Origin of the sequence: Thalassospira sp. NFXS8 (assembly GCF_040148805.1) — a bacterium.
Classification (GTDB): domain Bacteria; phylum Pseudomonadota; class Alphaproteobacteria; order Rhodospirillales; family Thalassospiraceae; genus Thalassospira.
The window spans coordinates 1-54,610 of sequence record NZ_JAGEMF010000009.1 but is presented as its reverse complement, the minus strand read 5'-3'; the positions used below and the strand labels follow the sequence as shown (position 1 = coordinate 54,610).

39 protein-coding genes are annotated in these 54,610 nt (G+C 53.2%); 27 read left to right on the top strand and 12 right to left on the bottom strand.

The window, feature by feature from the left end; genetic code table 11:
- Positions 1–436: 436 nt before the first annotated feature.
- The 6 genes from J4E05_RS23860 (at position 437) to J4E05_RS23835 (ending at position 9,573) form a co-directional block, all read left to right on the top strand.
- A complete protein-coding gene (locus J4E05_RS23860; protein WP_349600958.1) occupies positions 437–1,432 on the top strand; it encodes a hypothetical protein in 996 nt (331 codons plus the stop codon).
- A gap of 177 nt (positions 1,433–1,609) precedes the next feature.
- Positions 1,610–3,937 carry an FdhF/YdeP family oxidoreductase gene (locus tag J4E05_RS23855; protein ID WP_349600956.1) on the top strand — a complete coding sequence of 776 codons (2,328 nt, stop codon included), beginning with the start codon at positions 1,610–1,612 and terminating at the stop codon, positions 3,935–3,937.
- A gap of 52 nt (positions 3,938–3,989) precedes the next feature.
- The gene (locus J4E05_RS23850) at positions 3,990–4,970 is read left to right on the top strand and encodes an SDR family oxidoreductase (RefSeq protein WP_349600953.1); all 981 of its coding nucleotides are present in this window, start codon (positions 3,990–3,992) and stop codon (positions 4,968–4,970) included.
- 107 nt (positions 4,971–5,077) lie between these two features.
- Positions 5,078–5,812 (top strand): DUF4396 domain-containing protein, encoded by a 735-nt coding sequence (locus J4E05_RS23845; RefSeq protein WP_349600951.1) that lies wholly within the window; start codon positions 5,078–5,080, stop codon positions 5,810–5,812.
- Between the two features lie 157 nt (positions 5,813–5,969).
- Positions 5,970–7,526: a sigma-54-dependent transcriptional regulator gene (locus J4E05_RS23840; RefSeq protein ID WP_349600948.1), complete on the top strand. Its 1,557-nt coding sequence runs from the start codon at positions 5,970–5,972 to the stop codon at positions 7,524–7,526.
- The gene (locus J4E05_RS23835) at positions 7,519–9,573 is read left to right on the top strand and encodes a sensor histidine kinase (RefSeq protein WP_349600945.1); all 2,055 of its coding nucleotides are present in this window, start codon (positions 7,519–7,521) and stop codon (positions 9,571–9,573) included. The genes J4E05_RS23840 and J4E05_RS23835 overlap by 8 nt, the downstream gene beginning before the upstream one ends.
- A gap of 111 nt (positions 9,574–9,684) precedes the next feature.
- Here J4E05_RS23835 and J4E05_RS23830 read toward each other — a convergent pair whose 3' ends face one another.
- Positions 9,685–10,023 (bottom strand): hypothetical protein, encoded by a 339-nt coding sequence (locus J4E05_RS23830; RefSeq protein WP_139835674.1) that lies wholly within the window; start codon positions 10,021–10,023, stop codon positions 9,685–9,687.
- A 449-nt stretch (positions 10,024–10,472) separates the two neighbouring features.
- On the opposite strand from J4E05_RS23830, the gene J4E05_RS23825 reads away from it, so the two are divergent.
- From J4E05_RS23825 to pelG, 15 genes are all read left to right on the top strand, one after another.
- The gene (locus tag J4E05_RS23825; RefSeq protein ID WP_085593767.1) at positions 10,473–12,221 is read left to right on the top strand and encodes an OFA family MFS transporter; all 1,749 of its coding nucleotides are present in this window, start codon (positions 10,473–10,475) and stop codon (positions 12,219–12,221) included.
- Between the two features lie 185 nt (positions 12,222–12,406).
- Positions 12,407–13,306 (top strand): LysR family transcriptional regulator, encoded by a 900-nt coding sequence (locus J4E05_RS23820; RefSeq protein ID WP_085593766.1) that lies wholly within the window; start codon positions 12,407–12,409, stop codon positions 13,304–13,306.
- 100 nt (positions 13,307–13,406) lie between these two features.
- Positions 13,407–13,886, top strand: a complete 480-nt coding sequence (locus J4E05_RS23815; RefSeq protein WP_168184953.1) for a formate dehydrogenase subunit gamma — start codon at positions 13,407–13,409, stop codon at positions 13,884–13,886.
- On the top strand, positions 13,883–15,439 hold the full coding sequence (locus J4E05_RS23810) for a formate dehydrogenase beta subunit (RefSeq protein ID WP_349600941.1): 1,557 nt from the start codon (positions 13,883–13,885) through the stop codon (positions 15,437–15,439). The genes J4E05_RS23815 and J4E05_RS23810 overlap by 4 nt, the downstream gene beginning before the upstream one ends.
- Positions 15,440–15,443: 4 nt before the next feature.
- Positions 15,444–18,323 carry a formate dehydrogenase subunit alpha gene (gene fdhF / locus J4E05_RS23805; RefSeq protein ID WP_349600939.1) on the top strand — a complete coding sequence of 960 codons (2,880 nt, stop codon included), beginning with the start codon at positions 15,444–15,446 and terminating at the stop codon, positions 18,321–18,323.
- Between the two features lie 212 nt (positions 18,324–18,535).
- Positions 18,536–18,760 carry a formate dehydrogenase subunit delta gene (locus tag J4E05_RS23800; protein ID WP_349600936.1) on the top strand — a complete coding sequence of 75 codons (225 nt, stop codon included), beginning with the start codon at positions 18,536–18,538 and terminating at the stop codon, positions 18,758–18,760.
- 207 nt (positions 18,761–18,967) lie between these two features.
- Positions 18,968–19,777, top strand: coding sequence for a formate dehydrogenase accessory sulfurtransferase FdhD (gene fdhD, locus J4E05_RS23795; RefSeq protein WP_349600934.1), 810 nt, complete (start codon positions 18,968–18,970; stop codon positions 19,775–19,777).
- A gap of 532 nt (positions 19,778–20,309) precedes the next feature.
- Complete coding sequence (locus tag J4E05_RS23790) at positions 20,310–22,550, top strand: polysaccharide deacetylase family protein (RefSeq protein WP_349600932.1); 2,241 nt, start codon at positions 20,310–20,312, stop codon at positions 22,548–22,550.
- An 11-nt stretch (positions 22,551–22,561) separates the two neighbouring features.
- Positions 22,562–26,530, top strand: coding sequence for a hypothetical protein (locus J4E05_RS23785; protein WP_349600929.1), 3,969 nt, complete (start codon positions 22,562–22,564; stop codon positions 26,528–26,530).
- A 59-nt stretch (positions 26,531–26,589) separates the two neighbouring features.
- On the top strand, positions 26,590–28,191 hold the full coding sequence (locus J4E05_RS23780; RefSeq protein ID WP_349600927.1) for a tetratricopeptide repeat protein: 1,602 nt from the start codon (positions 26,590–26,592) through the stop codon (positions 28,189–28,191).
- 19 nt (positions 28,192–28,210) lie between these two features.
- On the top strand, positions 28,211–28,819 hold the full coding sequence (locus J4E05_RS23775; RefSeq protein WP_349600924.1) for a GNA1162 family protein: 609 nt from the start codon (positions 28,211–28,213) through the stop codon (positions 28,817–28,819).
- 27 nt (positions 28,820–28,846) lie between these two features.
- Positions 28,847–30,268: a hypothetical protein gene (locus J4E05_RS23770; protein WP_349600922.1), complete on the top strand. Its 1,422-nt coding sequence runs from the start codon at positions 28,847–28,849 to the stop codon at positions 30,266–30,268.
- Complete coding sequence (locus J4E05_RS23765; protein WP_349600919.1) at positions 30,265–31,380, top strand: tetratricopeptide repeat protein; 1,116 nt, start codon at positions 30,265–30,267, stop codon at positions 31,378–31,380. Before J4E05_RS23770 ends, J4E05_RS23765 begins: the two co-directional genes overlap by 4 nt.
- Positions 31,377–32,900, top strand: coding sequence for a GT4 family glycosyltransferase PelF (gene pelF / locus J4E05_RS23760; protein WP_349600917.1), 1,524 nt, complete (start codon positions 31,377–31,379; stop codon positions 32,898–32,900). Before J4E05_RS23765 ends, pelF begins: the two co-directional genes overlap by 4 nt.
- Positions 32,900–34,276, top strand: a complete 1,377-nt coding sequence (gene pelG, locus J4E05_RS23755) for an exopolysaccharide Pel transporter PelG (protein ID WP_349600914.1) — start codon at positions 32,900–32,902, stop codon at positions 34,274–34,276. Before pelF ends, pelG begins: the two co-directional genes overlap by 1 nt.
- Before the next feature lie 148 nt (positions 34,277–34,424).
- On the opposite strand, the gene J4E05_RS23750 is transcribed toward pelG, so the two are convergent.
- The 4 genes from J4E05_RS23750 to J4E05_RS23735 all read right to left on the bottom strand — a co-directional run bounded on the left by J4E05_RS23750 (position 34,425) and on the right by J4E05_RS23735 (position 40,197).
- Positions 34,425–35,432, bottom strand: a complete 1,008-nt coding sequence (locus J4E05_RS23750; RefSeq protein WP_349600912.1) for an endo alpha-1,4 polygalactosaminidase — start codon at positions 35,430–35,432, stop codon at positions 34,425–34,427.
- Positions 35,433–35,446: 14 nt separating this feature from the next.
- Positions 35,447–35,821 carry a response regulator gene (locus tag J4E05_RS23745; protein WP_349600909.1) on the bottom strand — a complete coding sequence of 125 codons (375 nt, stop codon included), beginning with the start codon at positions 35,819–35,821 and terminating at the stop codon, positions 35,447–35,449.
- A 137-nt stretch (positions 35,822–35,958) separates the two neighbouring features.
- Complete coding sequence (locus J4E05_RS23740; RefSeq protein ID WP_349600906.1) at positions 35,959–36,864, bottom strand: diguanylate cyclase; 906 nt, start codon at positions 36,862–36,864, stop codon at positions 35,959–35,961.
- A 9-nt stretch (positions 36,865–36,873) separates the two neighbouring features.
- Positions 36,874–40,197 carry a response regulator gene (locus tag J4E05_RS23735; protein WP_349600903.1) on the bottom strand — a complete coding sequence of 1,108 codons (3,324 nt, stop codon included), beginning with the start codon at positions 40,195–40,197 and terminating at the stop codon, positions 36,874–36,876.
- Between the two features lie 194 nt (positions 40,198–40,391).
- Between J4E05_RS23735 and J4E05_RS23730 the strand changes: the two genes are divergently transcribed.
- Both J4E05_RS23730 and mobA read left to right on the top strand, forming a co-directional pair.
- Complete coding sequence (locus tag J4E05_RS23730) at positions 40,392–41,342, top strand: NAD-dependent epimerase/dehydratase family protein (RefSeq protein ID WP_349600900.1); 951 nt, start codon at positions 40,392–40,394, stop codon at positions 41,340–41,342.
- A gap of 153 nt (positions 41,343–41,495) precedes the next feature.
- Positions 41,496–42,236: a molybdenum cofactor guanylyltransferase gene (gene mobA, locus J4E05_RS23725; RefSeq protein ID WP_349600897.1), complete on the top strand. Its 741-nt coding sequence runs from the start codon at positions 41,496–41,498 to the stop codon at positions 42,234–42,236.
- Between the two features lie 25 nt (positions 42,237–42,261).
- On the opposite strand, the gene J4E05_RS23720 is transcribed toward mobA, so the two are convergent.
- The 5 genes from J4E05_RS23720 to J4E05_RS23700 all read right to left on the bottom strand — a co-directional run bounded on the left by J4E05_RS23720 (position 42,262) and on the right by J4E05_RS23700 (position 47,133).
- The gene (locus tag J4E05_RS23720; protein WP_349600896.1) at positions 42,262–42,783 is read right to left on the bottom strand and encodes a DUF2478 domain-containing protein; all 522 of its coding nucleotides are present in this window, start codon (positions 42,781–42,783) and stop codon (positions 42,262–42,264) included.
- Between the two features lie 145 nt (positions 42,784–42,928).
- Positions 42,929–44,092 carry an AI-2E family transporter gene (locus J4E05_RS23715; protein WP_085593774.1) on the bottom strand — a complete coding sequence of 388 codons (1,164 nt, stop codon included), beginning with the start codon at positions 44,090–44,092 and terminating at the stop codon, positions 42,929–42,931.
- 270 nt (positions 44,093–44,362) lie between these two features.
- Positions 44,363–45,085: an acetoacetyl-CoA reductase gene (gene phbB, locus J4E05_RS23710; RefSeq protein ID WP_085593747.1), complete on the bottom strand. Its 723-nt coding sequence runs from the start codon at positions 45,083–45,085 to the stop codon at positions 44,363–44,365.
- Positions 45,086–45,312: 227 nt separating this feature from the next.
- On the bottom strand, positions 45,313–46,485 hold the full coding sequence (locus J4E05_RS23705) for an acetyl-CoA C-acetyltransferase (protein ID WP_085593746.1): 1,173 nt from the start codon (positions 46,483–46,485) through the stop codon (positions 45,313–45,315).
- 186 nt (positions 46,486–46,671) lie between these two features.
- A complete protein-coding gene (locus J4E05_RS23700) occupies positions 46,672–47,133 on the bottom strand; it encodes an Lrp/AsnC family transcriptional regulator (RefSeq protein WP_349600891.1) in 462 nt (153 codons plus the stop codon).
- 165 nt (positions 47,134–47,298) lie between these two features.
- Between J4E05_RS23700 and J4E05_RS23695 the strand changes: the two genes are divergently transcribed.
- Complete coding sequence (locus tag J4E05_RS23695) at positions 47,299–48,333, top strand: nucleoside recognition domain-containing protein (protein ID WP_349600889.1); 1,035 nt, start codon at positions 47,299–47,301, stop codon at positions 48,331–48,333.
- A 106-nt stretch (positions 48,334–48,439) separates the two neighbouring features.
- On the opposite strand, the gene J4E05_RS23690 is transcribed toward J4E05_RS23695, so the two are convergent.
- Positions 48,440–49,603, bottom strand: coding sequence for an alpha/beta fold hydrolase (locus J4E05_RS23690; protein WP_349600886.1), 1,164 nt, complete (start codon positions 49,601–49,603; stop codon positions 48,440–48,442).
- Complete coding sequence (locus J4E05_RS23685) at positions 49,533–50,612, bottom strand: hypothetical protein (RefSeq protein WP_349600884.1); 1,080 nt, start codon at positions 50,610–50,612, stop codon at positions 49,533–49,535. The genes J4E05_RS23690 and J4E05_RS23685 overlap by 71 nt, the downstream gene beginning before the upstream one ends.
- Positions 50,613–50,926: 314 nt before the next feature.
- On the opposite strand from J4E05_RS23685, the gene phaR reads away from it, so the two are divergent.
- From phaR to J4E05_RS23670, 3 genes are all read left to right on the top strand, one after another.
- Positions 50,927–51,556 (top strand): polyhydroxyalkanoate synthesis repressor PhaR, encoded by a 630-nt coding sequence (gene phaR, locus J4E05_RS23680; protein WP_085593743.1) that lies wholly within the window; start codon positions 50,927–50,929, stop codon positions 51,554–51,556.
- Positions 51,557–52,511: 955 nt separating this feature from the next.
- The gene (locus tag J4E05_RS23675; protein ID WP_085593740.1) at positions 52,512–52,907 is read left to right on the top strand and encodes a helix-turn-helix domain-containing protein; all 396 of its coding nucleotides are present in this window, start codon (positions 52,512–52,514) and stop codon (positions 52,905–52,907) included.
- Positions 52,908–53,681: 774 nt separating this feature from the next.
- A complete protein-coding gene (locus J4E05_RS23670) occupies positions 53,682–54,374 on the top strand; it encodes a hypothetical protein (protein ID WP_349600880.1) in 693 nt (230 codons plus the stop codon).
- Positions 54,375–54,610 lie beyond the last annotated feature (236 nt).

Below are 54,610 nucleotides of genomic sequence, written 5' to 3'. Positions count from 1 at the left end.
GCCGCCCGCGCATCCCTTCCTACTGATCAACAATGTCAAAGAACTCCGGGGAAAATCCCCGCCCCGACCAGTCCGCGTCGCCCTAGTAACCAGCGCCGCACCCCGTCGGTGGAGGCGGGTTATAGGCACCTATCGCCAACCTGTAAACACCTTTTTTAAACAAAAATCACGTTTGTGACGTTTTTATTGAAAATCGTTTTAAAACAAACACTTAAATATTGAGCAATTTTCCCCCGAAAGATCATGACCGGCAAAAGGGAGAATGATTGCAGACCTTTGGCAACCATGAGGTTCGGACTCCTGCCTGAAAGTGATTCTTACAGCCTATTGAGATTGACGCCTGTGGGGCTTTGGGCAAAGCTGGGCGGATTATTATCAGCAAAAGCACGATTCAATGCCGATACCGGCATCGTCAAAAACACCACAGGATTGCCTTATGCCCCAACATTCGTCTCCAGATGCTGCCCGTTTGCGTGAGAGCGTCGCCAAACAGGAAAAATGGCATATTGCCAATGCGTTTACCGATCTGGATGTTTTTGCCACCGGGGCTGCCATACATAATGTGCGCTTTCACCTGGGCGATGGCCAAACAGTAACACCGCTGGCAGAAGCATCATGGCATGAGACGGCGATCGGCGATGTGCCTGCCCATATCCAGAATATCGGAGGGGAATGGCCCTGCGTACCTTTTGGCAGCACCGCCAATGACAGCCATCATCACGGATATGGCAGCGACAATATATGGCATCTGGAAGAACGCACCGATACCAGCCTGCGGCTTGGCATTGATTACCCGGCGGGGCATGTCGTCAAAAAACTGGTTCGCACCCTCCGCCTGCGACCAGACAGCCCGGCAATCGAATGTCGTCTTACTATATATGTCAATAAAGACTGTACCCTGCCGGTCGGGCTACACCCGATTTTCCGCCTGCCGCAAGAAGAAGATGCCTTTGAAATAACCCCCGGTGACTATGGCCATGCCATGACGGCACCATTGGATATTGCCCCGGTCGCAAGCCAGCTTGGCGCGCATGAGCGCGTTGGCGCAACAGGACAGGTTTTGCGCAAGGATGGACAGCACATCAATATCTGGCAGCAAACGGCACAATTAGGCGAAGAAATTGTCTCGGTCTTTGACAGCCGGGGAAATATGGCCCTGAATTACAAACAGGAAGGGTTTCGCGCCTGTTTAAGCTGGAACCCGACTGATTTTCCAAATTGCCTGATCTGGGTCGCGAATCCCGGCCTTGGTGCCATCAGCCCGGCGCCACATTTCCAGGGCATCGGGATTGAACCGGTAAATTCCTATTTCGATCGCAATGATCTGTCCCCGTCCGGAATGCCTAAAAGCGGTGTTGCGTTACAAGCGGCACATCCGTGGTCCTGCCATTATCGGTTGTCATGCCAAAGCCTTAATAACAACGGGGCCTAAAACACACACCGACCAAACCCGGGCTTTTAAAACCGTATCGGCCCACCACCCGTTGGCAGACACGGCCGGTTTTAGGAACATGAACCGGCTGTGATCGTTAACATCAGAGAATGCGTCCTGCATTCGGCCCTTTGGCGCCTGCCAACCGGCTGTGTTTTACGATGTCGGGTGATGATCATGAAACGTTCCGAACTGGACCCAGAAGATATTGTTATCAAGGAATATGACAGCCCGACAGGGGGCTGGGGTTCCTTGAAATCGCTGATAAAAAAGGCCGAGGAAAACGGACTTTTGGCATCCGACATATGGTCGCTGCTGGGCGAGCAAAACAAACCTGACGGGTTTATGTGTGTTTCGTGTTCATGGGCCAAACCCCGCGAACCCGGTACGTTCGAATTTTGCGAAAACGGGGCCAAAGCAACGATTTGGGAGCATGACCCGCATCGTGCTGATAGCAATTTTTTCGCGCGCCATACCGTCACCGAGCTTTTGGAGTGGAACGACCACGATCTGGAAAAAGCAGGGCGGTTAAGCACGCCCCTGAAATACAACGCCGAAATCGACAAATACGAACCGATAGAATGGAATGTCGCCTTTCGCGAAATCGCCGCCGAACTCAACCAGTTGAACCCGGATGATGTTATTTTTTATGCCTCGGGCCGCGCTTCGCTGGAGGCATCGCATATGTATCAGTTATTTGCTCGTATTTACGGGTCCAATAACCTGCCCGATTCATCCAACATGTGCCATGAATCCACATCCGTAGGCCTGCCCAAATCCATTGGATCGCCTGTGGGAACGGTACAACTGGAAGATTTTGCCAAATGCGACATGATCTTTTTTATTGGTCATAATGTTGGCGTGAACGCCCCGCGCATGTTGCACCCGTTGCAAGAAGCGCGAAAACGCGGTGTTCCGCTGGTGACGTTTAACCCGCTGCCCGAACGCGGCCTGGTGCGGTTTAAAAACCCGCAATCCCCCACCGAGATGTTATCGCCCGGCCCGGGCACCGAAATGTCGAGCGACTTTTTACAGGTAAAATCCGGCGGGGATTTGTCTGTTTTAACCGGTATTTGCAAACATTTGCTGGTGCTGGAAGCCGAAGCCCGAAAAGCTGGCAAACCTGCGGTGCTGGACCACGATTTTATTACGCAGCATACCAGCGGCTTTGAAGAATTTTGCGCCTTCCTGCGTGCCGCAAACTGGGATGAAATTGTCACACGGTCCGGCATTGAACGGGCCGAAATTGAACGTATTGCCGCCCTTTATGCCAGCAAGGAACGGGTCATTGCCAATTATGGCATGGGCCTGACCCAACACCGGGAGGGTGTGGAAAACGTGCAGATGCTGTGCAACATGTTGTTGATGCGCGGCAATATTGGCAAGGAAGGTGCGGGTATTTCGCCGGTACGCGGGCATAGCAACGTACAAGGGCAGCGCACGGTTGGCATTTCGGAGAAACCCGAATTGGTGCCGCTGGACAAGCTGGCCGAATTTTACCGCTTTGAGCCACCGCGCCACAAAGGCAAGGATACCGTTGAAGCCTGCGAAGGGATGTTAAACGGGACGGTTAAGGGGTTTATCGGCCTGGGTGGCAATTTTTCCCGCGCTGTTCCCGACACAGCCCTGGTGGAAAAAGCCTGGCGGCGCATGGATTTGCATGTGCAAATTGCAACCAAACTAAACCGCAATCATTTGCTGACAACACGGGCCACCTATTTACTGCCCTGTCTGGGGCGGAGCGAACGCGACACCCAGGTAACAGGTGACCAGTGGGTATCGATGGAAGATTCGACAGCCAATATTCACGGATCCTTTGGCAACCGCGCCCCGGCAAGTGACAAATTACTATCCGAGCCCGCAATTATTGCCCAATTGGCAATCGCCACCTGCAAAGACAAAGCCGATGTACCCTGGCAGGAGTGGATAGATGATTATGCCAAAATTCGCGATGCAATCGAGCGCGCCTATCCCGATGATTTTAAGGATTTCAACCAGCGCTTTACCCATCCGGGCGGGTTTCATCGCAATATTGTCGCCTGCAAACGCGAATGGAAAACGGATAATGGCAAAGCCAATTTCATCACCCCGCAAAACCTTGATACTGACCCGGACATACACGCCAACGGCATTGATGTTCTAACTTTGCTGACAATTCGGTCCAATGATCAGTTCAATACCACCGTTTATGGGTACGACGACCGGTTACGTGGCATCCACGGCACCCGCATGGTGATTTTGCTAAACCCGAAAGACATTGAAAGACTGGCATTAACCGACGGCGAAATGGTTAATCTGACGGGTGCAACATCCGACGGGGTTGAGCGCCGGGTTGATGGCCTGCGCGTTGTACCCTATTCGATCCCGGAGGGAAATTGCGCCGGATATTACCCGGAACTAAACCCGTTAATGCCGTTATTTCACCGGTCACGTACGGCCCATGTTCCAGCAGCAAAATCCATTCCCGTACGCATTGAAAAAACGTTGCAACAAAACCGGCATTAGAAAATTCCCCCTGACTGCCCCCATTTCGCCATAACGTAGGAAGGAGCATACCATGCGCCCCGATGACAAACGCGAAGCCGCAATTACCAACACCGTACAACGACAACAACAGATACAGGATGAAGTGGCAAAGGCCGATGCCGCCGCGCCTGAACGCAACAATAATGCGATGCAGGCCGGGGCACGTGATTATCCCGTACCGCCATTTGAAAAAACCCATCAGAACAAACCCGGCACTGAAGCCAGTTTATCGCCCGAGACAATGTATGATGCGCCCTTTTACAAGGGATCAGGTAAACTGGCGGGTAAAGTTGCCCTTATTACAGGGGGTGATTCCGGCATTGGCCGTTCGGTTGCGATATTAATGGCCCGCGAAGGGGCCGATATTGCAATTTCGTATCTTGATGAAGACCGTGATGCCAAAACCACCCAGGATGCCATAATTAAAGAAGGGCAAAAATGCCTTTTGCTGCGCGGTGATGTCCGCGAAACCGATTTCTGCAACGAGGCCGTTGAAACAACCGTTTCAGAACTGGGGGGACTTGATGTTCTGGTCAATAACGCCGCTTTTCAGGTCCATACCCGCGAAATTGAGGATTTAAGCGACCTTCATTTTGATGAAACCATCAGAACCAATTTACATGGCTATTTTCAAATGGCGCGTGCCGCGATACCGCACATGAAAAACGGGTCAGCAATCGTCAATACGGGGTCCACGACCGGGATTTCCGGGAATTGGCAATTATTGGACTATTCCATGAGCAAGGGCGGCATTCATGCCTTTACCCGTGCATTGGGGTCTAACCTGATAGATCGGGGTATTCGCGTAAATGCCGTTGCGCCTGGCCCGGTATGGTCGCCCCTTAACCCGTCTGATCGCCCGGCCGGGGAAGTCGAAACATTTGGCGCCAACACGCCGATGAAACGTCCTGCCCAGCCCGAAGAACTGGCACCGGCCTATGTGTTTTTGGCATCCTCGCACTGCTCAAGCTATATCACTGGCGAAATACTGCCAGTTATTGGCGGCTATTAAAGCCCTGCAAGATAACAGGGACGGGCATTAACAGCCCGCCACGTCACATATACAGCCAACGGCAAGACCCTGACTGACAAAGAACCCGAAAAAACAAGGAGTCCGTTATGATTCCCGACTGGCTGCATGCCATTGCCATCATTTCGCTGTTGATGGGGCTGGTAAGTGCCATTGTCATTATAATCGCCGAAATGCGCGACCCGCAGCACATGTGGATCATGAATGTGGTGTGGCCGCTATTTGCGCTATTTGCATCGGTTGCGGCCTTGTGGCTGTATTTTCGTTATGGGGTACTGGCATCGCACGGATCAATGATGCCCGCGATGAAAAACAACAAAACCCCGCCCAATAAACGCTTTACCCCGTTTGGTATTATGGTGGCCAAAGGAACCGCGCATTGTGGCAGTGGTTGTGCCCTGGGCGATATCATTGCCGAATGGCTGGTATTTTTTGTGCCTGCCATCGCCGTGTGGCTGGGATATCCTTCGTTCTTTTCTGAAAAAATGTATGCCACCTGGATACTGGATTTTATTCTGGCGTTCGGTTTTGGCGTGGTTTTTCAGTATTTCACCATCAAACCGATGCGTGATCTTAGCTTTGGGCAGGGCATTTATCAGGCAATCAAGGCCGATACCCTGTCGTTGATATCGTGGCAGGTGGGCATGTATGGTTTTATGGCAATTGCCCATTTCCTGATATTCAAGGACATGCTGGGAGCAGAGCTTGAGGTCGCATCGGTTGAATTCTGGTTCATGATGCAAATCGCCATGTGGTGTGGCTTTGCAACATCCTATCCCGTTAATACCTGGCTGATCAAAAGCGGCGTGAAAGAAAAGATGTAATTGCCGCAGCCACCTGCCCCGGATTTCGGTGCCAAACCCGTCTGACAGGCCCGTTGCCCCAAAGGGCGAAACAGGCCTGTCCTTTTGCCTGTTTTGCTTTTCCCCGCCGACTGATCTAATCTGCAAAAAAACAAGATAAAATCGGCGGAGGAACATTATGAGATCGACCGCACAAAATGCGCCGGGGAAACCCGCGCATGTTTATACACCGCTGCCCCCGGCAAACCGCAATGCGGATGCCGAAAATGCGTCGCGTGCCGATATTTCGCCAATGGATAAAAGTCCCGCGCCCGCCCACGCGGCCCCCACGCCCGACACACAGGAAGATACACCGCGCAAGGATACCAGCGAAAACGGGCCGGGGCCGGAATTTGGCCCGTGGCTGGCGCAGGCATCGATCCTGATTGTCGATGACGAACCGGGCATGCGCAATTTTCTTGCCCGCACCCTTGGCCCACGTTGCAAACGGCTGGAGGAAGCCGCCGATAGCAGCGAGGCATCGCGCAAGCTTGATGAACATCATTTTGATGTCGTGATCCTTGATAACATCATGCCAGGTAAAAGCGGTGTCGAATGGCTTATGGAACAACGCGAAATCGGTTTTTTTGCCGACGCCATATTAATGACCGCCTATGCCGACCTTGATACCGCAATCAAGGCATTGCGGGCGGGCGCGGTTGATTTTGTATTAAAGCCCTTTCGATCCAACCAGATATTAAACGCCGTTGCCCGCTGCCTTGACCGGATGCGTCTGCGCCGGGAAAACTATGTGTTGCGCCATGAATTAAGATCAACATCCGACCATGTATTGCTGCGCGACAAGCTGATTGGCTATTCCCCCGAAATTCAGGATATTCGCGATACCATCGCCCGTGTTGCCCCGCTGCCGACATCCATTTTGATTTCGGGGGAAAGCGGCACTGGCAAGGAAGTCACGGCAAGGTCCATCCATGCATTGTCAGACCGCGCCGACAAACCCTTTGTCCCGGTGAATTGCGCTGCCATCCCGACCGATATGATCGAGGCGGAACTGTTTGGCCATTTAAAAGGTGCCTTTACCGGTGCCAATCACGCCCGCGACGGCCTGTTTTTACATGCCCAGGGCGGCACCCTGTTTTTGGATGAAATTGGCGAATTACCGCTGGCAACCCAAAGCAAGCTTTTGCGCGCCATTGAAGACCGGCGCATTCGTCCCGTCGGGTCCGAACGCGAGGCACCGGTTGATTTACGCTTTATTTTCGCCACCAATGCCGATCTGGAGGCCGAGGTTGAAGCCGGGAATTTCCGCGCAGATTTATTTTACCGGATTAATGTGATGCAAATGCACATGCCCCCCTTGCGCGATCGCGGCGATGATGTGCTGGAACTGGCCGGTTTGTTTATGAACAAACTGGGCAAGCAACTGGGTATGCCGCCCGTAACAATGGACGGAGCCGTTCGGGCCGGATTAACCCGCTATAACTGGCCGGGAAATGTGCGTGAATTACGCAATTTAATTGAACGATCGCTTATTTTGGGGCGTTTCCCCCCTGAATTTCGGAACGATGACGCCCGTTTTTCCGATAGCAGCGAAACCGAAACGCTGGACGAACTTGAACGTCGCCACATCATGACCATGCTGCATAAAACCGGGGGCAATCGCAACGAAGCCGCACGCAGACTGGGCATTTCACGCAAAACCATCGACCGCAAATGTGCGGCATGGAATGACTAGGCCGCCGTCACCGCAAGCAACCATTGAACCGGGCGGGCGATCTGTCCGGTTTCGATTGCTGGCCATTGCCTTGTTGCCAACGCTGGTGATTTTGCCACTGATGCTGGGTTTTATGATGGCCCGGTGGAATGGCAAATTTGATGCCCTGTTGACATCAAAGGTGCATGGCGACCTTACCATCGCCCATCAGTATTTCAGCCATATTCTGGAAAATACCGGCAAACAGATCGAGGCATTGGGCCAATCGGTTTCGTTTCGCGATGCCCTGCGCGACAACAACCTTCACCAGAACCTGGATCAGGACCAGAACCTTGCTGCCCTGCTTGACCGGCAACGTCAGAAAATGGGACTGGATTTTTTATATCTGATCACCAGTCGCGCGCAGGTTACCAGTGCATCACCTGCCACGGCCACCGCCAACCCGATGATCAGCCAAAACTGGCCGGTTATTCAGACAGCCCTTCAGGGTGGATCATCCACCGCCGTTGATATTTTTAAAAATAGCGACCTTGCGGCAATTTCACCCGCCATGGCGCGCCGCGCCCGCCTTGACCTGATCGATACGCCAAATGCCATGCCGACCGACCAAAACATTGAAAGCCGGGGCATGGTGGTGCATTCCGCCAGCCATGTGGCACTGCCCGACGGCAGCACAGGGGCATTGGTTGGCGGCATTTTGCTGAACCAGAACCTTGTCTTCATCGATACCATCAATGACCTGGTGTATCGCGCCAGCAGCCTGCCCGAAGGCAGCCAGGGGACAGCCACCCTGTTTTTGGATGATGTGCGCATATCAACCAATGTACGCCTGTTTGAAAACCGCCGTGCTCTGGGCACGCGCGTGTCGGGTGCCGTGCGATCTGCGGTTTTGGGGGACGGCAAGGTGTGGCTGGACCGGGCGTTCGTGGTCAATGACTGGTACATTTCGGCCTATGAACCGATCACGGACAGTTTTGGCAAACGGGTGGGCATGCTTTATGTCGGCTTTTTGGAAAAACCCTTTACCCAAACCAAATATGAAAGCCTGATTTTAATATTTGGTGCCTTTCTGGTGGTTGCCACCATTACCATCCCGGTGTTTTTGCGCTGGGCACGTGGCATTTTTAAGCCACTGGAGCGCATGACCCGTACCATTGCCCGGGTTGAAAATGGCGATTTGGGTGCGCGCACCAACCTGCCTGCCGCCCGCGACGAAATATCCCATGTTGCCATGCATCTGGATGATTTGCTCGATCAAGTACAGCAACGCGACCGACAACTGCGCCACTGGAATGACGAACTTAACACCCGCGTTGATGAACGTACGGCCGAACTGCAAAAGGCCAACCAGCAGCTTGAAGCGGCGACCAAACAACTGATCATGTCGGAAAAACTGGCCGCGATTGGCGAAATTACTGCCGGAGTTGCCCATGAAATTAACAACCCGGTCGCGGTGTTGCAGGGAAATTTTGATGTGATGTGCAACCTTTTGGGCGACAACGCCAATATCGCCCGCACCGAAATTCGCCTGATCGACGAACAGGTCAGCCGCATCAACCAGATCATGACCAAACTGCTGCAATTTGCCAAACCCGAGGAATATGCCGGTTTTGTTGAACGCCACGATGCGGGTGAAGTCATCAATGACTGCTTGCCTCTGGTGCAACATCTGTTAAACCGCGCCGCCATCAACGTAACGCTGACCCATACCTCGACCCGTTTCATCGTAATGAACCGGACCGAATTGCAACAGGTGCTGGTCAACCTGATTGTTAATGCCCTGCATGCCATGCCCGATGGCGGCACTTTGACCCTGATGGATCAGGACATGGCCCGCGACGGGGAACCCGGCATTTTAATTACCGTTGCCGACACCGGCATTGGCATGCCCGCCGATGTCCTGACGCGTATTTTTGATCCGTTTTTTACCACCAAACGCCGCGAAGGCACGGGTCTGGGCCTGTCGATCAGTAAAACCCTGATTGACCGGCAAGGCGGCAGTTTTGACGTTACCAGCACGCCAGGCGAAGGTACAACCTTCCTGATCTGGCTGCCTGAAGCCAGCTAAACCGTAAACATCAACCACGACGCGTTGACCAAAACCGGCTAACTTGATCGCGCAAACAGCCTCAGCGGAGCTACCGCCATATGCCTGTAGCTGTTTCATGATGGTTTGATATTATTGCTGATCGCACAAGAACGGTAAAAACGACCCTGTTGCCCCTTCATTGATCATTAAAATCGACATGCGATTGGCATAGTCCAGTTCGGCCGGGCTGGTCGGGCAAACATGAATGCGCGCGACACAGCCCGACTGGATAAACCGGTTTTGACGGGTCAAAAAATCCTGCCCCAAACCGGATCCCTCACCCCCATTTTCAATACTGAAATTTGTAAACAGGCGACATTTCTTTTCGGTCCAGCTTGCTGCGGCACTTTGCCCTGCCTGTGCCATTTGCACATAGGAAACCACAAGCACCACACCGGCAAAAACCTGCATAATATTTAAAATACGCATTTTCCAAATCACCTGCTTATCCGTTGGCAAACCATAACTTCGGACAGAAACAAGCCCGTTAACGGTTACATTTTGATCAATAAAAATGGATAAAAACCTGCTTTCGGGCTTCATTATGGCAATTAAGCTAACACAGCCACGCACAAAGCTTTAACACCCGGGCAAGCCCGATATATGCGCCAAAAATGCTGCGCAGCATTGGCAACCAATCTCGCCTCGCGCGTTGGACAAAATGTCCCTATCAGCGGTGATATTTCAAAAATAGTTGGACAATTTGTCCACCTCCCAATCGGTCGATAGATGAAAACAATCAGAAACCTTCCAATAACCCCGCCAAAACCCTGCCATTGAAAGAAATGGCACGGGTTTTGCGGTGATGTTTGCTCCGGTCAACCACGGACGGACCGATCAAGGGTCTGAAAAAACAGAATACCGGGAGGAAAATCTGAATGTTTGATAGCCTGAAAAAGGAACATATCGTCGCGCATGACGATTTCAACCGCTGGAAGGTTCCGCCAGCATCCATCGCCATTCATTTATGCATTGGCTCCGTTTACGCCTGGAGCATTTTTAACCCGCCCCTGATCAAGGAATTTGGCGTGGTTGCGGCCTCGTCGGGGGACTGGGGCCTTAAATCTGTTGTCTGGATTTTCTCTGTCGCCATCGTCTTTTTGGGTCTTGCCGCCGCCTTTGGTGGCAAATGGCTGGAAGAAGTCGGCCCGCGCATGGTGGGTGTGGTTGCCGCATTTTGCTGGGGTGGCGGTTTTATCATTGGTGGTTTCGGCATTATGACCCACCAGTTATGGCTGGTTTATCTGGGCTATGGTGCCATTGGCGGCTGCGGCCTTGGTCTGGGTTATGTATCGCCGGTATCAACCCTGATCCGATGGTTTCCCGACCGGCGCGGCATGGCAACCGGCATGGCCATTATGGGCTTTGGCGGCGGCGCCATGATTGCAACGCCGATCAAGGAATCCCTGCTGGCATTTTTCTATAAGGCCCCGGATTACCTGGGTGCCGAAGGTGCCATCAACATGGTCACCGAAGGCGGCAAACGCATGGCCGAAGTTGGCGGCCAGATGGTGGAAGTGGTTGTTGCCGGCGCGGCACAGGTGGCATCTGCCCCGGTTCCGCTGCAAGAAGGTGTGTATGTGGTTGGCACGGGTAACACCGGTGCGGCTTCCACCTTCTTTACCCTTGGCGTTGCCTATTTCATTGTCATGATCATTGCATCCTTTTCCTATCGCGTACCGCGCGAAGGGTGGCTGCCAGCCGGCTGGACCCCGCCGACCGAAGATGCCGCATCCAAGCGTATGATCACGCATAAAAACGTTCATATTGACCAGGCATTGAAAACCCCGCAGTTTTACCTGCTATGGATCGTTCTGTGCTTTAACGTGACCGCTGGCATCGGGGTGATTGGCGTTGCCAAAACCATGATGTCGGAAATTTTCGGGTCAACCCTGCCTTTGGTCGTCAATTCGGCCTTTGCCGCCACCTATGTGTTTATGATTTCGGTCTTTAACATGTGCGGGCGGTTTTTCTGGGCCTCGATCTCGGATTATATCGGGCGCAAAAACACCTATTTCTGCTTCTTCATCCTTGGCATCATTCTGTATCTGTCAATCCCGTTTGCCGCCGAGCAGGTCAGCGTCAACCCGGCCATTACCTGGCTTGTGATGTTCTATGCCGCAACCATGATTATCTTCACCATGTATGGCGGCGGCTTTGCCACCGTACCGGCATATCTGGCTGATATTTTCGGCACCAAATATGTCGGTGGTATTCATGGCCGGTTGCTTACCGCATGGAGCACGGCTGGCGTCCTTGGCCCGCTTGCCATTACGCAGTTACGTCAGGCATCGGTAACCAATTCCATTACCGATCTGGCCAGCAAAATTGACCCGGCTGCTTTCCAGCAAAAATTCGGGGCCGGCATTGAACAGATCGACCAGCTGGTAGCGGCGAAAACCGTAACCATCGCCCGGTTGATGGAAATTGCCCCTGCCGGCACAATTGACCCGACATCAAGCCTTTATAACACCACCATGTATGCCATGGCGGGCTTGCTGGTCATTGGCCTGATCGCCAATGCGCTGGTCAAACCGATCCATGACAAACATTACATGGAAACCGCAGGCAATAACGATTTTGACGCCGAAGATGCCAGAACGGCAGCCGAAGCCTCGAAAGCCTGAACCATCAGGGATTGTGGTGCCCCAAAAAGGGGTGCCACAGTTCGTTAATGCGGGTATTTTCACAATAATACCCACATAACGAAAAAGGTTTTGTTGCAGGTATCCGCCCCAAATCGGTTAACCTGCCTGCAACAAAACCACCTTAAACGGACCGGGATGCATAGTATGACCGGTACGGGGCAACAATGATCGACAAACTTGAGATGTTTATGGTGCTGGCCCGCGAGCAGCATTTTGGTCATGCCGCCGAAGCCTGTGGCGTAACCCAGCCCACCCTTTCCAGTGCCATCCGGCAATTGGAAGACCAGTTGGGTGTGATGCTGGTACGGCGCGGATCGCGGTTTCAGGGCCTGACCCTGGAAGGCGAACGGGTTTTGGACTGGGCCCGGCATATTGTTGGCAGTGCACGTTCCATGCGCGATGAAATGCGTGCCATGCGCCTGGGCCTGACGGGCAAGGTCAAAATTGCCGTCATCCCCACCGCCCTTGCCATGGTGCAGGAACTGACGACACCGTTTCGCGAGAAGCACCCCGATATTACCTTTTCGGTGCTTTCACGCACATCGGGCGAAATCCGCGCTTTGCTGGAAAACCTGGAAGTCGATGCCGGGATTACATACCTGGACAATGAACCGTTGGGCCGGGTGACAAAGGTGCCGCTTTATGACGAACGCTATTTACTGGTGACGTCCATCCATGCGGACCACTGCCAAAATGAAAGCATTACCTGGCACGAAGCCAGCAAACTGCCGCTATGCCTGCTGACGCCGGACATGCAAAATCGCCGTATCATCGACAATCATTTGGCTGAAGCCGGTGTTGACGCCAACCCGACACTGGTATCGGATTCGATGATTGCGCTGTTTTCCCATGTGCAAACAGGGAACTGGGCCAGCATTATGCCTGAAAAAATGATTCAGACCTTTGGCCTGCCCGACCGCATTCGGGCTGTCCCAATCACCAATCCCGATGCCCGCCATCAGGTCGGCCTGATTACCGCAAGTCGCGAACCGCAGACCCCCATTATTGCCGCGCTGTTAAAGGAGGCAACCCGAATTGCTGCAGCGCAGCAATCTGATCGATAAGGTTTTGCTATCGCGTAACGGGAACGCTCTATTGAACGCAGTGACGGTTTTGCCGACACTGATAAAAATAAACAAAGACTGCTTTGTGAGAGAGGCTGCATTGTCTTTATCTGTTACGACCGAGGAAATGTCCGTTCGGGTCGGTGCCATCGTTGATGCGCGTGCCGAGCTGGAAGGCCCGTTATTGCCAATTTTGCATGATGTGCAAAAGGAATTTGGCTTTGTCCCGCAACCCGCCCTGCAAATTATTGCCAGCCGCCTGAATTTAAGCCGTGCCGAAGTTCATGGTGTTGCCAGCTTTTACCATGATTTCCGGGAAGAACATCCGGGTCGCCACGTTCTTAAAATATGCCGGGCAGAAGCCTGCCAGTCGATGGGGGCCGACCGCGTTGCAAACCATGCAAAACGCACCCTGAATGTGGATTGGCACGAAACCACCGCCGATGACGCCATCACGTTAGAACCGGTTTATTGCCTGGGCCTGTGCGCCTGTGCGCCTGCCGCCCTGATGGACGACAAACTGGTGGGCCGTGTCGACGAAGACCGCCTTGATACCCTGATCGGGGAGGCACGCTCATGACCATTAAAATTTACGTCCCGCTGGATTCGGGGTCTATCGCGCTTGGCGCAGATGACGTTGCCATCGCCGTTTCAAACGAAATTGGTGCGCGCAACCTGGATGCCAAACTGGTCCGCAACGGATCACGCGGCATGTACTGGCTGGAACCGATGGTCGAGGTGGAAACCCCCAACGGGCGCTTTGCCTATGGCCCAGTCACCCCCAAAGATGTTGCCAGCCTGTTTGATGCCGATTTCATCGCAGGCCACGACCATCCGCTTGCCCTTGGCCCGACCGAGGATATTCCGTTCCTGAAAAAACAGACCCGACTGACCTTTGCCCGCTGCGGTATTATCGACCCGCTCTCGATAGAAGATTACCGCACCTATGAAGGCTTTGCCGGGCTGGACAAGGCCGTCACCATGAAACCGGCCGACATTGTTAAACAGGTCACCGATAGCGGCCTGCGCGGTCGCGGCGGGGCCGGTTTTCCCACCGGGGTTAAATGGAACACGGTGCTAGGGGCAGAATCCCCGCAAAAATACATTGTGTGCAATGCCGATGAAGGCGATAGCGGCACCTTTGCCGACCGCATGATCATGGAAGGCGAGCCCTTTGTTCTGATCGAAGGCATGGCCATTGCCGGGATCGCCACCGGAGCGACCAAAGGATATTTATATACCCGTTCCGAATATCCCGATGCCATCCGCGTGATGGAAGAAGCCATTGAAGTGGCCCGTGCTGGCGGCATTCTGGGCAAAAACATTCTGGGCTCGGAATATGATTTCGACATGGAAGTGCGCACCGGGGCCGGGGCCTATGTTTGCGGCGAAGAAACATCGCTGTTAAACAGCCTTGAAGGCAAACGCGGCGTTGTACGCGCCAAACCACCACTTCCTGCCCTTGAAGGCTTCCTGGGCCGCCCGACGGTGGTGAACAATGTGCTGTCGCTGGCATCCGTTCCGATCATTATGGATAAGGGGGCGGAATTTTATCGTGATTTTGGCATGGGAAGGTCACGTGGTACTATTCCCATCCAGCTTGCCGGTAACATCAAATTTGGCGGCCTGTTTGAAACGGCCTTTGGCCTGACATTGGGCGAACTGGTAGACGACATTGGCGGCGGCACGGCCACTGGTCGCCCGGTGCGCGCCGTGCAGGTAGGTGGACCTTTAGGCGCCTATTTCCCGCGCGATCTGTTTGAGACGCCGTTTGATTACGAAGAATTCGCCAAGCGCGACGGCCTGATCGGCCATGCCGGTATTGTTGTGTTTGACGACACCGTTGATCTGATGAAACAGGCCCGGTTTGCGATGGAGTTTTGCGCCATCGAAAGCTGTGGCAAATGCACACCGTGCCGTATTGGCGCCGTTCGTGGCGTTGAAACCGTTGATAAAATTGCCAAAGGCGAAGAACCCGAAGCCCAGATCGACCTGCTTCATGATTTGTGTGACACGATGAAGTTCGGCTCCCTTTGTGCGTTGGGTGGTTTTACCCCCTATCCGGTTTTGAGTGCGCTGACCCACTTCCCCGAAGATTTCAAGCCACGCGCGCTTGATATTGCAGCGGAGTAAGAAAATGTCCCTGGTTACAGAAATCGATTACGGCACCCCCGCCGTCACATCCGACAAAACCGTAACGCTGAATATCGACGGGTTTGACGTGACCGTGCCCGAAGGCACATCTGTCATGCGCGCATCGATGGAAGCTGGCATTCAAATTCCCAAATTGTGCGCAACCGATATGGTTGATGCCTTTGGTTCCTGCCGCCTGTGCCTGGTTGAAATTGAAGGCCGCCGTGGCACCCCGTCATCCTGCACCACGCCCGCCACCGATGGCATGGTGGTGCGCACCCAGAATGACCGGCTTAAAAAGCTGCGTCGCGGGGTGATGGAACTTTATATTTCCGACCATCCGCTGGACTGCCTGACCTGTGCCGCCAATGGCGATTGCGAATTACAGGATATGGCCGGTGCCGTCGGCCTGCGCGATGTGCGCTATGGCTATGAGGGGGAAAACCACGTCAAAACCCGGCAAAATGGCGAGGAAAACCCCCGCTATATGGCCAAGGATGAAAGCAACCCCTATTTCACCTATGACCCTAGCAAATGTATTGTCTGTTCGCGCTGTGTGCGGGCCTGTGAAGAAGTACAGGGTACATTCGCGCTGACCATTGAAGGACGCGGGTTTGAATCGCGCGTCTCGCCGGGTATGCACGAAGATTTCCTGTCGTCCGAATGTGTATCGTGCGGGGCCTGTGTGCAGGCCTGCCCGACGGCAACCTTGCAGGAAAAATCGGTTATCAATATCGGCCAGCCGGAACATTCAGTTGTCACCACCTGTGCCTATTGCGGGGTCGGTTGTTCGTTCAAGGCGGAAATGCGCGGCGATGAACTGGTGCGCATGGTGCCCTATAAGGATGGCAAGGCCAACCGGGGCCATAGCTGCGTTAAGGGCCGCTTTGCCTATGGCTATGCCAGCCACAAGGACCGCATTTTGAACCCCATGATCCGCGAAAATATCAACGATCCGTGGCGCGAAGTTTCGTGGGAAGAAGCCCTGACCTATACCGCCAACAAGTTCCGCAGCCTTCAGGAACAATATGGCAAGGAATCGATTGGTGGCATTACCTCGTCACGCTGCACCAACGAAGAAACCTTTCTGGTGCAAAAGCTGATCCGGGCCGGATTTGGCAATAACAATGTCGATACCTGTGCCCGTGTTTGCCATTCGCCCACCGGCTATGGGTTGAAAACCACCTTTGGCACCTCGGCGGGCACCCAGGATTTTGACAGCGTTGAACATACCGATGTTGTCATTCTGATTGGGGCGAACCCGACCGACGGCCACCCGGTTTTTGCATCGCGCCTGAAAAAACGCCTGCGCGCCGGGGCACAATTGATTGTGATTGACCCGCGCCGGATTGATCTGGTCCGTTCCCCGCATATTCAGGCTGCTGCCCACTTGCCCTTGCGGCCGGGCAGCAACGTCGCGGTGCTCACGGCATTGGCCCATGTCATTGTTACCGAAAGCCTGTTTGACGAGGCCTTCATTCGCGAAAAATGCGACTGGTCCGAATTTGAAGACTGGGCAGCCTTTGTTGCCGATGCCAAAAACAGCCCCGAAGAAGTCGAAAAGATTTCCGGTGTTCCGGCCGATGAAATTCGCAAAGCCGCCCGCATTTTTGCCACCGGTGGCAATGGCGCAATTTATTATGGCCTTGGCGTGACCGAACACAGCCAGGGGTCAACCACCGTTATGGCGATTGCCAACCTGGCCATGGCAACCGGCAATATTGGCCGTCCCGGCGTGGGTGTGAACCCGCTACGCGGGCAAAACAATGTGCAGGGCTCGTGCGATATGGGGTCCTTCCCGCATGAACTGCCCGGCTACCGCCATATCAGCGATGATGGTGCGCGCGATATTTTTGAAAAGCTGTGGTCGGTTAAACTGAACGACGAACCCGGTTTACGCATTCCCAACATGCTTGACGCCGCTGTTGATGGCACATTCCGTGGTATTTACATTCAGGGCGAAGACATTTTGCAGTCCGACCCCGATACCAAACATGTGGCCGCCGGCCTTGCCGCAATGGAATGTGTTGTCGTCCATGACCTGTTTTTGAACGAAACCGCCAATTACGCCCATGTGTTTTTACCCGGTTCAACGTTCCTGGAAAAAGACGGCACCTTTACCAACGCCGAACGCCGCATTAACCGCGTGCGCAAGGTGATGAAACCCAAAAACGGCTATGCCGACTGGGAAGTTACCCAGAACCTGGCCAAGGCCATGGGGCTGGATTGGAACTATACCCACCCGTCACAGATCATGGACGAAATTGCCGCCACAACCCCCAGCTTTGCCGGGGTGAATTACGACTTGCTCGAACGCGAAGGGTCGGTTCAGTGGCCGTGTAATGAAAAGGCCCCCATGGGTACACCGGTCATGCATATTGACGGGTTCGTGCGCGGCAAGGGCAAGTTTGTGGTGACAGAATATGTCGCCACCGATGAAAAAACCGGCCCGCGCTTCCCGCTATTGCTCACCACCGGGCGTATCCTCAGCCAATATAACGTTGGTGCGCAAACAAGGCGTACGCAAAACAGCGTCTGGCACGAAGAAGACCTTCTGGAAATTCATCCGCATGACGCCGAACAACGCGGTATTCGCGATGGTAACTGGATCCGTCTGGCATCAAGGTCTGGCGACACCACCCTGCGCACCAAAATCACCGATCGCGTATCGCCTGGTGTGGTTTACACCACCTTCCACCACCCCGGCACCCAGGCCAACGTGATCACCACCGACTTTACCGACTGGGCCACCAACTGCCCCGAATACAAGGTAACGGCGGTGCAGGTTTCGGCCTCGAACGGGCCGACGGAATGGCAGGTCGAATATGACGAACAGGCCAAACAGGCTCGTCGTATTTTGCCGACCATTGACGCAGCTGAATAACCAGCCTTTTGCGGGCACCGCCTCTTTTGTCGGTGCCCGCAAATATCCGTTTTCGATTTGCCGACAAACCTGGCCTGAAAAACGATAAAATTGCCCCGCCACATTAACATGTGGAACCGAACGGGCGACCAAACCGTTTCAAGGTGCAGGTTTTTATAAAATTGCATATTTCTGTATGATGCGGCACGGGTTGCTGGCAGGAGAATGAAATTATGACGCCTGAAAAACTTGTTTACATGGCCAACCAGATTGCGACCTTTTTTAAATCGCAACCAGCAGAAACAGCTGTGCCAGGCATTGCCGGGCATATAAGTGATTTTTGGGAACCCCGTATGCGCACCGCCCTGTTTGACCATATCGCCCAAGGCGGCAATGGCCTTGACCCGCTGGTCATCGAAGCTGCCCCCGCCATTCGCAAGGTTAAACAACCCGCCTGACCAACCCGGCAAAGCCGGATCATACGGCCTGTCGCGCAACAGAGGAAACAGGGTTGCTTTAATCTGCGCCCGGCCCTTCCCCGCAAGATGCTGTACTGACAACTAATAAATCCGGTTTAATGACTGGCACCGGAAAACAAAGCAGACTTTGAAAAACGGGCTTTGATACAAGACCTTCACAGTTTCAGGATGAAAGCGGTACGACCCTTGGCCCATGATGCCGCCGATGAAAACCATATGTTTGATGATCGCTCGCAAGACCGTGCCCTCGCCATCACCCGGGACAATGACAACGAAGATGCGTTGTTGCTGCAACCCGAAGTTCCGGCAGCGTTGGTATTTAACGGTAAATCACATACCGTCATGATGACATCACCCTATGATCTGGAAGATTTTGTTATCGGCTTTTGCCTGAGCGAAGGCATCATAGAAAATAGTCGGCAGATCGTTATTACCGATGTCAGGTCAACCTTGCGCGGCTACGTCATTGAGGCGGACCTGGACGAAGATTGCATTGATGCCCTGACCAGTCGGCAACGCACCCTTGAGGGGCGATCCGGTTGCGGATTATGTGGTGTACAATCGCTGGAAGCCATCCCGACCGAAGCCACACGCCAGGTCATACCGGGGAACATGCCGCAAAATATTGTGCTTGCGGCCATTGATGCCCTGCCTGAATTCCAAAGCCGTAACAAAACCGGTGGGGGCCTGCTTCATGCCAGCGCCTTCGCCGATGCCAACGGCACAATCTTGCTCGCCCGCGAGGATATAGGCCGCCACAACGCCCTTGATAAAGTCCTCGGCGCCCTTGCCCGGCAAAATATTGATCCCGTCGGGGGCTTCATTTTAATGACCAGCCGGTGTTCCTATGAAATTGTTGCCAAAACCGTGCAATGCGGTATTGGCGGGCTGGTCACACTTTCCGGCCCCACATTGACGGCCGTGAATTTGGCCAGGCAGGCGGGGTTAACCCTGATTTGCCGTGAACGGCGTGGTCTTTTTCGCCGTTTTGCATAGGAAAATGGCCTAACCTGCAAGCCGCAAGATCAATAGGCGCTGATCAAAACCGCTCATCTGGGCCCAATTAAACCGGCCAGTCCCAAAAATCCGTTTTCAAGGCATTTGCGGCATATCAGGGCCCCGCAGCACCGCACAAATTCTCCGAAATAAAGTCTCTGCGCGATGGGGCACCATACCGCCATACGGCAGTTGCCTCATAAGAATGGTGTTTCCATGCGTTCGCCACGCATTCATCGTAACGGATTTGCATCATGCAACATCGAAAACGGATGACATGGCAGTTCCCTTAAAAATTGAACCTTTCACCACTTAAATCCGTACCAGGGATCACCATATTTATTTGCATCAACAAGGTGCGAATTATTGTCATTCACCTATGGATAATAAGAACGTCTATAATACGAACTAAATGTATAAGTTTTACTATAATTTACTATACGTTAAGCGTAAAAGAGCATTCTGGATCGTCAAATATATCCAACTTCAACCCTGCCGGGACCACGCACACCGCAGGCAAATGGGTGACCGCTTGGCCTCTCTATTAAACATTTTCCGGGTACTTTTTCTGTGCATTGCAGTTCTCGCCCCAATATCGATGGCGCAGGCGCGCCCTGTATCGCGTGAAATTGCATCTGTTTATTATTCGCCGGAAGACCCCAAACCCCGTTTTACGCCCGGCCACACACTGGCGGAAACTGTCCTGAATTATCTGGGCCTGACCGTAACCCATTTTGATTTAGGCAAGGGATTGCCGAAATTTAACGATCCACACGAGTTTCGCGGCATTTTGGTATGGATGGAGATTGACCGTCTTCCCGACCCGGAAGGTTTTCTTGAATGGCTTGATGCGCAAATGAATGCCGGCACCAGAGTGGTTATTCTGGGCGACTGGTCTTTTTTGCAAAACCTGGATGGGAAAACGGTGTCACTGGCGCGAGTCAATCGGGTTCTAAGCCGTTTGGGCGGGCGTTATACCGGCGACTGGGAACAGTTTACCTTTGATTTCAGCGTTAGCCATTTTGACCCGGACATGACCGGATATGAATCCGAAATCGTAAAACCACTGCCGCCTTTTTACGCTGTCGAACGCAGTGCAAACGGGTCGGTGCCCTTTGTTTCGGCCAAACCACCGCAAGGCAATAGTGACTATGTCCTGGGGGCGTTTGGCCCGTCGGGCGGGTTTGTACAGGATGGTTATGCAGTGCGCATCGGACGCAACGAGCATGACCGAAAATGGATTTTAAACCCGTTCAAATTTTTCTCGCGTGCGTTCAATCTTGAAGAATTCCCGAAAATAGATACCACCACTTTGATGGGTCGGCGGATTTACTATTCGCATATTGATGGTGACGGTTGGCGTAATATCAGCGAAATCCGTGGCGACGACGATGAACCCTTGCTGGATTCCGAAGTAGTCTATCGCGATTTTATCGCCCCTTATCCCGACCTGCCGGTTTCGGTTGCCCCCATTGCCGCCGATCTTGACCCGAACTGGGCCGGGACCAAACGAACCGGCGATATTGCGCGCAAAATGTTCGCCGCCCCCCAGGTTGAGGCTGCCTCGCATACCTATACCCACCCGTTCCAGTGGAGCTATTTTGACAAATATTCTGCCAAACGCGAAACACGCGATTTTGGGCAAAATGCCCATGATATGTCCGCTCGGGTTCTGGAATTTCTAGGCGTTGCCGATGATGTCGATGCATCGGATACCGGCCTGAAAAAATCCTATGAATTGCCACGCGCCTATATTCGCCGCCCGTTCGATTTACATCAAGAAATTATCGGTGCCGCCGACTATATCAGCACCTTTGCCCCCAAGGGCAAAAAGGTCGAACTGCTGCAATGGTCGGGCGACACATCCCCGTTTGAAGCCGCCATTGCCATGGCAGATAGCATTGATTTGCCCAACCTTAATGGCGGAGATAGCCGATGGGACCCGGATTATCCCTCGCTGGCATGGGTTGCCCCGGTCGGAAGGCGCGTTGGGAAAACTGTGCAGATTTACGCCTCGAACAGTAACGAAAACACCTATACAAGGCTATGGTCTGACCGCTATTTCGGGTTTCGCTATCTCGCCAGTACCATTGAAAATACCGAAAGTCCGATCCGTCTGCGCCCGTTCAATATTTACTATCACATGTATTCGGGCGAAAAAATTGCCAGCCGCAACGCAGTGATTTCCAATCTGGAACTGGCCCGAAAATCGTCGATTATTCCCATTACGGCCAGCCGCTATGCCCGAGTGGGCAAAGGTTTTTTCACCGCCGAAATTGAAAAAACCAGCGATGGACGCTGGCGCGTGCGCAATCGCGGCAAGGCAGAAACCATCCGTTTTGATAATGGCGCATATCTTTCGGTGGATTTTGATAATTCCAGCGGCGTCATCGGGCAAACCCATTATCAGGGCAGCCTGTATATTGCGTTAGACGAAGCCGTCGATACCCCTGTGATTGCGGTAAATGCAGGTAAAACAGCACAACGATACCCGCAGGCAAGCCAACCCTATGTTATTTCAAGCCGCTGGCGGGCATGGGATATTCAAAATGACCACGGCATTCTCCATATGAAAATACAGGGTTTCGGAGCGGGCGAAATGCAATGGCGGACAAAACCATCCGCTGTTTACAAAGCAAGTGTTCCAGCCAGCCAGGACCGGCCCGAATGGCGCAAAACCATAACGGCTGATACCACAGGCATGTTGCATTTCACCATTCCGCTTGATGGCATTTCCGGTGCCGACCTTATCCTTGAACCTGTGATGGAATAGGCAACAACACCGTGCGTTTGGGGACAATAAATTTAACCAGTCTGGGCGTCATCATTGCGATGACGGGCGCGGTGATTATGTCCGGGCTGTTTTTGGTGCCCTCCAAACGCGAACTGGCGAACATCTATTTTCGCGACAAGGATTTTGTTAAATCCCGCCAGTTTTACGAAGAAGAATACGCCGCCGGTAACCGCAGCATTGATGTTTATGGTGCCCTGTCGCGTATTTATTTGCAAAATGGTGAAATTGACCACGCCATTGCCCTGTTCGAGGAACTGCACCGCGAAGACCCGACATCGGTCCGTGTCCTGACCGACCTTGGCACCTATTACCAATATGCCCAGCGGCCAGATGACTATACCCGCACCCTGGAGGATTTACGCCAGATCGCGCCAACAGAAGCCCTGTTACGCAGCCTGTCGAACATTTACAATTTCAAGGGCCGCTATCAGGACCAGATCGGCGTATTACGCGAACTGGCTGATCGGGGCTGGGCCACAAATAACGACCTGGTATCGATTGTATATCTGTATGCCAGCCTGGGGCACTCCGAAAAATCAATCGATTTTGTCGATGCGTTGCTATCAAAACCGAATGGTTTTACCCCCACCCTGGCCGAATTAAAGCTGCGCTTGCTGTTTGATACCGGCCACCCCGAACAGGCCGCACAATTTGCCAGCGACTGGATGCGCCAGTTGCCGGTTTATGCCACCGCGCGCGTCATCGCAAATCTGTACCAGACCCGTGGCAAGCCGGGCCAGTTGATTGATATTTTAACCGCACTTCGCACCATCCCGGCCCAAACCGACCCGCAACTGGAGGTTCTTTATGCATCCGCCCTGCTGGATAATAACCGCATTGCAGATGCACAGGCCGTTCTTGCCCCGCTAATTGCCAGCAACAACCTGACCGAGGATGGCTGGGCCGTTGCGGTGCGAGCCGCTGTTGGTGCCGGAAATCTAGACGATGCCATTGCCTATGTCGGGCAACATCCCTATGCCGCACTGCCCGACATCATGTCTTACGGGCTGGAGATTGCCCTGCAAAAAGGCGACATGCAAAGTGCTGCCAGCTTTGCTGAAAACATCCCCGAAGATGTCCGCCTTGGAGCACCGGTTTTATGGGCGCGATACGCCATGCTGCGCAAGGATGATGCCGATACCGGCAAGTGGATCCGCCGTGCCCTTGCCCAACCCGACATGAGTTTTGCCAACCGCTATGAACTGGCGATGCTGCTAAACGATTTGGGCCGCACCAGCGATTTGCTGCCAGTGCTGGACCAGCTTGCAAAAACAACCCCCAAAAATGGCGATATTTTCAGCATTGCCAGCCTGTATGTGGCACTGGGCGAAGCCGCCCACGGGTTGCCCCTGTTGGCACCTGCCCTGCAAGATAACCCGGTTTTTCGCAATCAGGCTGCGCTGGCCCTGTTAAATGCGGCCACGGGCCACGGTGACCTGGCGCAACAATGGCTTGCCAATACCAACGGCAACCAGCTTGATGCAGATCTTCTTTCAACCCTTTATGCCACCGCATCCCAGGGCAAGGCATATGGCTTTGCCGAACAGCTTGCCCGCGAAATGACCCGGCAGCAGCCCAGCCTGGATAACCGCCTGTTGGTGCTTGAAGCCATATGGCTGCAAAACGACATCGCCCGTCTGAATAATGCGTTTGATCAGTTACCCGACGAAACCCTGACACCTGCCAATGCCACCCGGCTGGCGCAATTCATGATGGATGTTAACCAACCCGCGCGGGCCTATAATCTGACGGAAAAATATAAATCCGATTTTGCCGCCCATATGGACCTGACCGATATCTGGGTATCGGCAGCACTGGCAACCAACCGCCAAAAAGACCTGTATGACACAATCGCCACCCTTGATGTGCCCGCAAGCCAGCTTTCATCTGCCAGTTTTGCGGCCTATATCGAGGCCGCCATATCGGTGGATAAAACCGCCACCCTGCATGAAGATATCCTGGCACGTTACGGCGAATTGCCCGACTGGTTACGCGCCCTTCTGATCGACCGCGCCCTTGATACCGGCGACATCAAATTTGCCCAGGCTTATTTACAACAGGAAACCACCTTGCACGACGGCGACATGTGGTTTTATCTTGCCTCGGCCCGGGCCGACTTCGCCGACAAGAATTTTGATCAGGCGCGGTTAATGCTGCAAAAGTCACTGCAGCATTTAAACGACAGTTCGCCTGCGGCATTGCTGCAAATGGCGCGCATCTGGCAAATTATTGGCACACAGGCCCCGGCATCGACCACGGCAAATGCAGTTGGAAACGCCAATATATTTGACGCAACGGCAACATCGGCCCTTAATCAAATCCTTGATGCCTTGCTGCGCGCCAAATCGCTGGATGATGCCAGCCTGCCCGAAGCCGCCCTGCTGTTTCGCAGCCTGAACCGCACCAATGACGGAACCCGCTTTATAAACCGCATCGCATCGCCACAACCGGGTTTTAACACGCAGCTTGCCCTGTCAATTCTGGCAATCGGGCCACAAACACCGGCTGATATTCGGGCATGGATTGCCGGTTATAGCTGGAAACCCAATCAGATCGGCGATCTGGCAACCTTGCAAGGATTGGCCAGCCAATCGGGCGACCTGGCAACCGAAATTATCACCACGCAAAAACAGTTTGATCTAACGCCGAACGATCCGGCATTGCGCTTTGCCCTGGCCGATGCCCAGTTGCGTGCCGGCCATATTGCCAGTGCGCTGGCGCTGGCGCGCGATTTGCCATTCGCCAACGATGACTATCGAAACCTGTATGTCGAAACCCTGCGCCAAAGCGTTAATACCGGGGGGCCGGGCCGTAAGGAACTGGTTGCCCTGCTGGGCCAGGACCTGCAAAACAGCACCGAACCGCGCAAAACCCAACTGGTCTATGACCTGATCGGGCTTAACGCCTATGACGCCGTATTGCCCGAACTTGCCAAACGGGCCGACCAGTCCATTGAATGGGGTAATTATTACTTCGATGCCCTGTCGGCACTGGGTCGTCGCAAGGAAGCCTTTGCCTTTTTAACCCGGCAGGCCGGGCAACCGGGCCTTGGCAACCGCGAACGCCAGGAAATTGCCTATCGCTTGCTAACCGCGGGCGAGAAAACAGCGGCGGCCCAAATTTTCCAGACCATGGCAGCCAATACCGGACCTGACAGCGAAGCTGCCAAAACATTGCTGTTTTTGTGGGGACCACGCCTGACCGACCAACAGGCCGACTGGATTACAGACCGTATTAACCAGTCCAGCGGCAAAACCCGGCTGGCATGGCTTGACATTGCCAGCAATGCCTTTGCCCCGGCGCGGGCGGAAAAACTGCTGGCAGAATACGCCAAACAATATGCCGACAACGGCGATTTTATTGACCGTTTGATCGCCACCTATCAAAAATCGGGTAACCGGGCGGCCTTGCTGGGCCTGCTTGATGACCAGCGCAAGCTGGCCGCCAGCGACCCCGCACGCCTGAAAAACCTGATGGCCGCAGCACAAGCCGGCAATTTTGAAGGCCTGGCACAGCAAATGGCCGAACGCCTGACCGTGATAGACAAAAAAGCCCCCGAACCGTTCCGCATCATGGGGCAATTTGCCTTTGGCAAGGAACAGTTTGACAACGCCAGGGCCTATCTTGAACGTTATCTGGCACTTAAACCGGCGGGCGATTATGAAACCTATTATGAACTGGGCGAATCATACGACCGGCTGGGGCGGCAAAAGGCAGCAACACAAAATTATCGTACGTCGCTGGAATTGCTGCAAAAGCAAACCAAACCAACCTTCGATATGCGCCATCTGCAAGGATTACTGTTGCAACGTTTGCAACGCTATGACGATGCGGTTGCCGTTTTCACCGGGCTGTTGCGCGACCGGCCCGGCGATGCCGGGGTTATTGCCGATATTGCCGAAACACGCCTTTTGCAAAAATCGCCGCAGCGCGCCCTGCAACGGGTACGGCGACCATGACCGGTTTAATACACATAAAAACACACAGATTTTTCCAGCGTCAGGGGCATTTCGAAGGAATGAAGGGGAATAATGTGGGCAATGCTGCAACCGTAAGGGGGCTATACACAATCGCGCTTTGCACGGGTATCGCCGGGCTGGCGGCACCGGCCCATGCCGAAATTACCGATGCCCGCATCACCAGTGATGGCACCCGTAATTTCAACATGGTGCTGGACCTCAAAAACTCCCCGGACAACACCGTCATGACCAATGGCCGGGAACTGATTGTGCGCTTTAGCGACCCGATTGGCGAATTTGACATCAACACACTGATCGGCACTTACCCCGAACAGGTGTTAACCGTTCAAACCAGCTATGACGTATTGCTGATGGAAATGGCATTTGACGGCACATTTGCAGTTTCCCAGAATAACGACCAGCTTACGGTCAACTATAATGCACCCGAACCAACAACGGATGCGGCAGTTGCCCCGGTGCAGGTTCCCCAAACAAATGCAGCAGCAGAAGCCGCCGAAACCCGCCGCGAAATTATCGAGGCCCGGGCGCGCATGGAACTGGGCCAATATGGCCATGCCCGTGAAATTCTAGGCCAGATCCTGAAAAACGCCCCCGACAGCATCGAAGCCCGCAATGCCCTTGCCGAAGTTGAATATCGCAGTGGTAACTGGCGCGAAGCCGCCCGCCAGTATGGCCGCGTTATCAGTCATAACCATGACCCGGCAATTGTGCGCGCCCGCCAGGATATTTTAAAACAAAACGGATCCTTTATTGGCGCAGGCGCACAGTTCCAGGACAATGGCAGCAGCAACACCCAAATTGTTGCGACCATCAACGGACGGGCCTTTATCCGCGACGATTTGTTATTACAAATGGACCTTGAAAACCGCCATATCGATGCGGACCCGTTTGTAAATCGTAACGGTGCAAACAAAGGTTTCACAGGCGAACGGCAAAAACTGGCCTTAAAGCTGGATCAGGAAATTTCCGCCCGCGATATTTTGCAATACCGGGGCTATGCCACCCAAAACGCCCCCGGCATCGGGGCAGAATGGCAACGCAATATTTTGCCCGGTATTGCCGCCATCGGTTTTGATTACCATCAACCCTATTGGGACCAGACAAGCGCTGTTGTGCAATATGGCACCCGCGACAATCTGGCCGTAACCTATGACATTGTCACCAGCGACGACTGGGACATTGGCGTCGGCACATCTGTTAACCGTTACGGGTTAAAGGGTAACGAAGACCTTGCCCGCACCTGGCGACTGGAAGGGTATATCCGTGATAATTTCGATATTTACACCATTCCGGTTTTTGCCGGGTATCGGCTGGATGCCGAATATCCGCTGTCAGAAACAGACAAAACGGCACAGGACGGTACCGGCTTTCGCCCGCTGGATGTTGCCCGGCGCGAAGTTCACGAATTTTCGATCGGCCATGATATCCGCCTGGCCGACTATCTTACCCTGTCAACCGGCGTTGCCTATAGCTATGACCGGTACGGGGAACAGGGTTTCGGGTTTAACGGCGCCCTGATCGGCAACCTGGCGGATCAATATGAAACAACCCTGTCATTTGGCCATACTGCGAATTCTTCAAACAGTGTGGGCAGCAGCGGTTCCACCTTTATCGGCATTTCGATCAAACAATATTTCTAGGACGGGAAAGGACAGCACCATGAAAACACAAACCAACGGGCGATTTCGGATGTGGCGCAACATGCTGGCGACAGGTGCCCTTGGCCTGATGCTGGCCGCCTGTGCCGGGGGCGACCGCCAGATCGTTACCGCCAGTGCCCCGGTTTCGCTTGCACCGGGCAACACCATTGCCGTGATGCCATTTGATAACCTGACCAACAGCGAGGAAGCGGGCCAGGTTGCGTCTTACCTGGCCGTCAGTGCGCTTCGCGCAACCACCGGCCTTGCAGTACAGCCCGAAAGCAATGTGACGCAAACCTATGATTCACTTGCAAGCGAAAATGCCGCCACCAGCGCCATCGGCGCGCACAGCACTGTTTCCGCCCGCCAACTGGGCGAAATACTGGGTGTACAATATGTGCTGACGGGTAGTGTTTCGGAATATGGCTATCAATATGGCCTGCGCGAAGAACCGTCTGTCAGCATGAATATGCGCCTGGTCGATATCAGCGATGGCTCAATTGTCTGGACGGCAAGTTCCGGCATTGTCGGCCAGGGCACCTTTGCCCGGGACAGCGTCAGCATCATTGCCCAACGTCTGGTCAACCAGATGGTTGCCAATATGACCCGGACCAAAACTGGTAACTAAAAACACTTTGATCGGTAATGCTTGAAAATGACCCGTCCCGGCATAATTGACGACAATGAACGCATCGAAGTGGAAACAGCCCGGCAAAGCGCAAGCAGTGCCGGGTCGGATCTGCGTTTGTCTGCCATCATTGAACTGGCCGTTTTCATCGGCCTGTTTTTGCTGGCCGATTTTACGATGGGGACGGGCAACCGGTTCTGGATGATTGCCCCCCACCCGCTTTGGGCGGTGGTCATTTTGCTATCTGTGCAATATGGCACCAGCGCCGGGCTGATTGCGGCCATTGCCGCCAGCATTACCCTGCTAAGCGGGCATTTTCCGGCGCAAAATGTCGATCAGGACTATTACGATTACCTGCTTTATATCGGCTGGCGCCCCATCGTCTGGATGCTGACCGGGTTGTTTCTGGGGGAATTGCGCCGCCGCCAACTGGTGCAAAACGCCGAATTGCGCGCCGATCTGGCCCAAACCGAACTGCGCGAGGAAACCCTGTCAAAGGCCTATGCCTCGACTATGGAACGGGTACATTTTCTCGAACGGCAAATTGCCACCCAGGCCCAAACGGTTTTAACCGTGTTTCGGGCTGCCCAGAATGTTGAACAGCTTGAAATTGGCGATGTGATTACCGGTATCGAAAGCCTGGTAGACGAAATTCTGGCCCCCAACAAATTTTCGGTTTTTGTGCCCAGCCGCAACAATCTTGACGCTCTGGTGTCACATGGGTGGGATACCCCCACCGAATTTTCCCGGCAAATTCACGGCGACAGCCTGCTTTATTCTTCCCTGCTCACCGAACGCCGTATCCTGATGGTGAACCGGGTCGACGATGCTGCCATTTTGGGGAATGACGCCATTATCGCCATTCCGGTGCAAAATAGTGCAACGGGCGAAGTGCTGGCCGTCATCCGGATCGAGGAAATCGATTTTGATAAACTTAACAGTTCGCTTCTGATCAATGCCAATCTGGTGCGTCAATGGCTGAGCAGTGCCTTTGCCAAGGCCGAAACCTATGAAAATTCGGTGTGGATCAGCAATGATGGTGCCCGGCGCGCAGTTGTCTCAAGCCAGCTTTGGCCGTCATTGTCGGAATGGTTAATTCAGGTGTGCCGCCGAAACGGCCTTTCCCTGTGGCAACTGGACGTTCGAAATACCGAAAACAACATTGCCAGCGACGAAGCCCTGCGCCTGACCGATCAGATCGCCCGCGGATTTTCCCGCGAATTACGCAATACCGACCTGGTTTTTCAGCGCGATGGCCGCGATAACGGCACCATCATTTCGATTTTGCTGCTTGGCACAGAACAGGAAGGGATCGATATTGTTCGTGGCAAGTTAAGCACACTTTTGCATGGCAGCAGCGATGAAACCATTTGCCAGCTAACGCTGGTCACAAAAACACTTGTGAATAAACCTGCACCTGCGCAACACCGGGAACAACCCGCACCATGAGCAAGCATTCGCCCGCATCAACACCGTCAGCCCCACCCAGGGGCGATAATGTGTATGTGGCGCGTCCGCTGTCCTCCTATATCTGGATTTTACTTATCACGATTCTGGCACTGGTGTTATCGGGGCTGGTGGCATTTGCCTTTGCCACCAATGCCTTTGCCTGGCCCCTGCTGGCCGGTTTGCATCTGGTGTCTTCCGCCGTGTTAATTACACTGTGCTACTGGCAGGGGTCTCGCGGCTTTTTTGTGCGCGAATATTACATTCTTGGTTTTGGTTATTTGTTATGCGGGTTTCTCGGGGCTGCGGGCAGCCTGCTTTTGGTGACGGTTTCGTTTTTCACCCGCAGCGACAAATGGCGGTTCCGCGACTGGTACATGGCCTTGTTCCCCGCCGATCACGCCACCACCGCCGAAGAACTTTATGGCCAAATCATTTCCGGCAGCCGGGCCATCGGCCCCGAACACAGCGTTACCGTTTATACCGACCTGATGCAGGAAGCCGAAACCGAGGAAAAACTGGCGATTGTTACCCTGGTATCACGCTATTTCCGGCCCGATTTTGCCAATGTCATTATCATGGCGATGAACGATGCCGACCCGACCGTACGGGTGCTGGCGGCATCGGCCAAGGCAAGGATTGAAAACCGGTTTTTGGCAAATGTTTTAAAAATTCAGGAAACCATCCGCCAAAACCCGAATGACTTCGATGCCAAAATGTCTTTGGCTACCCTTTACGACGATTATGCCTTTACCGGCCTTCTTGACCGTGAACGCGAAATTGAAAACCGGAAAATGGCACTGGAAACCTATGAACAATGCCTGAAAGATCGACCCGATGACGCCACCCCGCCCTACCGCATTGGCCGTATCCTTAACCGGCAACGCGATTATCTGGGCGCGGCCCGTTTGTTTGAAATTGCCCTTGAACGTTCAACCAACAAACAGGCCATCGCCAGCTGGCTGATCGAGGCCACCTATAACGCCAAGGATTACGATCGGGTGCGCGAACTAATAGCGCGCCATTTTCCCGAAACAGGCGCAGGTAAAAATCCGGTGGTCAGCCCGTTCCGGCTTGATAGCATGGCCCTGTGGCAAAAAGGGGCGCCGGAATGAAAAAAACCGCCGCGCAGCAAGCCGACATTTGCCTGCTGCTTGAAGGGACATATCCCTATGTGGCCGGGGGGGTTTCAAGCTGGGTACATGACATTGTATGTGCCATGCCCGACATCACCTTTGAAGTTGTGGCAATTCTGGCGCAAAACACCGGGGAACTGCCCCATAAATATGATGTGCCCAAAAATGTTATCGGCATTCGGCACCTGTATTTGCATGAATTGCCCGAAGGTCGCAAATTTGTCTGGCAGGGCAAAAAACTGCGCCAGACCACGAATGCCCTGCTGCAATTTTTAAATCATGGCCGGATCGAGGATTTTTCCACTTTTACCAATGGCGTTAACAGCCTCGATATCGGCAAGGACATTTTACTAAACAGCCATTTTGGCTGGGAATTCCTGAAAACCTTTTATAGCGAAAATTTCTCGTCGACTTCGTTTCTGGACTTTTTCTGGAGCTGGCGCATTCTCGTTGGCGGTATTTTGGCAACCACGCGGTTTTCACTGCCCAAAGCGCGCTGTTATCATGCGGTATCTACCGGCTATGCCGGGTTGCTGGCGGCACGCGCCAAAATCGAATATCAGCGCCCGGTGGTGTTAACCGAACATGGCATTTACACCAATGAACGCCGGATCGAAATTGCCATGGCCGACTGGCTATATCAAAATCCGATCCCCGATTACGATATCAAAAGCCTGGAAAAAGACATTCGCTCGCTTTGGCTAAAGGGTTTTTCCGCCCTTTCCGGGGCATGTTATGGCGCGTGTGATGAAATCATCACGCTGTATGAAGGCAACCAGGTTTTGCAATTGCGCGATGGTGCCGCGCCCGAGCGCGTGCGCGTCATTCCCAATGGCATTGATTACGAAAAATATGCCGCCGTTCCCCGCGAAAAACAGGAAAAACCTGTCATTGGCCTGATTGGCCGTGTGGTGCCGATCAAGGATATCAAATCCTTTATCCGGGCCATTCACATGCTGACCCGCGAAACCCGCCATTTCGAAGCCCTGATTTTAGGCCCGACCGACGAAGACCAGACCTATTTTGACGAATGCCTGGAAATGGTTGAACACCTTAAAATCAAGGATGTGGTCACATTTGGCGGCCGGGTGAACATTGCCGATTATCTGGGTAAAATCGATGTGATGGTCCTCAGCAGTGTTAGCGAAGCCCAGCCGCTGGTTATTCTGGAAGGCGGGGCAGCCGGTATTCCCACCGTTGCCACCGATGTGGGGGCGTGCCGTGAAATGCTTTATGGCCGATCCGACGAAATTCCCGGCCTGGGCCAGGGCGGCATTGTTGTGCCAGTCGCAAATCCCAGCGAAATGGCAAAGGCGCTGGCACAAATTATCACATCACCTGCCACCCGCGACAAATTTGGTGAAACCATCAAACAGCGGGTGAAAAACCAGTACAACAAGAAAAACGTTCTGGCCCTTTATGGTGAAATTTATCGAACCGGGCGCGACGCCGGGAATGGCTATAACGGCCCCCTGATTAGCAGCAAAGGGAACACTTAATGGCTGGTATTGGCTTTACCCTGCGCAAAATGACTGGCCGGGGTGACCTGTGGGGCATTGTACAGGCTTATTCCTATTCCGCATTGCTCTCATCCGGGCCGTGGTTGTTCACCATTCTGGCGCTGGTTGGCATTACATTTCTGACCCGCTATCTGGTGACATGGGACGATCTGCTGATCTTTCGTACCATCATCACCTATAACTTTTCATTCTCGCTGGTTTTTTGCGGGCCTATTGTCATGGTCGGCACCCGGCTTCTAGCTGACCAGATCCACGAAGACCGGCTGGACCGGGCACCCTCGCTGCTCTTTTCCATGATGATGGCCTATATCGTGGTGGTAACCCTGCCAATGGTTTACCTCTATGGCTACGCCGCCGATCTGACCGCCAGCCAGCGCGCTGCTGCCATTGCCGGTGGATATCTGATCGGACTGATCTGGACAGTGGTGGTTTTTGTCAGTGCGTTAAAAAACTACACCTATGTTTCCGGTGTCTTTTTTATCGGGATGTTTATCGCCTTTGTTTCCTGCGGCATCCTGCTGACCAGCTATGGTGCCACCGGGTTGATGTGGGGCTTTAATGCCGGGCTGGCCTTTATCCTGTTTGGCTTGCTGGCCTGGATTTTTGTCGAATACCCTGCCTTGCCACACGAACCGTTTATTTTATTTCAGCGCGGCGGCACCTATTGGGTACTGGGCATCAGCGGCCTTAGTTACAATATGGCGATCTGGGTTGATAAATGGGTCATGTGGGTGCGCGACAGCAATGTTGATGTTGTGGCAGGAATCCTGCGCACCACCCCCTATTATGACTCAGCGATGTTTCTGTCCTACCTGTTCACCATTCCGATTTTTGCGGTGTTTTTCGTCAATATCGAAACCGCCTTTTTCGAAAAATACAACCGGTTCTATAAATCGTTCCAAAAACACGTCACCTACATGACAATCGAAAGCTATCAGCGCGACATCATCAATTTCACTTTGCTCAGCCTGCGTAACCTTGTGGTTCTTACCGGCCTTCTTGCCATTCTAATTGTGTTATCGGCCGCCTTTATCCTTGAAACCATGAACATCCCGTTCAAGGAAATTGGCGTATTTCGCTTTGGCGCACTGGGTGCGTGTCTGCATGTGCTGGCAATGTTTGCGATGGTGTTTTTATCCTATTTTGATTTTCGCAAACCGGTCATGATCCTGAATACCATTTTCCTGATCGCCAATTTCACCTTTACCTGGTTTGCCGCCGACTACTTCCCGCTTCATGGCATGGGGTATTTTCTGGCTGCAGCCCTGACCTTTATTCTGGCGATGTCGTGCCTGGTCTATAATCTTAAACGCCTGGCTTACGGCGCGTTCATAACCAACAACCCATCGGTTTAACGGCTTATGGATCGGATATGGGTGCAAGATGGCATTGCCCGACAATGACATTCCGATATAGGCCTAAACAGCATTTATCTATAAGACTGATGCCAGGAAAAGCCGGGCAAGCGCCACGGCGATCGGTTCAGATCAATGCCGTTTGCTCTTATTTGCTGCAATAATGGTTTTTGCCATCAAGTTCAGGATTGGCGTTAATCCCCTGAAAACCGAATTTGCGTACTTCCTGGCAAAACCTGTCAATTTTGCTGGCCCCGGTTAAATATTCGATGGCAAAAACCGGTTTGTGTTGCGCAACATAGGGTGTGAAATAATGCCCGTGATCATACGTAACCGGGCTTTCGGTTATGGCAAAATCCAGCAGCCCCGCCAGGTCCTTTACCATGTCGGGGGCGTTTTTCTGGCCGATTGTCAAACCCCGCTTATGTGCTTCATTGGCCATCCAGCGGACAAAACGCAACGCATCGTCACGGGAAATATTAAACCCCGTATCGGTCAGATAACCGTCAATATTATCGGGGTCAACACCCCTGAAACCCTTTTCCCGGCATAAATCCAGCCGTTCCTTGATAATCGGGGCCAGTTTGGCAATCTGGCGTATATCAAGCCATTTTTCGCCCGGCCATCCTTCATAGTCCTTGCCCAGCACCGATTTGGGATACAATGCCGCATCGGCGCGCCAATCCTCGAACGAACCGGCGCTCATATAACAAATCGGATAAATGCCATCCTTGCGCCATTGGGCAACCTGTGCTGCATCCACATCAAACAGGTCTGCGTCCACCACCCGCGTTCCGGCGGGCACCGTAACATCCCCCTGCAATTGCAAAAAAAACCGGGCGTCAGGCACGGCTACCGGCTTTGTCGCCGCCGGTGTCGACGCTGCAACCGGCCATAACACGCCCTGTGCAGTGTCCGCGGGATGTAATCCTTGGTTTTTAACGGCCACATTGGCCCCCTGGAAAACGGATTGCGCATGAACAGGGCTGGCACCGGCAACAGTGCTTTGCGCAACAATCATTACACCAGCCAGTAAAAACAGCATGGTTATCGCCTGGCGCAAAGCACGGGCTGGCCGGGTGTATCGCCCCATATGCCGTATCAGGAAATGCTTACCGGTGCGCTTTGCAACCATGCCAACAACCACCTTCGCCACACATTGTATATCCGTCACGCATGCGCCAGCAGCCTTGCAACTGCATCCGAAAGAACGCGCACATCAATTGGTTTGGGTAAATAAAAATCAAACCCGGCCTTGTTGATATCGTCAAGGTTCTGGCTTTGATCGGCAATGCTCAGGGCGATTGCCGGGATGGTTCTGCCGCTTGCGCGAATTTCACGAATAAAATCCGCCCCGGTCTGTGTTCCTTCCAAAAAGAAGTCGGCAATGATCAGATTGAACGCCCCGCGTTGCCACGTGGCAAGGGCTTCGTCATAACTTGACGTGATGGTCACCTGATACCCAGCCTTGCGCAAAATTGCCTGCAACAAAGTCCGGGTTATGGGTTCATCTTCCAGCACCAGAATTTTGATATTGTCGCTCATCCACCAACCATCCACACAATGCCTGCCCTGGTCCCCGGGGAACAGAACATTGCATTGCAAAATCTTTTCACGACTTTAAAGATGGTCGTTTCAGGTGAAAAAACCAACATGCTTTGTGTGGTTCGAGGCAGAAATATCTAATCCTGATATTTTGCAACCATATTCCGGCGCGCATTTTTTGCCTGATACAGCGCCTGATCGGCATGTTCGACCAACAGCTCGTAATGTTCATCAACAGGAATTTTGGTGGCAACCCCGGCGCTCATGGTGACAACCCCGTAAGGACTTTCACCATGCGGCAATTTCATATCTTTTAGTTCGGCCAGCAGGTTTTCGGCCACTGAACTAGCCCAGGTCAGGGGCGCGCCGGGTAACAACAACACAAATTCTTCGCCGCCATACCGCGCAATCAAATCATTGCCACGCTTTGCCGCCGTTGCCAGCAATTTGGCGACGGTTTTCAAATGCTGATCCCCCATGCGATGGCCTTGGGAATCGTTTAGTTTTTTGAAAAAATCGATGTCAAAAAACACCAGCGAGACCGGACTTTGCAGGCGCCGCGCCGTTTGCCATTCGCGTTTAAGGGCCGTTTCAAATTCCAGCCGGTTGGCAACACCTGTCAAACCATCCACTTGCGACTGGCGACGCAACCTGTCTGTCGCCAGTTTCAACGACAAATGTGTTCGCACCCGTGCCTGCACAATTTCAACACGCACCGGTTTTTTAATAAAATCCACCGCCCCCGCGTTCAAGGCGCGGGTTTCATCATCCACATCGGTACGCCCGGTAATAAAAATAACCCGGGGTTCCGATGCCATATGTTTTCCCTGCAATTTGCGGCACACTTCAAAACCATCCTGATCGGGCAGGGTCGCATCCAGCAAAACAACATCAAATTCATGTTGGTCAATCATTTTAAGGGCTTCGGTGCCGGTTTTGGCAAACATCAGCACATCATAATAATTCAGGGCTGATGCCAGAATACGAATAATGATCGGATCATCATCAACAATCAGGATTCGGCCGCTTTCAGGGTTGTTCATGTTCAAACTCTATCGGGCCGCATCACGCATCAGGGCGGCCGCCTCATCAAAGTCCAGTTCTTCGATATGAAGACGGATTTTATCATATATCTCGGGGGTAAAAATTTGCAGCAAATCGTCTTTGTGGTTTTCCACCAAACGCAATGCCATCAAATTATTACTTTCAACCGCCTGTTTCAGTTTTTGAAACGCATCATTTAGTTTATCTGCCTCAGGCCCCGTTTGCATGGGTCCCGGCTTTTCTTCCGGCTTTGCCCCCAATTGAACCAATGCCAATTGCAATTCATTTAAAAACCCGGGAAACAGCTTGGCAATTTCATCCCGGTTTTGCTGTTCGGCCAACGCTTCAAGGGTGCCGCTAGCTGTTGCCAGTTGATTGGCACCAACAGCCCCTGCCGCCCCTTTAAGACTATGGGCTTTCAAATTCAGGGCCGCAAAATCCCCGGCCTGATAGCTGGCGATAAAATCATCCGCAACATTGGCATACAGGTTCACAAATTGCCGTGCCAATGCATGAAACAGGTTTTCATTCCCGCCCAGCATTTCAATAGCCTGATCGCGATCAATAACAGATTGTTTGCCTGCGCCCGTGTCAATTTCAGGAACCGGGCTATCTAAAACAGGTGCCGTTTCTGGCCCGGGAATGGCCGTTTCGGTGTTGTCATCCACGGCTTTCCTGGCATCGAATAGGGCATTTACATCCTTTTGTGCATCCCGATGATATTCGGCCAAATCCCGAATACGGCGAATCATGTTTTCGGCCTTGAACGGTTTGCTGATAAATCCGTTCATCCCTGCGGCAAAACATTTTTCCCGATCAGATTCAAAAACACCCGCCGTCAGGGCCACAATTGGCACCCGATAATTACCCAGTGTCTGACGAATTTCGCGGGTTGCTTCCAGCCCGTCCATATTGGGCATCTGCAAGTCCATCAACACCAGATCATAATCATCCCCATGATCGCGCAAAACATCGACGGCTTCCTTGCCATCGCCCGCCAGGGTTACCGTTGCACCCTCTATTTCCAGAATATGCTTGGCGACTTCCTGATTGATGAAATTGTCGTCCACCACCAAAAGGTTCAACCCTTGCAGGGCGTTTGTGCCCCCCTCCTGGCGTGTGTTTTCCTCAACAACATCAAACTGAACGTGGGGGTGGCCTTTGCGCCGGGCGCGTGTCTTGGCGGTCACCACGGCATTAAACAGGGCTGATTCCGTTACCGGTTTCAAAATAATGCCGTCAACACTGCTGATCGAGGAATGACGCAGAAGTTTGTCTTTTTCACCGGCGGTTACCATCACAATAATCGGCATGGCACTTTCAGGCAGGCGGGCGCGAATTTCCTCGCTGGCATTAACACCATCCAGACCGGGCATTTTCCAGTCCATCAACACCAGGTCAAAATACCGGCCTTCGTGTTGTTTTTCCTCCATCACGGCAATGGCTTCCTCGCCAGACCGTACAACCTGCGTATCCCACCCAAGATTCTGCGTGGTTTTCGCCAGAACCTCGCGGGCCAGCGAATTGTCATCCACCACCAGAACCCGCAATTTATCCTGGGTTTCGTTAAGCGCGATATCCTGCTTTTTGGGTAACTGGAACGGCAAGACAAACCGGAAGGTACTGCCTTCGCCGCGTTTGCTTTGCACCGAAATTTCACCATCCATCAATTCTGTCAGACGATAACAAATCGAAAGCCCAAGTCCCGTACCACCATATTTACGGCTGGTGGATGTGTCGGCCTGCTGGAACGGGGTAAAAAGGTTGGCAACCTGTTCTTCATCCATGCCAATGCCTGAATCCCGAACTTCAAATTCCAGTTCGATCCGGTCGCCGTCCTTGCGCAGCAATTCAACCGAAATCAGCACTTCACCACGGTTGGTAAACTTGATCGCATTCCCTGAAAGGTTGATCAGGATTTGCTGCAATCGGAAAGGGTCGCCAATAATATGGCGTGGCACACTTTCGCCAACTGCAATAAGCACCTCGATATCCTTGCCAGCCGAATTGACAGACATGATGGTCGATAACGAATTCATGATTTCCTGCACCGAGAAAATCGTCTGTTCGAGCTTGACCTTGCCGGCCTCGATTTTTGAATAGGTCAGAATATCGTCAATGATCCCCAGCAAAAACTTGCCGGAATCCGAAATTTTGCGCACATATTCGCGCTGATCGGCCGTCAGGCTGGTATAGCCCAGCAAATGCAAAAGGCCGATAATCGCGTTCATCGGCGTTCTGATTTCGTGGCTCATATTGGCAAGGAAATTGGTTTTAACCTGGGCCAGTTCCTCAACCTTGTCTGCTTCTTCGCGAATTTTTTTGTTCAGCAATGAAAGCTGATCAAAATTGCGCTGTTGCAACACATCGTAATAGGCAAAAACACCACAGCCTATAACGACCAGCACAAACAGCCCAATCGATGCAATAAGGGATGCCAGTTCAAAAAGCCGCCAGCCCTTCATTGCCTGTGCCAATGGCCGTGTCAGAACAACTCGAACCTTGCCCCCCAACACAGAACGGGCCGACACCAGCAACTGGTTGCCACGCCCATCTGTACGCAGTTCATAGGCTGTCGCACCCGAGGCAGAACTTTTGGCACCCGGCCCGGCAAATCGCGCTTTGTTACCAACGGCTCTGCCATCAAATGGAATGGTGCCAATCAGTTCGCTGCGGTCATTCATCAAAACCAGGGAATCGTCAGGCAACATCACCCGTTGCAAGGGTTCCAATATGGTTTCGGGGTCAATCACCGCGCCAATAACACCGTTAACCGCCCCGTTGGCATCGTGCACCGGTGCCGACACCAAAACCTGCCAGGTACCGTCAATCCGGCTTTGATAAGGACCGTCAAAATACCACGGGTCCGTGCCACCATTCATGAAATAGGCAATGCTGGCATTATCCCTGACATTGACCTTGGGGGGCTTAATGCTACGGGATGACAAAATAATATTGCCATCCTTGTCGGCAACACCCAAAACACGGATCAATTCCAGGCTTTCGGCTGCCTGTCGCAGCAAAATATAACCTTCGCGCGGTGAAAACTGCTCGCTGCTCAGTTTATCAGCCAGGCCAATCAGAACCGTTCCCGATAACCGGGTGCGTTGTTCAAACTGGTCCGAATAGCTTTTCAGCATGGCGTTAAGATCGGAAAAGGCCGATTCCACAGCACGGGCATCCAGAATAACCCGTACATAAAAATTAAACCCGACCAGAATAGAGGCAACCAGAACCAGCAAGCCCCCCATCACCAGCCGCTTGTTCATTGCCAAGGTTACTTTTGCGATGCTACCGTCAACTGATTCTGGTGCAGTATTGTTCACCGTCACGCAACAAACCCTATGGTTTAAAATTTAAATGCAGGCTTGCCTGTTCGGTCCAGGCCCATATGGGAAAGTAAAGTGAACCCGGACAAAGTTCCAACGCTTTGTCTGAAAAACCGCCTTGAAATGCTGAACTTCCATAAAAATATAAGCCGTGGCCTTACCTAAAATATATTTATATTTCACAACGAGTACCAAAAATGGCGAAATATCTTATTACCGGCGGCGCAGGATTTATCGGATCCCACCTGGCAGACAGATTACTTGCCAATGGTGACTATGTGCGTGTACTGGACAATCTATCGACGGGGCATCGCCATAATCTGGCTGGCGAAGCCGAATTAATCATCGGCGATATCTGTGATTCCGATGCGGTCAGGGATGCAATTGAGGGATGCGACGGTGTTTTCCACCTTGCCGCTGTGGCCTCGGTACAAAAAAGCATTGAATGCTGGGGCGAAACGCATGGCGTAAATTCGCTTGGCGCCGTTAATGTCTTTGAAGCCGCCCGCAATGCCGGGAAAATCCCGGTTGTTTTTGCATCTTCGGCGGCAATTTATGGCAACAACACCACCATTCCGGTTTCTGAAACTGAAATTCCCCAACCGATTTCATTTTACGGTGCCGACAAACTGGCAAACGAAATCCATGCCGGGCTGGCAGCCACCGCCTATGACATGCGGTTTGCCGGAATGCGATTTTTTAATGTTTATGGCCCCCGGCAGGACCCGTCTTCGCCCTATAGCGGTGTGATTTCAATTTTCGTCAATCATGTACTGACCGATCGGCAATTACAAATTTTTGGCACCGGGGAACAAACGCGCGATTTTGTCTTTGTCTCTGACGTTGCGGCTTCGTTGCATCAGGCCATGAACACCCTGCACAACACCCAACAAGGCTGTTTCCTTCGCGCCAATGTTTGCCGTGGACAAGAAGTTTCAATTCTTGACCTGGCCCGCGAAATTACCCAACTGGCCGGAAAAACCGGCGATCCGGTTTTTCGCGATGCCCGACAGGGCGACATTATGCGATCCAAAGGGGATCCAACCCGCCTGAACGCCGATATCGGCCATGTCGCCGATGTTTCGTTACAAGACGGGCTTCGTGCCCTGCTTGACTGGGAACAAAACCAGCGCCTTGCCAACAGTTAACGCCGGTTGCCACATGACATTTGCGGCATCTGCCCCGCCGCCATACATTCTTGCGCAGGGCTGATGACATGATTGCGGATCTGGCAGGGTTTGGCAAAGTCGGCGCCTCATTTGGTTCCACACACAATTCCCCCCGAACAAGGCTGTTTGTTAATGGCACCACCGACTTCCAGTTTTGCAGAAAAGAAGCCTTCCCTGCCGCCTGTAACCGGGCTTGTTTTAGCGGGCGGGGCCGGAACACGCATGGGTGGGGACAAACCTTTTCGCAAATTGCGGGGCCAACACCTGATCGAACATGCCCTTGCCAATGCCCGGCGGGAATGTCGAAGCATCCTGATTGCCAGCAACGAAAACCCGGCAAATTATGCGGCCTATCGTTGCACGGTCATTAACGATGTACCTGCACCGGGTATGGGGCCGATGGCAGGAATTTTGGCCGGGCTTAATCATCTGGAAAATGACAGCGACTGGCTGGCTGTTTTTGCCGTTGACTGCCCGTTTTTGCCTGCCAACCTGGTAAGCAGGCTTTATCAGGCAACCGCAACCTCATCAATCGAGCACGAGGGCCTTGGCAGTGCCGGCACAGCCAATGTGTTTCGCAATAACACCATGAACGTTAAAGGCAATAGTACGGGCGAAAATTCCGGTATTTTAGCAGCCTACGCCTGTTATGCCGGGCGCGAGCATTTTCTTGCCTCGCTTTGGCACCGGGCAATGGCACCGGTTATTGCATCGCTGCTTGACCATGACCAGCGCCGTGTGCGCATGGCACTGCAACACGCCAACGCCTGCAAGGTTGATTTTGCCCCATCCGATGAAGCACATGACGACCTGTTATTTGCCAATATCAATACACAGGAAGACATCACACATTTTGAAACCCGCCAGAGTTAACCTGAACATTTAGGGAAATAGCGGTTTATTGGGCCGGCAAAAGACTGTTATCGCGGCACCATTGATAGATGGCAGCTTCGTTTGCATCCAGTTCAACGGCAGTTCCCCCGGCGAACTCGTCGAATGCCGGGCGATTCATTGGGTTAACGCCAAGCAATACCGGCACATCGCGCGATAATATCTCGGCGATCAGGTCACGAAAACCACGGCCAAAGGCCTCGTGTTTGCCAAATTTATTAATGATCAGCAAATCAATGTCGGGGTTTTGATCAAGAAATGCCTGCACACTGGCAACCGCCTGTTCAAGCGCACTGACATCCAGCCGACAGCCCCGGGATCCATTGCCAAGTTTCTGTGAAATATCAAACTGCGGCCCTTGGGGCAAAACCTGCACCAGCATATCGCAATGGCGCGCGCCTTCACGTTCGGCATTAATCTGGACAACACCGGCCAGCTTCGCGCCCTCTGCCGTCAAACGGACGGCAAGTTCCTCCAGCAAACGGTCAACCTGCCCGCGTTCCTGCACCGGGATAAAAGCAAACTTCATTTTTGTTCCGATATTGCGCCCGGCACTAAAGCGGCATGGGCCTGTATAATACGCAACAAATTTGCATACCCGCTTATCCTGTGTCCAGCCCCGACAAGCAGCATAACAACAAATAACATCACATTTGTTTTATATAATTATCCCCTTAATCGTCGGCAGGCAGATGTTTGTCACGCGCCCCTAAAAATTCGCTAAGCCACCCTAGCCCGTCAATATGATGGGAAAACACCTTGACGATAATTAACATCGGCACAGCAATGAAAATACCGACGGCACCCCATAGCCACCCCCAAAAGGCAATCGCCAGAAACACCGCCACCGAATTTATTTGCAAACGACGCCCCACCAGCGACGGCGTAATTAACTGCCCCTCAATCGCGGTGCAGGCCAGATAAATAGCTGGCGGCACCATCGCAGCCCCCAGTGTCGGCAATGACACCAGCGCCACAATCGCGACAATGGCAATACCAACCAACGCACCAAGATAAGGCACAAAATTAAGCAGTGCCGCAGCCAGCCCCCATAATACCGGGTTCGGCATCGGGGTTAGGGAAAGGCCAATGGCAACACAAATACCCAAACATACATTGATGACAAAAACCGTCAGCAAATAGCGCGATATTTCGCGTTCAATGTCTTTGGCAATGCGCAACCCCCGCCGTTTATCCTTGAAGGTTGGCAAGGATTTGATCAGCTTTTCATAAAACATGTCGCCCGATGCCAGCATCAGCAACAAAAGAACAACGGCAAGGGCGATACCGCCAAAAATTTCCGGCGCGCCTTGTGCTGCCTGGCTTAGCAAATTGGGTTCGCGCACCACCACTTCCTGCACACCGGCCTTGGCATCGCGTTCGGTGGCTTTTTCAACCTTGCGCTGGGCTTCCTGGATATTTTCAATCGTGCCCGCCATTTCGGCCAGCTTCAATTGCATTTCCTGTTCAATGCGCGGGGCATCTTCAATCCAGTGGGCAATCGGATCGCTTAACCAGTAACCACCTGCTGCGATACTGGCCACCATTGAAAATACCAGAACAAAGGCCGTAATCGGTTCGGGGATCCCCCGGCGATACAACCAGCGCACCACCGGCGACAATATCAAGGCGAACAAAAACGCCAAAACCACGGGCAATAACAGGCTTTGGGCAAAATACAGAACGCCGCAAACCGACATCAAAAAAATGCCGATAATCGAAATAATCACCATGCGATGCGCACTAAGGGTCGTGGTTGGCAGGTTGGGGTTAGTCGCACTGGTTGCCTGTTTGGGCGAAGGCTCGTCATCCGCCTGCGAAATCGTTTTCTTGTTCATTATCGCCCGCCCAAGATTTGTTCTGGTTTTTATCTGCACACAGAACGAAAGCTGACATGTACTTGTTCCGCCCTGATTGCACATCTGATGCAGGCTATCGCCCAAATCAGGCAAATTTAACGCCAGTCATATTTTGCGCGAAACAAAACACATCCTTCCGGGCGCCAAACACAATTGGTCACCGTTAAAAAAGCAGAACCAAACAACAACACCCCGGCGCAAACCGGGGTGTTGAAAAACCATAATCACGGCCAGAATTTTACGGGCTGATCACCCCATATGCTGCCCACCATTGATGGACAGGCACGACCCGGTGATAAAGCCCGAATTGGGACCGGACAAATACAGCACAGCCTGGGCAATTTCATCGGCCTCACCCAAACGTCCGACAGGAATTTTGGCAATAATGCTTTCCAGAACCTTTTCAGGAACGGCCGCAACCATGTCGGTATTAATATAACCTGGCGCAATCGTATTTACCGTAACGCCCTTGCGCGCCACCTCCTGTGCCAGCGCCTTGGTAAAGCCATGCACCCCGGCCTTTGCCGCCGAATAGTTGGTTTGGCCCATCTGGCCTGCCTGACCATTGATCGACGAAATATTGATCACGCGACCATATCCGCGGGACCGCATACCTTCCAGCACCGGCTGGGTCATGTAAAACAGCGAACCAAGGTTGGTTTCAATGACGTCCTGCCAGCCTGCAACGGACATTTTGTGCATAAAACCATCCCGGGTAATACCGGCATTGTTAACCAGCACATCAACCGGTCCCAGTTCAGACTCAACCTGTTTAATGCCCTGGGCACAGGCATCGGGGTCGGCCACACTCCATTTAAAGGTGGCAATTCCGGTTTCTTCGCTAAATTTCCGGGCGGCTTCGTCATTTCCGGCATAGTTCGCAGCGACTTTAAAACCCGCATTTTTCAAGGCCAGGCTAATTGCTTTGCCAATACCGCGCGTACCACCGGTAACCAGTGCAATTTGGGTCATTGCAGACCTCCCTAGAAACAGTTTTTAACAACAGCCCTGATTAGCCAGAACCGCATCTTCACTTGCCCTTCACGCCAGACCAAGGATGACGACAGGGTAAACGCAAAGCCATCCGGGCGCCATGATCCATATCAGAAGTTGAATAATATTAAACCAAAGCGCCCTGTGGCACAGCACCCGACATCGCCAGAAACACACCGCCTGGCGATATCAGGGCCGATCAAAGACTAGCGTTCAACGCACAGGGCAATGCCCATGCCGCCGCCAATGCACAAGGTTGCCAGGCCTTTTTTGGCATCGCGTTTTTGCATTTCATGCAGCAAGGTCACAAAAACGCGTGCGCCCGATGCACCAATCGGATGGCCCATGGCAATGGCACCACCATTGACATTCACCTTTTCCGTATCCCAGCCCATATCGCGATTAACCGCAATGGCCTGGGCGGCAAAGGCTTCGTTGGCTTCGATCAGGTCAAGGTCATCCACGCTCCAGCCTGCCTTTTCCAGTGCCTTGCGCGATGCCGGAATTGGCCCGCTTCCCATGATCGACGGATCAACACCGGCAGTAGCCCAGCTTTTGATTTTGGCAAGCGGGGTTAAACCGCGGCGGCTGGCTTCTTCAGCCGACATCAGAACAAGGGCCGCTGCCCCATCATTAATGCCCGATGCATTACCTGCCGTTACGGTGCCGTCTTTGGAAAAAGCAGGGCGCAATTTCGCCATGCCTTCAACCGATGCGCCATGACGCGGGTATTCGTCGGTATCAAAAATGGTCTCGCCCTTGCGATGCTGAATGGCAACCGGGGCAATTTCGTCATTAAACCGGCCCGATTTCTGTGCGGCTTCGGCCTTGTTTTGGGATGCCACAGCAAAGGCGTCCTGTTCTTCGCGGCTGATATCCCATTTCGTCGCAATATTTTCAGCGGTATTCCCCATGTGATAACCGTTAAAGGCGCACCACAGGCCATCCTTGATCATGGTGTCGATAAATTTCACATCGCCCATTTTATGGCCATCACGCAAATGTGCCACATGGCCCGACAGGCTCATGTTTTCCTGCCCGCCAGCAACAACGATGGTCGCATCCCCGGCCATAATCTGCTGGGCGGCCAGTGCCACCGTGCGCAGGCCCGACCCGCAAACCTGGTTGATCAGAAATGCCGTCGCACCCTCGGAAACACCGGCACCCAGCGCTGCCTGACGGGCCGGGTTCTGGCCTTCGCCTGCGGTCAGAACCTGACCTAAAATAACTTCGTCCACCGCATCGGCTTCAACACCGGCGCGCTCCAGGGCCGCCTTGATCGCGATGGTTCCCAGCGCATGGGCCGGTGTGCCAGACAGCGTGCCATTAAACGCACCGATTGGTGTCCGTGCGGCACCAACAATTACGACCTCGGTCATGAAACCCTCCGAAACTTTTGTTTTGCGTTTACTCCCGGCCCGTTCGCTCAATCGACCGAACCAGATTTGATCTTATCGCGCTGCAACGAAAAGCCAAGCATTGATCGATGACTCTTTCGTACAGGTTGCAACGCTTTTGCACTGTTTTTCAACACAGGCAGCCTCAATGACGTAAGCACCAAATGCTCAAAGCGCCACACCTGGATCGTCCTTTACCGTTTGAACAGAAATATAGGTCCGAAACCATTCGACATTCGGATCAGAATTAAACAACTCGTCGGTCAGGGCCAGGTATTCGTCCATATCGCGCATATGCAATGTCAGCACACACGACACCTCACCGGTTACCATAAAACACTGTCGCACCGCCGAGAGCTTGCGCACCTTGTCAATAAAATCCTGCCGGTGGCGCGTACCGTGCAAGGCAAATTCCAGCGTAATCACCGCCGTTAACGGCCGCCCGACAAGGGCAGGGTCCAGCACCGCGACCGTGCGCGCAATAACACCCTCGCGACGCAGCTTTGTTACCCGGCGCAAACAGGCCGATGGCGATAGCCCCACCATATCGGCCAGTTGATTGGTGGCAATATCGGCATCCATCTGCAATTGCCGCAAAATACGGGTATCGATCTGGTCCAGCTCCACCACCCCTCACTTTCACCATCACGATGACGGCTGCACAATTAATCAGCGCAAAATTACGTAAATACGCTTTAATAGCGCGCGCATTCGCCCAAAAACGCCGACCAGCATTGCCGTTTCCCGGTAAAGTGGCAACCGAAACAATCATTCAGTGTCGTTTAGGCATCCCGAATGGGTATCCAATCGACATTTAAAAATCACATTAACTGGCAAGGTCGGTTTATGCAGCCCTATCTGGTTTCGCTATTTGTGCGCAGTCGTCGTCTTTTCATCACCCTGGCCAAGGTGATGTTGCCCATCATGCTGCTCGTGCGCATTGCCGACCAGATTGGTGTGGTCGATATGGCATCAACGGTTTTAACGCCGGTCATGTCGCTGATCGGAATGCCCCCCGAAGCCGGTCTGATCTGGGCCAGTTGCCTGTTAATCAATATTTACGGGGCAGTTGCGGTGATTGCCGGACTGGCAGTGCATCTTGACATGACAGCGGCCCAGCTCAGTGCGCTGTGCGCCATGATGCTGTTTGCCCACGGCATTCCGGTCGAACAGGCGATTGTTAAAAAAGCCGGGGCAAGTTTCTTGGCGACTGCGGCCTTGCGCATTTTTACAGCCCTTTTTTATGCTGCCTTCGTCACCTGGATCAGCCGCCACACCGGGTATCTTTCCGAACCTGTTGATTTGTCATGGATGGCGGGGCAGGCCGCGCACACCGTTGCGCAAACCGGTTGGGCTGGCTGGCTGACCTGGGCGCAAAGCACGCTTTATTCCCTCATCGCCAGCTTTGCCATTATTACCGGTTTGCTGGTGTTGCTTGATGTCTTGCAAAAAACCGGCATTACCGACCATTTTACCAAAGCACTACTGCCTGTTTTGCGGGTTTCGGGCCTGTCCCGCGACGCGGCCCCGGTTACGACTATCGGCATTTTGCTGGGCCTAACCTATGGCGGGGCATTGATTATTGACGAGGCCAAATCAAAAAACTTCGCCCCGCGCACCCTGTTTCTGTCGCTGTCGTGGCTGTCCCTGTCCCATTCCCTGATCGAGGATACCGTCATTATGCTTGCCCTTGGTGCCGACATCTGGGTGGTGCTGGCTGGCCGGGTGATACTGACCCTGATCATTATGATGCTGCTGGCATGGCTGACCAGGCGCTGGCAAACAGCCCCGGCACCTCCGGCCAGACCACAAACACAAGGCGCGCAATAACCGCCATCGGATAAAAGCCGGATCAGCCCTTAGCCGCCCGGGGTCCGCCTGATTTTAACATTGCACGGCCTCCTCTTTTGGGGCGATTTAAATTAAACCAATCAGCTCAACCCTGCCCTGTCATTTCCAGCCAGTCCAGGGCTGGCTGCCAGGTAGAACTTTGCGCCCGCGACCCGACCATCATGCCAATATGCCCGGCTGATGGCCGATGTGCCGTGCGAAGGGACGGGGCAAGCCCATCGAATAATGCAAGGGCACTTTCGGGGGGAACAATCCGGTCATTTTCGGGGATCACAACCAGGGTTGGGCAGGCAATGCCGGCCGGGTCAATTTTAACACCGTCAATTGCCCACTGGCCGCGCGCCGGACGGTTTTCAACATACCAGCCAATCAGACAATCAATTGCCACTGTCCGGGTCAGGGGAACCCCGTCATTTAACCAGTCTTCCAGTGCAACAAAATCTTCGGCACGACTGGATGACGGGTCCATCGCAGCAAACCGGCGAAATTTTTCGCCAATCATAAACGGGTCGAGACTGGAAAACAGGGTTTGCAGCACATCGACCGGCAATTCATCATGAACCGACAACATATGCGGCAAGGTCGGTGCAAAGGCCGCAGCAATACGTGCCTGTGTCGGGCCTGCGGCCATAAAATCCCACGGGGTTGCCAGCAAAATCAACCGCGAAACCAGGGCTGGCTCCAAAAGGCACGCCGCCATCGCCAAAACCCCGCCCATGCAATATCCGACCACAGGCAAAGGGCCACCGGTTTGTTCGGCCATATCCTGCAACGCCATCACCAGCCGCCCGGCAATAAAATCATCCAGACCAAAATCACGTTCTGCCGGTCCCGGATATCCCCAATCCAGCAACAGCGGACGATAGCCCTGACGGGCTAAAAACCGTGCAAAACTGCGTTTTTTATTCAAATCAAGAATATATCCCCGGTTCACCAGCGATGGCACCAGCAAAATAGCCCCTTTATCAGCGCGGGGTTGCCCCTGACCCTGCTTTGCCCCCTCCCCGTCAGGTGCAGTAATCGCCCCGTAATCAAGGATACGTGTCGCCCCTTCCTGCCAAATCACAGGTACATCATCCGCCCCGCGTTGATAAGGGTGGGCCTGGTAGCGGCGAATACCATCATGCAGGGCCGAATGTTGGGCAAAGGCCGCGCGGTCAATCGCCTGGCCCATCACATCATTGCTGTGGTGGTCCATCTCCTGACGCAGGCTCTCGGCTGCCATCATCAAGTCCGGCTTCCAGGGCATTAATTGTTTCCGAAAGAGCGGCAAGGCGGCGCGCGAGCTCAGCCAGCTCGTCATCTCGACTGCCAGATGCATCGCCAGTGGCCTTGGCCCGGCCCGACGCGGATTGTCCGGCTGCCGGTTTTGGTTGTCCTTGCCCATTTTCTTCCCCGTCCTGTGTCACATTTGCCGTTTTCCCGACTGTCTGTGACGTCGCAGTTTCTGTTTTTCCGGTCGTGTTGTGCTGTGTTGCATCATCTGGTGCCCTGCCACCATCCGGCCCGGCAGGTGGATGCAATGTCTCATTCTGCGGCTTTGCCCCCGGCGTGCTACCGGCGGCCCCGGCCATGCCCGGATTAAAGGGTGCTGTAAAATTTCTCATCGCTGTAACCGGGTCAAACAGGGCTGTTAGGCCCGCCATATCCGGCGGTGCCGCCTGCCAAATATTTGCCCCGGATGATCCGCCGGGCGGGGTCCTGCCGCCCCCCTGTGCCGTATTTGGCCCAGTGCCTTTCATCCCCCCGGCGGCATTAGCCGCCCCGGCAGAAAAAGGATTTTGGACCGGGGGCTGGCCGGTGGCCAATTGTCCAATCAGACGCCCCCATGCTTCAAATCCTTCGGCCAATCGGGATGTATCGGCCCCCAACCCGGCATATAAACGCCCAATCGCACTGGCCGCATCGCTGCCACCGGCTGTGGCTGCAACCTGCGCCCGCCAAAGCTCTAAAAACCGAATGGCAAGAACATCCGGGTCGGCAACATCATCGGAATCTGACCGCCGCTCGCGACCATCGGCCCCAATACCATTCGCAACATCGCCATCTGATCCGGCGTTATCTGGCATAACATCCGTCTCCGTCTGGTGACTGTTTTGCGCTGCTCCGGCAACTGACGGGTTGCTTGAAACCTCGGCTTTGGCTTTTCGCGCTTTTGTTACTTTTGCCGCCCCGGCAGCCTTGCCACCCTTCTTTTCAGGCGCAGCATTTTTACCACGCCGGGACGAACTCGCTTTTTTTCCTGTCTGTTCCGTCATGGTTGTATCCGTGCCCCCAAATTTGTACGGCTGGCATTCATCATCATACCCACCCTTACTATAGGCTGAACCCGATTTTGGTAAAACCAAATCCCTTATTGCGCGGCAACAATGTAAAAACACATACTATTTCGCGCCGCACGCGGCGTTGAATGCTGGACACATTTGCAATTAAGCGGCACTCTTGTCGCTGGCATTAGCAATTGCAGCAGGCCATAATGCTGCGCCACAAGGAATATTTGTGCGCACGCACATAACCACACGACAAAAAGTTGGTTTACAAACCGCACGTCGGGGAAGCAGGGAACAACGCCATGACCAGCAAAAACACCAATGATCCGGATCGCGTCGTTATCAAGAAATACGCCAATCGGCGCCTGTATAACACCGCAACCAGTTCCTATGTCACGCTTGACCACCTTTCACAGATGGTCAAGGAAAACACCGATTTTGTCGTTTACGATGCCAAAACCGGCGATGACATTACCCGCCCCGTCCTGACCCAGATTATTGTCGAGGAAGAAAACAAGGGCCAGAACCTGCTGCCCATCAGCTTCCTGCGTCAGTTGATCGGTTTTTATGGCGATAGCCTGCAGGGGCTTATTCCCAGTTACCTCGAACAATCGATGCGGTCTTTTGCCCATAATCAGGAACAAATGCGCGATTATATGCAGGGCACCATGCATGGCATGTTTCCGTTCGGCCAGTTCGAAGAAATGAACAAACAAAACATGGCCCTGTTTGAACAGACGATGAAAATGTTTTCACCGTTTCTGGCCAAGGAACAGGAACGCGCCCAGAATAACGGCACCGCGCCCAGCAACACCCCCCGGCCCACACCGGCCCCTGCCGCAAGGGATGCCTCGCTTGACGATCTGAAATCCCAGCTAGAGGCCATGCAGGCGCAGCTTAACAATCTGGTTGAAAACAAAACCAAAAAATAACCCTGCCTGCGGCTTTGGCCGCGCGGTGGCAATTGCCGCATCCTCGTGTCGTTGATCCATTTGGCTAAATAACGATCACGCGGCATGTTGCCGGGTTATCGGCCAGCATCGAACAGACAATCCAGATCAACGGGGCCAATGTGCCCCGTTTTTTATTGTCGTCATTTTACAACCACGGCGATTGGTTTCGGCATCATTCCTGCATCGATTTTTGATCGTTGGCCGAATTGCCCCAAAGCGACGATTCGACCGGCAAATTTTACCGTGTGTGATTAAAAAAGGCCTTCGAAAACCCGACAAACCGGAGAATTTTGCCCGCGTCGCACCGCAATATCGCGAAAGACTCCGTCTGCAATACCGCCGACAGGCAGCAACCCAACCCAAAGGCTTCAAAAAATTGTGATCTGAACCCGCAGGATATACTGGCTAAATGACCGTTCTTGCCCCACTAGCAACTGCCATTCGCCCCCCGGTAACCAGCAATACCGGCGCAAGCAGTACGCGTGGGATACGGGTTGAATATGCTGCACCGCCACATGCAAATCTGGCGATAAATCAGGGCGGAGGCCCTTGGTTAGACTACCATTTTCCGGGGGGCAGCACGGCTTTTCTGGCACAACTTCTGGGGCAATTACTACCCGCCGAAAACCCTGTGCAACCTGCGATCATTCAAAAGATGCATGTCAGCTATGCAGCATTTTTCACACCCTATGGGTCAGAAGCCTCTGTCTTTTTTTCGCCCTGCGCACTAGACAAAGACCGACCAATTGACCTATATACCTAGCTTCCTTCGGTTCGTTGAGAACGATATCTGACTCCCAGTCAGATGCCAGCCACATCTTATCCCTCTATAAATCACGACCAACAGATATGGCTGGACGGTGCATTTACGACGCCAAACGACGACCGGGGTGGGAACCCTTATAACTGGCGGTTGATAACGGATAACAATGCAATGAATGCAATTTCCCCCAACGAAGAACCCAAACGTGCCAATCGTGCAACCGACACAGATCGCTATGTCGGCCAGCGTATTCGCGAACGCCGTATCATGCTGGGCTTTAGCCAGCAGCAGATGGCAGACCTGATTGGTGTTACCTACCAGCAGGCTCATAAATACGAACGCGGCATTAACCGCATTTCTGCTGGTCGTCTTTATGAAATCTCCCAGGTTCTTGGTGTTCCTGTCAGCTACTTCTACGAAGGGCTGAACGGCAACCAGGAAACCGAGCTTAATGCGCGTCAGCGCATGTGCCTTGAATTGGCGCGTAACTTTGCCAGCATCAAACATGAAAAACATCAGGAAGCGTTAAGCCAAATGGCCCGCGCCCTTGCCGACCAGGCGGCCTGATCTTTTCGTCAAAGTGCTACCTTAAAAAAGGCTGCCCCCACGGCAGCCTTTTTTGATGCTCAGTTAACCGATAACCTTGCCAGCAGCCCAAGACAAGGCAACACCTCAAAGCCTCTCCTCACCCTTACAGCGCCCTTCTACCGTCTTTACGCAACAACGAAAAAAAACGGCCCGATTGGCGTTAACCCAAACGCTTTCCCGATAATAGCCGAACAGATTTGGCAAAGAAAAAGCATCACGGCATAATGACCATGATGCTCTGGTGACAAATCCCGTTATATTGGCAATCTTCCTGAACGTGTATCAGGTATCAACCTCGTGGTTGTGGACAAAATCGGCAGGAATGTCCGGTCCCCACAGATAAAGTGAATCCTCTGGCGGGTAATCGCCCCCTTGCCAGTCATGGTTTACCGAAATGTAATCGGTATCGGCTAAATACTCGCTGTAACTGCCCCAGGGATCGCGACATAGTGAAAATAGTTTGATCCCAGGACGTGCCGTCCCCCCCCCCAACCCTTGCTGAATCCCTTGTCTGCCATTTGCATGGCACCAAAACCGATCTGGTTGATGTCACTGACATCTCACGAAACATGATGCAAACCAGGGCCGTGGGATTTCGCCAAAGCTATCAAATGATGGGCGAAACAGCGGATACCATGCATGAAACATATTCCGTCGCCAGACTGATCAGAAACACGCAATCCCGGTATCTGACGATAGAACCGGATCGTTTCTCGTACAGACGGTGTAAAAACCAGAATATGCGCCAACCGCGTGGATGATATCTTCGGCCTGCCCTGCAACAGCTATCTGTTGCACAAGAAGCATAAAATCACAAGCCGTGCCACCGTGGCAACGGTCGACAGCAATGCCCCCGTGGAGGTCTTCGGTCCTTTCTCTCATCATCCCGAATCGGGAAGCTGGCCGCGACCGCGACAGGTCATCGGCAAAACCCTGCGCCGCCCCGGTCAGGACCAAAGGGTCCGCTTTTTTGTCACCTCACTGAATTGCGATACTCCGCTGGTGATCCGCGAGGTGAAGGCATTTCCGAACGACCGCGATGCCATAGCCCAGGCGATTTATCAGAATATCTACTGCCCACGACGTACCCGTACCAAAACATCTTCTTTGCCACCTGGCAGACCTAGCGCGCGCCGACATAGACAGGGTTCTACCATCACAGAACGCACCAACCGCCGCCCGGGCAAAGGATTTCACATGCCTTGCCTCAAGCAAAACAACGCCAGAGGCTGCGCTTCAAAAAATAATATTCCCTCCGGCCTCTCCTCGCGTCCGACAAGCAAATTTTTCACCCGAAAATCAGACTCGAGAGGACAAAATCAGTCGGTAGCCGCAACAAAAAATTGGCTGGTGATGGATCCCGGTATATTTGATTGCGGGGGCCAGATTATGCTTCGGGCTTTGCCCTTGCCGTGGCTGCGCAAAGCGATGCTTTTCTTGTCTTGAACAGTCAGCGCAACTCATACGGGCCCACCTACCAGACATTAAAAAAGCCCGCCACAAGGGCGAGCCGGATGCTTCATCGTGCTGTATGTGTGGGCAGATCCGCAATCTTCGCGCGGCTTTGCCGTGCTCGACCTTCGAGCTAAAAAGGTGCCACCGGCACCTTTTCTTGACGCTCTCAGCCTTCACGTTATGAGAAGGCCCATAACCAAAGAAAGTCATCAGTTCAAAGCAGACAC

Coding starts and splice junctions, on each gene's coding strand:
- pelF (WP_349600917.1), top strand. CDS start 31,377: ATGAAAAAAACCGCCGCGCAGCAAGCCGACATTTGCCTGCTGCTTGAA.
- J4E05_RS23860 (WP_349600958.1), top strand. CDS start 437: ATGCCCCAACATTCGTCTCCAGATGCTGCCCGTTTGCGTGAGAGCGTC.
- J4E05_RS23800 (WP_349600936.1), top strand. CDS start 18,536: ATGACGCCTGAAAAACTTGTTTACATGGCCAACCAGATTGCGACCTTT.
- J4E05_RS23845 (WP_349600951.1), top strand. CDS start 5,078: ATGATTCCCGACTGGCTGCATGCCATTGCCATCATTTCGCTGTTGATG.
- J4E05_RS23690 (WP_349600886.1), bottom strand. CDS start 49,603: ATGCCCTGGAAGCCGGACTTGATGATGGCAGCCGAGAGCCTGCGTCAG.
- fdhF (WP_349600939.1), top strand. CDS start 15,444: ATGTCCCTGGTTACAGAAATCGATTACGGCACCCCCGCCGTCACATCC.
- J4E05_RS23825 (WP_085593767.1), top strand. CDS start 10,473: ATGTTTGATAGCCTGAAAAAGGAACATATCGTCGCGCATGACGATTTC.
- J4E05_RS23705 (WP_085593746.1), bottom strand. CDS start 46,485: ATGACCGAGGTCGTAATTGTTGGTGCCGCACGGACACCAATCGGTGCG.
- phaR (WP_085593743.1), top strand. CDS start 50,927: ATGACCAGCAAAAACACCAATGATCCGGATCGCGTCGTTATCAAGAAA.
- J4E05_RS23820 (WP_085593766.1), top strand. CDS start 12,407: ATGATCGACAAACTTGAGATGTTTATGGTGCTGGCCCGCGAGCAGCAT.
- J4E05_RS23730 (WP_349600900.1), top strand. CDS start 40,392: ATGGCGAAATATCTTATTACCGGCGGCGCAGGATTTATCGGATCCCAC.
- J4E05_RS23810 (WP_349600941.1), top strand. CDS start 13,883: ATGACCATTAAAATTTACGTCCCGCTGGATTCGGGGTCTATCGCGCTT.
- J4E05_RS23835 (WP_349600945.1), top strand. CDS start 7,519: ATGACTAGGCCGCCGTCACCGCAAGCAACCATTGAACCGGGCGGGCGA.
- J4E05_RS23720 (WP_349600896.1), bottom strand. CDS start 42,783: ATGAAGTTTGCTTTTATCCCGGTGCAGGAACGCGGGCAGGTTGACCGT.
- J4E05_RS23715 (WP_085593774.1), bottom strand. CDS start 44,092: ATGAACAAGAAAACGATTTCGCAGGCGGATGACGAGCCTTCGCCCAAA.
- J4E05_RS23840 (WP_349600948.1), top strand. CDS start 5,970: ATGAGATCGACCGCACAAAATGCGCCGGGGAAACCCGCGCATGTTTAT.
- J4E05_RS23745 (WP_349600909.1), bottom strand. CDS start 35,821: ATGAGCGACAATATCAAAATTCTGGTGCTGGAAGATGAACCCATAACC.
- phbB (WP_085593747.1), bottom strand. CDS start 45,085: ATGACCCAAATTGCACTGGTTACCGGTGGTACGCGCGGTATTGGCAAA.
- J4E05_RS23740 (WP_349600906.1), bottom strand. CDS start 36,864: ATGAACAACCCTGAAAGCGGCCGAATCCTGATTGTTGATGATGATCCG.
- J4E05_RS23765 (WP_349600919.1), top strand. CDS start 30,265: ATGAGCAAGCATTCGCCCGCATCAACACCGTCAGCCCCACCCAGGGGC.
- J4E05_RS23775 (WP_349600924.1), top strand. CDS start 28,211: ATGAAAACACAAACCAACGGGCGATTTCGGATGTGGCGCAACATGCTG.
- mobA (WP_349600897.1), top strand. CDS start 41,496: ATGGCACCACCGACTTCCAGTTTTGCAGAAAAGAAGCCTTCCCTGCCG.
- J4E05_RS23855 (WP_349600956.1), top strand. CDS start 1,610: ATGAAACGTTCCGAACTGGACCCAGAAGATATTGTTATCAAGGAATAT.
- J4E05_RS23770 (WP_349600922.1), top strand. CDS start 28,847: ATGACCCGTCCCGGCATAATTGACGACAATGAACGCATCGAAGTGGAA.
- J4E05_RS23695 (WP_349600889.1), top strand. CDS start 47,299: ATGGGTATCCAATCGACATTTAAAAATCACATTAACTGGCAAGGTCGG.
- J4E05_RS23830 (WP_139835674.1), bottom strand. CDS start 10,023: ATGCGTATTTTAAATATTATGCAGGTTTTTGCCGGTGTGGTGCTTGTG.
- J4E05_RS23780 (WP_349600927.1), top strand. CDS start 26,590: ATGAAGGGGAATAATGTGGGCAATGCTGCAACCGTAAGGGGGCTATAC.
- pelG (WP_349600914.1), top strand. CDS start 32,900: ATGGCTGGTATTGGCTTTACCCTGCGCAAAATGACTGGCCGGGGTGAC.
- J4E05_RS23685 (WP_349600884.1), bottom strand. CDS start 50,612: ATGACGGAACAGACAGGAAAAAAAGCGAGTTCGTCCCGGCGTGGTAAA.
- J4E05_RS23675 (WP_085593740.1), top strand. CDS start 52,512: ATGAATGCAATTTCCCCCAACGAAGAACCCAAACGTGCCAATCGTGCA.
- J4E05_RS23850 (WP_349600953.1), top strand. CDS start 3,990: ATGCGCCCCGATGACAAACGCGAAGCCGCAATTACCAACACCGTACAA.